This is a genomic window from Sporomusa sp. 246TCP1 (genome assembly GCF_057319775.1).
This window is the reverse complement of sequence record NZ_CM170492.1, coordinates 4545515-4600769: the sequence shown is the minus strand read 5'-3', so window position 1 is coordinate 4600769 and position 55255 is coordinate 4545515. Positions and strand designations below refer to the sequence as shown.

The window sequence follows — 55255 nt, the reverse complement described above, 5'->3', positions numbered from 1 at the left end:
CAGCACGCGGGATTGTTATGGTAGAAGAAACCCATGATGGCGTGAAGAACTACACTGCATTACCAGCAAATGTATTTTTAGAGGAAGCGTATGAAAAGTGGAGTAAAATTTATACGCATGTTAATCAAGAACTAAAAGCTATAGAAGCCAAAAATAAACAAGATATTTATGTTTCAACTGTAAAAGGGGAAACAAATATTTTAGCTTTTTGTCGCAAATTATTGCAGAAGGCAGAAAAAAAGGTGGTAATTTCTATTTGGAATCCGATGTATCTTGAACTGCTGGCTGATTTGCAAAATTGTATAGAACATGGATGCAGTGTTTCAGGTATAACTTTTGAAGTTGAATGTCCGCTTAGAACATTAGACAAACATCGGCTTAATAAAATAAATAATCTTCCGACCAAAAAGAAGTGGTTTATTTTATCTATCGATAGCAAAGAATTATTATATGGACATTCTGCAGAACATAATAACAATTCATTTTATACGACTGACCCTGTTCACATTTATCTTTTGGAAGATTATATATTTCATGATGTTTTAGTGAATCGCATTATAGAAAAAGAAAATAAAGAAGAAATGGCTATTAAAATGTTATCAGAGATATTGTCTGAAGTTAAATCCGAATTTTAAATTAGTAGAACAGAATCTTAGCTAGATAATAGCACTTTGATAATATAAACCAAGAAGGGTTTGCGTAATAATGAGAAGTGCGATTAAAGCTATATTAATCGGTGGAATTGGAGGTATCTGTGCTGGGATGATTGGAATTGGAGGAGGTATTATTATGATTCCAGGCATGGTACTTTTCTTAGGTTTAACACAGTATACTGCTCATGCAACTTCATTAGCGGCTATTGTTCCTATTGCTGTCATAAGCGCTATGGTTTATAGCACTTATGGGAATTTTAATATTACATTGGCTATATTGTTTGCACTAGGTGGTATGTTAGGTGCATATATTGGCTCTTCGCTGATGCCGTATGTTAATCCAAACATATTAAAACGCATACTCGCTGTAGCTTGTATATTAGCGGCTGTAAGAATGGGGGTGTGATTTTTGTTTACAATGTTATCCATTATAACGGGTATGATTACTGGTATATTAAGCGGTTTATTGGGAATAGGTGGTGGGGCTATTTTGGTTGCCATAGCAATATCTATTTTGAATGTTTCGCAGCACATTGCCCAAGGGGCGGCATTAGCAGCTATTGTTCCAACAGCTATTGTCGGAGTTATTAAACATCATCAAAATGGGTTAGTAAATTATAAAGTGGGTATTTATTTAATTATTGGAGGCTGTTTCGGAAGCTTTCTGGGGGCTTATGGGGCCAATATGCTTGATGAGGCTATGTTGCGCCAAGTTTTTAGTGTGTTTTTTGGAATTATAGGTATTCAATTACTAGTATCATCATTAAAGAACACGGAAAAGGCGACTTGTAAGAAATGGAACCACACTGCTAAAAATAATTAATATAGACAAGTTTATGCTGTTGTTATATAATAAAGTTAATAAATGCGAGGTTGCAGAAAATGCACCTCGCTAATTTTATTTTAGGTAGGTGTAATCATGAAAAGTGCTGATAAAATTGAATTTGATATGACTGAGAAAGAATTTCAGAAACTGCTTGATGAGCTGCCGAAGCTTTTGCAGGAACTTGAAAAAGAACGTGATATAGAAAATAGTGAGTCATTAGCCTCTTAATGATAATAAAGGCGTGTCGCTTTGCGTTTTGTAAAAAAAACGTTTTACGACACGCCAATATACAACTTTTTGATTATATTTGATCATTGCTTAATTTTTTTGTTATGGGTATTGGTGGGATGCCTGCGTGCGGTTAGAATCAGTTTTTCATACTCTATTAGAAAACATAGATTTTAATTCATCATAGGACGTAATAATAACCATATTCTTATTTAACTCCGGAAAGATATTAGATTCTAAACCTAATACAAAGTACAAAGAACTTGAGGTTGTTATTTTATATAGTTTCTCCAAATCAAAATATAAATTAGGTGTATCTATAACATAAACATCATATCCACCATATTCAATTTTAGAATAGATATCTTGTACCTTACTAAACTTATCAAAAATAGTAAAACCAACAGGAGGCTTTTGGTTATCTAGTCTAGATTTTAAATAGTGTGCAGCAGATGATTCTCCGTCAAAAAATAACACTCTTTTACCTGCTTCTGCTAATTTAAGGCCTACCTCAATTGCTTTTGCCGTTTTACCTGAGCCAGTATGACCAATAATTAGTTTCATTTTAAATTATTCCTCCCACAAATAAACTGTATGTATATAATTCCATCTTTTTAAATAGATTCCCTCCCAAACGGTTGAAAAAACTTTTGTTCGGGATTGGACATATAATACAATAATGAAAAGCAAGGCTTCAGGGATTCTGAGCCTTGCTTTTTTGTGCTCTTTTTTATGGTTTTGTATGCTATGACGTTACAGCGGGTAAAACTGAATATATAAAAAGTATAACCCATAGGAATAAAGGTAACACATGAATTGCATACTAGAGAAAAAAAGGAGTTGGTACTATGGATAAAATTGCATTAACTTTAGTTATTGTTGGTGCACTCAACTGGCTATTAGTTGGTTTATTTCAATTTGATTTGGTTGCCGCTATCTTCGGTGGGCAACAGTCATTGCTTAGTCGGACTGTATATTCATTAGTCGGAATAGCGGGTCTTTGGAGTATTAAAATGTTGTTTAGCAATCCGCTGTCAGTGTCACAACCTGCCATGAAGCATATGGAAAGTAACGAAGATGATAAGAAAGACCAATAGTATTTTAGGCTGGCGGTTGTCAGCCTATTTTTAGTATTTTGGCTGGCTGGTGCTGGCCTGTTTTTTATTATCTCAGTCTCATAAGGGGGCATTGAAAAGGCAACAATTATCCGAGGTATTTCGCAGCTTTTGGGTCATATATGAACGGGATGTGCTCGGCTTTTATAATCAGGCCGCAGTGGGAACATCGGCTAAAGTCTATGACTGGGACGTGCCAGCGCTTCAGCAACTCTTCTTCGGTGAGATAAGTGTAGTTTCCGAGAGTCCAGGGGTCCATAAAAAATATTCTATCCCCATCATATCCGCAAGCGATCACATAATGCGAGTCCTTCCAGTCCGAAGCGTAGTCGACACCGTTATCTCCCCATGCCTGGAGCTGAATCATAGGGGTTACCCCGTAGGCAATAAATGATTTGAGTTGATCAATACTCATATTCTTAATAAAAGAAGCTTGAAAACCAATCATTTCCATAAAAGAAATCATTTTCCCGGAGTCCGTCCCAAGTTTCGGCTTCGATTCCAGTATTAGAGCCAATTCGTCCTGACGGTAATCGAAGCCGTAGCATCCCAGTATCGACTGCAAGCATGCTACACCGCAGGTGTACTCGGTTTCCTGCCTACACAACGGCACGTCGATAAAGTGAGTGCAACCGCGGGTTCGATTTTCCGGAATAGTAATGTTCTCAGGTGTCGTTGTCATTGCTATTTATCAACCCTTTGCTTAAAGTTAGGGAATGTTCCCTACGGTAATATTATATGTTAACGACTGAAATATGGTGTTTTTCTAAATGGCCGCTACGCTTGTTGTTAAATATACCCAAAAAAATAAATTGTTTTTTTGTTCTGATTTATGATATAATTAAACTGTTGCAACGGAGTGGTGGGGGTCAATAAGGTTTGTGGAAGGCCTTATTGATTTGGAGGAGCTCCGTTGCTCGGAATGAATTTTGAGGTCCATTCTCAGCATGACGGTTGAGAGTGGAACTTTTTTATGTATAATCTCACTACATATAGTTTAAGCTATCTTAAAAGGAGTGGTTGGACTTGATGGGTTATGGTTATGGTGGTTTTTTCCCATTCGGGATGATATTCGTGATTATATACGGTGTTGTAGTTGTCTATGCATTGATGCAACTGACCGGTATAAATCGAGCGCTGCAACGGATTGCGAGCGCTTTGGAAAGAAAGCAGGAGTAATAGTCATTAGTTAGCCGTCTACCGGGTTCGTTCTGGTGGGCGGTTTTTTTATTCAGAAGAGTCTGTTTAAAAGGTACACATGCTATATAGTGCTTTTTGTTTAATTATAGTACCTAAGATAACATAAAACATCTTTTGCTTGAATGGAATTAAGCAGCTTATGAAAATGGTGGTGTAAAGGTGATGAAAAATGTTAAAATTTTTAGATTACTTATGCAGGACTTTGTATGTCTGATATCAAAATAATACTATTAAAATGAATAATATAAGCAAACCTTCTGAAAGGAAGGGACGCAAAGCCATGGGTCTAAAGAGGGTTAAATCTATGATTGCCAGGTTGCACTTAAAGTGTAATCTGGCAATTTTTATTTTATAATGACAAGTGGGGTGTTTGTATGGACCATGTATTTGTCAGCGAAAATAATGAATTAAGTAAAGAAGAATTAAAAGAAATAGAGGAACTGTTGGCTCAATTGCCCAATATTATCGAAGAATTAGAACGAGATGTGTCCAATGCAGAATTCGAAAGTGAACATACCATTCCAACAGGCGTTTTACCAAACCCATAAGCTAGTTGCGTTGTTTTATAGCAGCCGCATAGCAAAACCTCTTTTCTAAGAATCTGGATTATTTGATAGCATGGCGCATTAGGTAATTGTAGGATGCAATTTGCCAGCCGATTAAGCAAATAATTACTGTCGAACTTGAGATAGGCAGAGCATCGTAGGATAGCAGATTTTCTTTTTCTATATTTTCAGCTGTCTGAGGAATTTTTTTCGTCGTGAAATCAAACTGCAATCCCAGTGACAGCACTCTGCTTTTTCCATCCACAGCTTGCTCTGGCGGCACCTGGTATACAGAAATCTGAAAGCAAGAAAGACAAAATAAAAAGAGCAATATAGCAAGGGTAGTCAGCATGGTGTTTTTTGCCGCCTGTCCGGTCAAGAGCACTTCGCGTTCGTCACGCTCTTTGAGAAAAGTAAGTTTCGCCAATACTTTTTCTCTACATGAGGCTGACACCATGAGCCTAACACTTAGACAAAGAGAAACCGCCATCCATGATCCAAAGATAAAGCATCCACCAAAATCATACCAGACTTTGGCATAACTATTTTTCTGCGCAGCCGCTTCTAAGCCAAATATAGAAATTGAGATGAAATAAAGTAAAATTATAGGCAGCTCATACAAAAATATTTTTAAAATAACTCTGTCAAATCTCTTCATTCTGATTCCTCCTCAATCGAAAAAATAGCATTAATGTCTGTTTTAAAAAAACGGGCGATACGAAAAGCCAATTCTAAAGAAGGGTTATAACCTCCACCTTCAATCGCTACAATAGTCGCCCTTGTTACGCCAATCGCTTTTGCTAGCTGCTCCTGGGTCAGTCTGTGCTCTGCCCGATATACATGTAGGCGATTTATTATTTTTAGCTGTCCTGTTGATTTAGTCATATATTACCCCCTTTTATAACAAAAGTATATTATAAATGTACAACTGATTAGACTAAATGTCAAGTTTATTTTACATTAATGAGCAGAGCATGGCAAATGCAACCCATTATATAAAATGTTGTAGAATATATGAAAAATTAAAATAGTAAATTGGAATATGCATCTGTAGATGATTTCGTCTATGGATTTTTTGCATGTTAAAGAAGCTTAGTTTAAATAATGCTATATCGACGAGAAGGCTAAGCAGCAGGAAAAAGTATAGACTTGTCGAATGACGCCTATGGGGAGCATCCCTCAGTCATATGTATGGCGTAAGTGAAGGCAGTTTTCTTAATTGTCTCTAGCTCAGGCAAAAATGTAAATAGCAGGAAGGTGTTGCTTACAGGTGGGAGTTGAATGGCATAAGATGATCGGCGATGAAGCTCAATTCTCAATTGAGCATAGGTTGCTTAATATAGTACTAATTTTTGGCTTTATTATAGCCGTGTGGAGTGGTATCACTAATTATTTGCTTGACTTAGATTTCTTATTAGTGTTGACCTGCATAATTGGTGGTGTTATTATGGCAGGCCTTTACTATTTGTCTTTTGTGCGAAAAAAGTATGCAGTTCCTGTTTTTCTATTGATAAGCGCAGTCTTTATAATTACCCCGGTTTCATGGATTTTAAATGGGGGAGTTTCAGGGAGTATCTCATTCTACATAATATTGTTTTCCTCGGTGGCGGCGACTGTATTTTCCGGTTTTAAAAGAATTGTGGTAATCGCTTATTTTATAATCATATCGGGCGTGCTCCTGTTTTTCGAATATAAATATCCATTTATAATTGTCGGCTATTCCAGTAATGTCGAAAGATATATTGACATTTTTATTGGGTTAGCAACTATTTTAATTGCCAATAACGTAGTGTTTGTGATCATTCTCAAGCATTACAACAAAGAACATGAAAGAGCCAAAAAATATTTAGCTCAAAGCCAGGCGGCGCAGGAAAGCTTATTGTATTTTAGTTACCATGATGCCTTGACTGGGCTTTATAATCGGACGTATTTTGAAAAAGAAGTAACTGATTTTGGGCATCAGAGAGAAAGTGGCATTGGTGTATTTGCGGTAGATATAGACAGATTAAAGTTTATTAATGATACATTAGGCCATGAGCAAGGCGATGCAACACTGGTTCATGCGGCAAAAGTCCTTCAAGCGTCATTTGGTGAAAATAGTACTATTGCAAGAATTGGCGGTGACGAATTCGCTATTATAGTTCGAGGGGTCACTAGGAATGGTATGGAGGCTATGTATAAACGTATTCACGATAATATTCAGATTGAAAATAAAAAATCTGTTGAGATTGCTATTCCTTTAGAAATGTCGATTGGTTATGCATATTCTATGGGTATTGATAAGTCAAAACGCGATCTGTTACGTGAAGCCGATAATAAAATGTATCGGGAAAAACTTTACCGTAAGGCCGGCACGGAGGGTTCGATAATACAAACTGTTAAAAATATGTTAGCGGCGCGAGACTATGAAACAGGGGTTCATGGCGATAGATTGCAAAACTTAATAGCAAGTTTTGCAATCGCTGCAGGTATACCTGGGTCGGCGATTGCTGACATTCAGTTATTTGCTGAGTTTCATGACGTAGGGAAAATTGGTATTCCTGACCGCATTCTTCATAAGCCCGGACCGTTAGCCCAAGAAGAGAGGGAGCAGATTCAACGGCACTGCGAAATTGGTTATCGCATTGCTCAGGCATCTAGTGATCTCTTGCCGATTGCAGACTGGATATTAAAACATCACGAGTGGTGGAATGGTGAGGGCTATCCACTAGGGATCAAGGGTGAGACAATTCCTCTAGAATGCCGTATTGTGGCCATAGCCGATGCCTATGATGCGATGGTTAGTGACCGGCCTTATCGAAAAGGCATAAGCCATGAAGCTGCCAGTGAAGAATTGAAGCGGTGTGCTGGCACTCAATTTGATCCCGCATTAGTACGAATATTTACTATGATTAAAGGTTGTAATCTGAGTTAAACATTAGTAGTAATGGTTTCTTATGCCGAATATAAAACTTGGTTTGATATTCTAGAGTAAGTGTTGACAAGCCAGAATTTATAATCGAACTATTTTTACTGGATGATCCCGTTGTAATTGTTTACCCCTATCTGATAGTTCGACAATGTAGGCGGGACTAAAGTCAGGTTCATCATCGATGGTATCTTGAACGATATAATCTGATAATTCCCGCTTATTATTAACTTGATTAAGATGGGATAAGGCATTATTAGGAGCAATAATATCAATTGACATATGACTTTACCTCGTAGCTCATATTCTTTATTACTACTATGCTATTATTGGGAAGATGTGTCAATATAGAATTTTGCTGAGTTGATAAAATATAAGTTTAATTACTAAATTATTTGCGTTTATTGCAGCATGAAGAAAAAAAGAATAAACTAGAATAGAAAGCTAATTTATTATACAAGACTCTAAATTATTATTATCGGAGGCGACGGATATGTTCAAAAAAATTTTGGTTCCTATTGATGGTTCGAATAGAGCACTATTGGCTGCTAAATATGCGCGAATTTTAGCCGAAAAGTTTGACAGCTCGGTCACCTTGATACATATTATCCAAAACCCGGCCTACATCATGCCAGACACCATAATTCCTTCGTTGCTCTTAAAGGATTTAGAAGCAAGTGGCAAACGTATTTTGGATAAGGCGTTGGAAGTTTTTGATGATTTTGACGGTAGGGTTAATACGTTGGTGGAGTACGGACATCCTGGTATAAGAATTGTTGATGTCACAGAAGAAAGAGACTATTCCTTAATCGTCATGGGACGCAGGGGTTTAAGTGATGTCAAAGGGTTATTGCTTGGTAGTGTCAGTAATCATGTTCTTCATCACGCGTCTTGCCCAACCCTGATTATTAAAAGTAATGATGAAGGGTAAGATCAATTAAGAGCTAAAATTGGGAGTTGTTGAAAATATCCAATAAATTCTAAACAAATTCTAAAAATTGGCGATTATTATTAAAGTATGGATTTAGGATCAAAATAAAGGAAGTGTTCCTATGAAAATCGTATCCAAAAAAATAGTTATATACTCAATGCTTGGTATAATGCAAGTTGGCATGGTATCATCGGTAGCTGCTGCAGCACCAGGTCCCTTGCTTAATGGTGACTCGCAACAAATAGTGCAACTTGATCGTTTTGATCGTCATGATCGTCATTACAACCGGGACGATGCCCGGCGACGGCAGCATGACGAGCGGATGCGCCGAGAAAATGAGCGGCACGAAAGAGAAATGAGACGGCGCCATCACGAGAGCGAACGAGCATGGCGTGAGCGGCAAAGGCGTGAAGAGAGGCATCATGACCGTGAATTGCGCGATATTGCAGCCATTTTGATTGGGATTGCAATTGGCAGCGCATCAAATGATTAAAAACAACGTAGTCGTCTGCTGCCTTTGGATGGCAAATTTTCCCCTAGACATTCCAGTCGACTAAATGGTCTATTTCTTTTATAATAGTAATATTAATTATTACTGGAAAGGGAAAATGCCGTGAAATCCATACGATATGTGATAAATATTTTAGCATATCTTTGCCATATCTATAACATTGCCTGTAGAAATAAGGAGATTGAAGTTACAAGATACGAAGTGGCTCAAATTCAGCTTAGTAGATAATCCAAAGGAAAAGTCCGGCGGCTTCAGCTGTCGGACTTATATTTGTCGTATACTACTAATTGATAGAAAATTACAAAAAAGAGCTTATCCATAAATTATTATAGATTTAATAATTATTTGCGCAAATGTGTGTTACAATAATAGTGTATCAAGCAGTATCATAGGTGGATTACATATTGAGGTTGTTCGCCAGAAAAATAAACAGTGACGAGGAGTGTATATTATGTGTGATGAACTAGAGCCTGAAATGACTGATGAAATCCCGGTACTCTTTACCGATGATGTTGAACTCCTTGGAGACCGTTTGATGGACATTATAATTGCAATGGGCTTGCCGGAAGAGCAGACCAATGCGGCGCTAAGACTGATTAATGATGCAGTGGAAGAGCATCATGAAAACATTCTTGATACCTTTGAGGATACGATTGAGATTGTTGAGAATGAAGAAGAAGAAGAGAACGATTAGTTTTTTAAAAGCCGCGAATTTCGCGGCTTTTATTTTTTTCCCCTTGTGCGGGGTTGCGGTATGATGTTTGGGACAAGAAAAGCCGGCAAATAACTGGTAGTTTCCTATTGAATTTTGGAAACTAAAATACTATAATAGTTTTTGAGTGGGAATTAAACCACTCATTGATTTGCTTTATAGAAGAGGGAGATACAATGGATGATGTAAAAAGCCTTATCCTCGACAAAGCAACCGAACGAATGGACCGTTTTGGTTTTAAAAAGACAACGATGGATGAAATTAGTAAAGACTGCAGAATCTCCAAAAAGACAATCTATGAACATTTCATAGATAAAGATGACATGTTCAGATGTCTTCTCTTACGTGAATGTCATAAAACGATTGAGATACTATTTGCACAGATGGGTGAGGTATCTGATCCGCTTGAGAGACTGGTTCTTCTCATTAGGAAGTCAATCGCGTATTTTAACCAGGACCACTTTATTACAAGAATACTAAAAGACGATGATTTATTTGTGGCTTTGGCAACCAGAAAATATCTTGAAATTATTGATGAAGAGATTATCGCAATTATTGCCGGGATTATTCGCGAAGGTAAACAGCAGGGGAAGTTTCGGCAGGTTGATGAAAAAGTCGTAGCTTATGCTGGGTTTAAGTTATTCCAGGCCTTCAGCTATGCGCGTACAAGGCCGCTGCACAAAGAAGAAGATTATACAGAGGTGCTTGTTGATTTCATCGTTAATGCGCTTGTGAAGAAATGAATGCGAGGGAGGTCTTTCTTATGCAAAAGGCTATTGCTGGCAGCATTGCATTGACTATTATGATTCTATCTTTGAGTTTTGCCGGCTGTTCAAAGAGCGAAACAGTCCAGGAAGAAGTGCCGCTTGTTCGCTCTCAAACAATAAAAATGGATGCTATGGGGCAAACTGCAAGCTATTCCGGAGAAGTACGGGGGCGGTATGAGACTCAGCTGGCATTTCAGGTTAGCGGAAAAATTATCAGACGTAACATTGAGCTTGGCAGTGTAGTTAATTCCGGGGACGTCCTTATGGAAATCGATGCCAAGGATGTTCAGCAAACGGTAAACATTTCCTCAGCTCAGGTTGCTTCGGCTCAGTCACAATTGGGTTTAGCCCGGAGTAACCTGGAACGCTATCGTAAGTTGTATGAGCAAAATGCGATTAGCCGTGCCCAGCTAGATCAATATGAGAATACGTATGAAGTCGCGCTGGCTACCGTCAACCAGTCAACAGCCCAGTATGCGCAAGGTGCTAACCAGCTAGGCTATACCTCACTGGTGGCAGATAGTGATGGCGTCATTTCCAGCGTTAATGTCGAAGCCGGACAAGTAGTCAGTGCCGGCCAGTCGGTCGTGACCTTGGTAAAGGGTGGTGAACGGGAAATTGAAATCAATGTTCCGGAAAATCGTATTGACGAAATGCGTAATGCCCAGCAAGTGAATATTAGCTTTTGGGCTCTGCCTGATGTTACCACAGCGGGAAAAGTCCGGGAAATTTCCCCGGTGGCTGATAAAGTTGCCCGAACTTATAAAGTCAGAATTAGTTTAATCAACCCACCGGCAGCCGTAAACTTAGGCATGACTGCCAGTGTCGCTGTGGGGAGTTCTACTAGCCGGCAAACCTTATATATTCCGCTTGCAGCCATTTACCAGACTGGTGACACCCCGAATGTATGGGTTATTCAAGATGGCATAGTCAGTTTGCGTTCCATAAAAGTCGGGGCTTTCGGTGATGGCAAGGTACAGGTCCTGGAAGGACTTCAGGATGGTGAAGTCCTTGCTACCGGCGGAGTACAGAAATTGCGGGAAGGGCAAAAGGTACGGCTATGAGTAAACTTAATTTGACCGAATGGGCTCTCAACCATAAGCAACTTGTATATTTTTTTGTGTTTCTGACATTCCTGTCAGGAATATTGTCCTACCAGCAGTTAGGGAGAATGGAAGACCCCGATTTTGTAATCCGTCAGATGATCGTGTCTGTCTCCTGGCCGGGCGCAAGTGCCAGGCAGGTGGAAGAACAGGTAACAGACAAAATTGAAAAGAAGCTGCAGGATACACCGGGGCTGGATTATCTAAAAAGTTATTCACGGCCAGGTCAGGCTGTGATCTATGTGAATCTAAAAGATACGGTAAATGAAAAAGATGTCCGGCCTACTTGGGTAGAAGTGCGTAATATGGTCAATGATATCAAAAGCACCTTGCCCCAAGGGGTAGTTGGACCTGCGTTCAATGACCGGTTTGATGATGTTTTTGGCAATATTTATGCCCTCACAGCAGAGGGTTATAGTTATGAAGAGATGCGGGAAAAAGCCGAGAAAATCCGTAGAAGCTTACTTGGTGTAAGCAATGTGAGCAAGGTTGAGCTTATCGGTGTTCAACCAGAAAAAATTTATGTTGAAATGGAAAGCAGTAAACTAGCCAGTTTGGGAATCGATCCTGCTATTATTATCGCTGCCGTAAAAGCGCAAAGCGCGATGACTGCTTCAGGCATGGTTGAAACAGTTTCCGATAATGTATATTTGCGGGTGTCAGGGTTGTTTGAAAATGTTGAAGGCCTGCGCAATCTGCCTATTCGCGTCAATGAGCGCACCTTTCGTTTAGGTGATATTGCTAAGATAGAACGCAGTTATGTTGACCCCATGGAACCCAAAATGTATTTTAATGGGCTGCCGGCCATTGGCATGGCTCTTTCGATGGAAAAAGGGGGCAATATTCTTACCCTGGGAACCGATCTGGAGAAAACGATTTCCTCACTAAAAAAAGATTTGCCGTTAGGCATGGAAATTGGTCAAGTATCCAATCAGCCCAAAGTGGTTAAAGAATCTATTGCCGATTTTGTTAAATCACTGTGGGAAGCTATCCTTATCGTATTGGTAGTTAGTTTTCTCAGTCTTGGTTTTCGCTCCGGTATTGTTGTTGCTTTATGTATTCCCCTGGTTATTGCCGGTATCTTTGCCTGTATGAAGATGGGCAGCATAGATTTGCATAAGGTATCGTTGGGTGCGCTTATCATGGCGTTGGGCTTATTAGTTGATGATGCTATTATTTCTATTGAGATGATGACAGTAAAATTAGAGCAGGGCTGGGGGCGCTTTGAGGCCGCTTGCTATGCCTATAAGGCTACTGCCTTCCCCATGCTTACAGGCACACTGATTACTTGCGCCGGTTTTATACCCATCGGTTTCTCCAAAGGGTCGGCGGCAGAATTTACCAGTAGTTTGTTTCCTGTTATGACTATTGCGCTGTTGATTTCCTGGTTGGTATCGGTTATGGTAACCCCACTCTTAGGTTATAAATTAATCCAACCCAAACATACAATTACTGAAGGTCATGATCTATATGATACCAGATTTTACCGACTGTTTCGGCAGACACTCACTTGGTGTTTGTATAACAAGAAGCTAGTGCTGGGCATAACAATAGGGTGTTTTATCGGCTCGATATTTTTGTTAAAGTTTGTACAACAGGAGTTTTTTCCGCCCTCAGTTCGGCCTGAACTTATTGTTGAGCTGACGTTGCCGGAAGGGGCCGCCATAGCGGCCACTGAGCAAGAAGCACAAAAATTGGCGGCTAGTCTTACTGATGATCCGGATATTGAGGCATACAGCTATTATGTTGGCAAGGGATCACCACGCTTTATCCTTACGATCGAGCCCAAGCTACCGGCAAATAATTATGCGCAGTTTATCATTGTTGCTAAAGATCTGAAAGCCCGGGAAGCCTTGGAGAAAAAAGTCACGAAACTATTTGCCGACAACTTCGAGAATGTGCGGGGAAATGTTACTTTAATTCAGACCGGCCCGCCTTCGCCGTATCCTGTGATGCTGCGCGTTTCCGGCTATGACCAGGAGCAGGTACGTGCGCTTGCGAAACAGGTTAGCGATAGCATGGCGGGAAATCCGACTCTGAAAAATGTTAACTTTGACTGGAATGAAAAAAGCAAAGTCATGCATTTGGCAATTGACCAGGATAAGGCCAGAATGCTGGGAATCAGTAGCCAAGGCTTGGCTCAGGACTTACAGACCCAGCTATCGGGGGCATCTATCGCCGAATATTATGAACAAGACAAAACTGTGGGCATTGTATTTCGCATTGATGCTCAAAACCGGAACAATTTAGCTAGTATTAAAGATTTGCCAGTACATATTGGTAATGGCAAATTTGTACCTTTAGAACAAATTGCTAAAATAAGCTATGAAGCCGAGGATGGTTTAATCTGGCGGTATGACTTAAAGCCAACTATTACTGTACAAGCCGCGGTTGTTGCCGGGGTAACTGGTAATGATGCCACCAAGCAGGTTTATGAGAATCTAAAACCGTTGCGAGACAGCCTGCCGGCCGGTTATAGTATTGAGGTTGGCGGGGCGTCAGAAAAAGGTAATACTTCTATAGAATTTTTGCTTAAAACAGTGCCGATAATGATCCTGGTTATTATGATTCTGTTGATGTTGCAGTTGCAAAAGGTATCCTTAATGATTCTGACCATTCTTACGGCACCACTCGGAATTATTGGAGTTAGTCTCGCCATGTTATTAACCCTGCGGCCGCTGGGATTTGTCGCCGAACTTGGTATCTTAGCCCTTAGCGGCATGATTATCCGTAACTCGGTTATTCTTATTGACCAAATTGAACAACATATTAAAGCCGGCGAGACGCCGTGGGACGCTATCATCAATTCTGCTGTGCTGCGGTTTCGTCCCATTATGCTAACGGCAGCGGCGGCCATACTTGGCATGTTGCCGTTGGTCCCCAGCACTTTTTGGGGACCGATGGCAGTGGCTATCAGTGGCGGCTTGCTAGGCGCAACGGTGCTGACACTACTGGCGTTACCGACAATGTATGCGGTATGGTTTAAAGTACAACCGGCAGACAAAGCAGAGGGAGACAGGTAAGTAAAAAAGGGGGAGCAACTTGAAAACGAGCAATACGGAGCAACACATCCGACGTGGCCTCGAGAATCGCCATATCCAGATGATTGCACTAGGGGGAGCTATTGGTACCGGGTTGTTTTATGGCTCGGCTACTGTGGTAAAAATGGCCGGGCCAGCCATTACGTTATCGTATTTGATTGGCGGTATTGTTATCTTTTTTATTATGCGGGCGCTAGGTGAAATGGCCGTAGCCCATCCGGTATCTGGTTCGTTTAGCCAGTATGCCTATCAATACTGGGGAGAACTGCCGGGTTTTGTTGCCGGCTGGAACTATTGGTTCAATTATGTTGTTGTTGGGATGGCCGAATTATCGGTTATCGGCACTTATATCAATTATTGGCTGCCTGATATCCCCACCTGGGTTTCGGCGCTGGTGTGTCTGGTGCTTGTTACTTTGATTAATGTGATTAATGTAAAAGCCTATGGCGAGTTTGAATTTTGGTTTGCTATTATCAAGGTATTGGCAATTATCGGGATGATTGTTTTTGGTATTGCCATGATTGTTTTCGGTGTTGGTAATGGCGGCCAGCCTGTCGGCATTAGTAATTTGTGGAGCCATGGCGGCTTTTTTCCTATGGGGCTATATGGAGTTGTTATGTCATTGGTTTTAGTTATGTTTTCCTTTGGCGGTGTTGAGCTTGTGGGTATTACTGCCGGTGAGGCGGAAAATCCTAAGAAAACCATTCCACAAGCCATTAATCAGGTGGTTTGGAGAATATTGCTGTTTTATGTAGGCGCAATGACGGTAATTTTGGCAATATTTCCCTGGAATGAAATGGAGACAACAGGCAGTCCGTTTGTCCAGATATTTTCTCATGTAGGTATCTCCGCTGCGGCTAATCTGTTGAATTTTGTAGTTCTTACGGCCGCCTTATCGGCGTATAATAGTGCTTTATATAGTAATGGCAGAATGTTGTATGGTCTGGCTCAGCAAAAAAATGCCCCGAAGTTTTTTGGTAAGCTCAATTCAGCTGGCGCGCCGGTAAATGCAGTATTGGTTTCAACGGCATTTACCTTAATCACTGTGTTGGTAAGCTATTTAGACCCGGAAAAGGTTTTCTTATATTTTATGGCGCTGGCAACCATATCTATTATCATCAATTGGGCGATCATTTTAATTGTCCAGTTGAAGTTTCGCAACCACCGGGTGCAGGCTAAGGAACCGCTCGTGTTTAAAATGCCATTTTATCCACTGGGATCTTATTTTTGCTTGGCTTTTTTAGTGGTGGTTGTCGTTATTATGGCATTTTTGCCAGACATGCGTTACTCGCTGTATATTGCACCGGTTTGGCTGCTGTGTTTGTATATTGCCTACAAATTGAAACCAAAAGCGTAGGGTGTGAGTAAAAGGCTCCGTAGACAGTTGGTCTATGGGGCCTTTATTTTGAATTAACTGGAATTGCACAATGGTATTCTATAGGGTAAAATGTAAAATAAGAAGTTGCTAAGCAGCTAAGATCCCCAATAATAATTTGTATAGGTATTAAAAATGAATGCTAAACCAAGATGTATAAAATGCCAATATTATTATATTACCTGGGAAAAAGTTTTCCCTTATGGCTGCAGGGCGATGGGGTTTAAGAGTCATCGAATGCCGTCGACTGTTGTCAGGGAATCATCCGGACAGGAGTGCTTTGCCTTTGTAGAAAAGCAACCGAAGAAGGAGTAAGTAGTAGTGCTTTTTTACAATAACTTGAAAAGGCTGCTTTGATTAGGTATAATATAAAATAATAGGGCATATTTAAGTCTGAAAGGGAAAAAGGTACAACTGAAATGCGCTAATCATCTTTTAGTAACCCCAAAAGAGCGTGGAGAAAACATAGCCTGGCGTGAGACAGGTTTGTTTTGGTGCTCTTTTGTGTTTCTAAAGGGGATTGGGTATAGACGTATGTTTCTTTGTGTCCTTTTGTCTGTACATCATCCCCTCTTTATCAAAAGGAGGGGTTTTTCTGTTATTAAAATTAGAAAAAATCGGTAAGTATGTGGGAGAACGCTGCTTGTTCAGGATTGATCGGCTTACACTGGCTGAAGGTGAAAAAATTGGTGTGATAGGCCAAAATGGTGCAGGAAAGTCCACCCTGCTAGGAATTATGGCAGGTAAAGTGCAACCAGAAGAAGGGTATGTCAGCAGATATTGCAAATTTTCCAGCATTACACAACTCGATTCCCTTGAGGACATCAGGCAGATGGTCAATCCGGTTGTTGGCCGGCAATTTGCGACCAGACGAAATTATACGGATTTTATGAGCGGCGGGGAAAGAACTCGCTATAAAATCGCGGCAGCTCTTAGCGAAGAAAGTTCCTTATTGTTGGCTGATGAGCCATCAGCCAATTTAGACATTAAAGGCACAGCTCTTTTACAGTCTAAGCTCCAGCAATTTGCAGGAGGGTTGGTGGTGGTGTCCCATGACCGTGAGCTGCTTGATGCCGTATGCACGGGTATTTGGGTACTTGAGGACGGCGAGGTAAAGGTTTACCGGGGCAATTATACCAGTTATTGTAGGCAAAAGGAAACGGAACAAAACCGACGAGAACGCGAGTATGAGAGTTATATTCAGGAGAAAAAACAACTGGAAGGTGCTATTGTTGACCGCAAGAGCCGTTCTGCATCAACGCGAAAAACGCCCAAACGGATGGGGAATTCCGAAGCCAGGCTTCATAAGATGGGAGATCAAAAGGCAAAGGCCAATCTCAATAAGGCTGTCAAATCCCTGGAGTCCAGACTGGATAAGCTGGAGATCAAGGAAAAGCCAAAAGAAAGTCTAGCTGTGGTGTTTGATTTTGCCAATACCGGCGGCTTATACAGTAAGGTAGTTGTCAGGGGAGAGGCAATTAGTAAAAAAATTGGTAATCGCGTTATATTTGAAGCTGCCGAATTCAGCCTGTTGAATGGTCAGAAGGTGGCGCTGACTGGTGATAATGGCTGTGGCAAGACTACACTATTAAACATGATTGACAAACGTGAAGCGTCGATTTATGTGTCAACCAAAGCGCGCATCGGTTATTTTAGACAAGGCATGGATGACTTGGAACTGAATAAATCAGTTCTTGCTAACATTATGGCAACAAGCATTTATGAGGAGGGTATTATTCGGAATCTGTTAGCGCAATTGTTGTTTCGCCGTGAAAATGTATTTAAACAGGCGTGTATGTTAAGTGGCGGTGAGCGGACGAGAGTGGGTTTGGCGAAAATTATTGCCAGTGAAGCCAATGTTTTGTTTTTGGATGAACCGACGAATTACCTTGATTTATCTTCTGTCGAGGCGTTGGAGAAGGTTTTGAGCGCCTATCAGGGAACCATGTTGTTTGTATCGCATGACCGGCAGTTTATTGATAAAGTCGCAACTCACCTTATGGTTTTCGAATCCGGTAAGCTCCGTCTGTTTCAGGGGAATTACAGTCAATATATCAATCATCAAAATGACTCCAAAGACAACAAGACGCAGGAAGACCAAATCATTCTGGACTACCGACTGTCAGAGGTTCTTAGCAGGTTATCTATAGCGAAAGAAAAAGGGCAGGTAGCACAGCTAGAGCGGGAATACCGTGAATTATTGGCAGAACAAGAAAATAGACGGTACTACGATAAATAACTAGGAGGTAATTTGATGACAAATTGCAATTGTGCCAAAGTCCTGTTGGATAATCTGTCACGGTTCACCAGCAGGCCAGCGTTATTTGAATTAGGGGAAGCCTTGTTTTGGGATGATCCGCACATATCCAAGAGTATGCTTGCAGCTCACTTAGCTGCTGATTCTGATGGGGCGAGCAGAAGTCGGAAAACCATTGAAAAAACGGTAAATCATCTTATAAGTACTGCAACTTTGCAACAGGATGATACAGTACTTGACTTAGGCTGTGGCCCTGGTTTATACAGTAACAGATTGTGCAGGTATGGTGTGGCTATTACTGGTATTGACATATCCGAAAGGTCAATTGAATACGCACGGAAAGTAGCTAGGGAACAAGGTTTGAATAGTACCTATCTTTGTGGTAACTTCTTTGATCTGGATTATGACCGCCAGTTTGATCGTGTGTTGCAGATATATGGGGAATTGAGCACTTTTTCTGATCAAGCCCGTAACAGGCTGCTTCAAATTATTCACAAAGCATTGAAGGATGACGGGTTATTTATTTTTGATGTTTCTACTCGTAACGTAAGGATGCGGGAAGGGCTAAAAAACAGGTGGTATTTCGCTGAGAAAGGTTTTTGGCGGCCTCATAGACATGCTGTGCTGGAGCTGGGGTTTGATTATCCCGAAGCCGATACATGGTTAGATCAGTATATCGTTATTGATGAAACAGGCAATAGTAAAACTTACCGACTTTGGTTTCATGATTATTCACTAGTAACAATTACTGAGGCATTAAATGAGAATGGTTTTGCCATTGAACAGGTGTGGGGCGATTTGACAGGGGCAACCTATGAAAGCGGAAATGACTGGATCGCTATAGTAGCGAGAAAGGTATAAGGAAGGATAGCGACATTTCCAAACGCAATTTAATCGGGACGAGGGGTCAGGAACCTCGTCCCATTAAATTTTGGACTTTCAAGGAGCGGGGATTATTGGTACAATTACAAGCAGACATAAAAAGAAGAGGACGATGCTAATGTTGATCAATATAAACAGAGCAATTCTACATATACTGGATTTTAAATCAGGGGTAACTGTCTTTTCGCAGCAGGAATTAGATCGGGAAAGTAATAGTGTTATAAGCTTTTTAACCAAGCATATTGAGAAATCGTATACTGGGCAAAATGCGAAATCAGGTACTTTTTATCCAAATAGCAAGTTTAAAAGCCAAATGTCAGAGTATATTGCCGGTACGTTAGACTTTATCAGTTTCTCGGGTTATGTAGCAGAATTAATGTATACAGCAATCGCTCAGTCTGATACGCTAGACTCTACCGATGTGCTGCTCTGCGATTTTACTATTGATGATAACCGGGTAATTGGTCTCCTAAAATGCACGAATCGGGTGGGCTTTATTCATCAAGTAGTACAGGAGAATGACCAGCTAAAAAATGATATTATCAACCACTACGCTATTTTACCCAGCCTTTCGCAAAAAATTGAGGAATATGCGTTTATCGACGTGGCTTCGCTGGACATTAAGTTTATTGATAAAAAACGTTCGGTTAATGGTATTGAGACATATATAATTGCCGACCACATACTAGAAAGTAGTTCGCTCATTTCGCCCAAAGGTACGCTCGAACTGGTGAATACTATTGCACGCGCAGTAGCCGAAAACCATGGAGAAAGTACGGTTGAAGCTGCCCTGAAAAGCAAGAGCTACATCGTTGAAAATACAGAGGTCTCTGAATACCTGAATCCGGTGGAGTTGAGTAAGGCTGTATTTCCTTCCTCGCCGCTTATGCAGCAAGAGTACATGGAGGAAGTGGAAAAGGCCGGTATTCCTGAAACAGTGAAAATTGATAAGGATTTGGCCATCAAAGCAGGGAAAAGCCATAAGATTAAAACCGATACAGGCATTGAAATTACTTTTCCTGTAGACTATTTTCAAAACAATGAATATATCGAGTTTATTAATAATCCGGATGGTACTTTGTCGATAGCATTGAAGAAAATTGGGAGCATCGTCAATAAGTAAGTCTGGATATTACTTTAATGTAATGTTTTGCAGGCGGGCGGTGTACTGGCAATACACCATCCGCCTGTGTTTGTAAAAATCTTTATTGTGAGTATAGTTCCACCTAAAAGCTTTACCGCGTTAAAACAATAATACGGAAATAGTGGAATGGATTAGAGGAGTTCCGCGAACTTTGCAGAACATAAAATTATCTATATACGTTTGTTTTCTTAATGCAAGTAATTATGAGGTGATTTTTAAAATGGATTATCGACAGCTTTTTAGCCTGTCAGGCAAAGTTGCAGTGGTTACAGGTGCTGGGCATGGTCTTGGCAAGGGGTATGCACTTGCTTTGGCCGGGGCCGGAGCAGCGGTTGCCTGTGTGGGCCGAAGTTTAGACAAGCTTCATGAGACAGTTGAGCAGATAAAAACATTTGGCGGTAATGCAATAGCATTAACCGCTGATATAACGAAGCTTGCTGATATTCAGTCAACAATGCAAGTGGTTGTTGATGAATTTGGCCATTTGGACATACTTGTCAACAATGCCGGGACAGAAATCCCCAAGGGGATTATGGAGGTAACACCTGAAGATTATGACACCATCATGGCGGTTAATCTCAAGGGCTTATACTTTGCCTCGCAAGAGGCTGTAAAATATATGATTCCTGCAAGACAAGGCAAAATTATCAATGCCGGTTCCCTGGCCAGTCAGATTGGATTGGCTGAGGCCACTGTATATAGTGCTTCGAAGGGCGGCGTACTGCAGTTTACCAGAGCCCTGGCGGTAGAGATGGCAGCACATAATATTCAAGTAAATGCCATTGGACCAGGCTATTTCCGCACCCAGATGACAGAACCTTTTTTTCAGGATGAAGAACATAACAAATGGATTGAGGATAGGATACCTGCGGGGCGGATTGGTACCACTGACGATCTTGCCGGGGCGGTCATATTTTTAGCAAGTCCAGCTTCTGATTATATTACAGGCCAGATTATTTATGTCGATGGTGGTTGGTTGGCAAGCTAGTGAAAAAATATCATAATAAATGATTAAGCAAAGGATGGTTGACGTGAAAGTACTTAAAACACCCAAAAGCAGCAGTAAACAACAGGATCATGAGTTAGTAGAAACCGTAGCAGGTATTGTTAAAAAGGTACAGCTTGAAGGCGATCAGGCTATCAAGGAGCTTACCCAAAAATTTGATGGTATTGATGTAAGCAGCATTAGGGTTAGTAGTCAAGAGATTAAAAATGCATATAATTTAGTAGAAAAAGCGACTGTTGAGCATTTGCAATATGCGACTGATCAGATTACATTTTTTGCGGAAAAACAGTTGGAATGTCTTAAGCCTGTCGAAGTAGCAACCAATGTGGCTGGAGTAACACTTGGGCATCGGCTGATTCCGGTGAAATCCTGTGGCGCGTACATACCTGGCGGTCGTTATCCGTTGCCTAGTTCGGCCCTGATGTCAATCATCACCGCTAAGGTTGCCGGCGTCAAGCGGGTTGCGGCTTGTTGTCCGCCTTCGCGGGAACACCAAGCCATCCATCCGGCGGTACTAGTCGCTATGGATATCGCTGGTGCTGATGAAGTGTATCTTATGGGTGGAGCTCAGGCTATTGCCGCCTATACATATGGTACAAAATCCATTGAAAAGGTAGATTTAATTGTCGGTCCTGGCAATAAATTCGTTAATGAAGCTAAACGTCAGGTCATGGGAGCGGTTGGCATTGACAGCCTGGCAGGCCCTAGCGAAGTGCTGATTATCGCTGACGAGAGTGCGGTACCGGAATATGTGGCTATCGATTTGCTGGCACAGTGTGAGCATGACCCGTCAGCCAGAGGCATACTTGTTACCACAAGCGAAAAACTGGTGACTGAAGTGGAAGCTTTATTAAAACAATATGTTGACATGCTGCCAACAGGTCAGACAGCAGCGAAGGCCTGGGAAGACAATGGTCATATTTTGCTTGTCGATGATTTAGAGGAAGCGATTGCAGTAGCCAATGAACTGGCGCCTGAGCATCTTGAAGTGCAAACAAGTAAGGATGACGAAGTGAGCAAGGCGTTAACAAACTATGGCTCTTTATTCATTGGTAAATATACACCAGTATCGTTTGGTGACTATGTTTCCGGAACAAACCATATACTGCCTACAGCGGGGACAGCCAAATATTCCAATGGGGTATGGGTGGGAACCTTTATTAAAACATCATTCTACCAAAAGGTCTCAGCAGAGGGTGCTAAGAACCTTTCTGCAGCCTGTATGCATCTGGCCGGTGTCGAGGGCCTGTATGCTCATCAGAAATCTGTGGCCCTCAGGGTGGAATAACAGCCGTTCAAGGAGATAGCATATGCAAAGCAGTATCTTACAATTAAGAGATATTTCCAAAGTATACCCTGGCACGATTGCGCTGGAAAGCGTAAGTCTTGCTGTGCGCAAAGGGGAAGTACATGGCATTATTGGTAAAAATGGCGCAGGCAAGTCAACGCTTGTCAGTATCATAGCAGGGATTATCTCACCGACAAGCGGTGAAATAGTGATTGGTGATAAGAACTTCAAAACCTTGTCAAGAAACAATGCCAGAGATCAGCTGATTTCGATTGTCACCCAGGAGCCGCAGGTTATCCGGGATTGTACGATCGCTGAAAATCTATTTATGCCCGATTATGCCAGTAAAGGCTTTTTTATCAATTGGAATAAGATCAATTCTATGGCGCAGAGCATTATCAGTAAAGCTGGTCTGAACATGGATTCCAGTATGAATGCTGGTGATCTATCGATAAGTGAACAACAACTGCTGCTGGTCGTCAAGGCCTGTTATGTGGAAAAGTCCCAGATTATCATTCTGGATGAGGTATCGGCATCCCTCACCCAGGATGATGAAAAATTACTATATGATATTATCCAGAAAAGGAAAAGCGAAGGCTGTACCATTATCTATATTTCTCACCGGACAGACGAACTGCTTAACGTTTGCGACAGGGTGACAGTTATCCGCGACGGCAAAGCGGTTACAACCAAGGAATGTGCTCAATTGAGCAAAAAGGAATTATCTCATCTGATTGTCGGTGATGGTTATACCAGTACTGCGGTTACCAATGATTTGCCGGTAACACAGGGGAAATCAGAAGAGGTTGTATGTAAGGTCAATAACTTTACCAAGTACGGACAATATCAGGACATTAACTTTTCGTTAAAAAAAGGCGAAATCTTAGGGTTTGCCGGGCTGCGAGGCAGTGGACGGACCGAAATATTTAAGGGAATTGTGGGGATAGATCCGGCAGATGAGGGATCGATAACCATTAAGAAGGAAACAAGAAGATTTAAAAGTCCGGCCGAGGCTTTTAAAAGCCGTATCTTATATTTGCCTGAGGACAGAGATAAAGAGGGGCTGATTAATTGCTTAAGTGTGCGGGAAAACCTAACGCTGAATATATTACCGCGCATTAGTCAAAATACAGTCATTAAGCCAGCTAGTGAAAATGACTGTGTAGCCGGGCTTATTGACATGCTGGATATCAAGGCATTCTCACCGGAGCAGGAGGTTAATGAGCTAAGCGGCGGTAACAAACAAAAGGTTATTGTCGGCAAAATCATGGCTGCTGAACCACTGGTGTGCATCTTGGATGAGCCAACTCGCGGCGTGGACATTGCCGCCAAGGAAGGTATTTTGTCGATTATCAAAAATAGAATGAGTAAATACTCCAGTGTGATCATAACCTCGCCTGGGATTGAAGACCTGGTCGAAGTATGTGATCGCATTTTAGTACTTTATCAGGGAAAAATAATCGCTGAATTTACAGCAGAAGAATTTGATGAAAAAGTAATCTATCATGCACAGCAGGGAGAAAGGAAGGTCATAAATGCCCCAGAAATGGAAAATTTTCTTGCTAGATAACTTAATCTGGGTAATTGTAGCACTGTTCTTCTTACTGAACGTGTTTATAACCCCACAGTTTTTTTCGGTAAAGAATATTGTTAACATTTTTTACCATTCCGCAATTATGAGTATGCTAGTGTTGGCCGAGGGTATTATTTTGATCATCGGCAAGATGGATTTATCTTTAGAAGGAATACTTGTATTTGCGCCAGGCGTTACCATGATTATGGCCACTAAGCTAATACCAGGCGGCCTTAACCCGGTATTGTGTATTGTGTTAACGTTGGCCGTTGGCGGCTTGGTTGGCTTGTTCAACGGCTATTGCGTAACCAAAGTGGGGATTAATCCATTTTTACAGACACTGTCACTCAATATTATGCTCAGGGGCTTTGTCCTATTTTTACTACCATTTTCTATTCATCCGTTAAATGAAATCTATACGTTTGCTGGTAAAGCAAGACTATTTGACGGTATGCTGCCTGTGGCTATTCCCCTGGTTATTTTGATTTTTGCGGCGTTTCAATTTGTAATGAAATACACGACTTTTGGCAGACAATTTATGGCAACAGGCGGCAATTCCCGGGCTAGTTTTATCTCTGGCATCAATACTGACCGTATCATTATTATGGGTTTCATAATTAGTGGTGTGTTAGCTGCTTTTGCCGGACTGTTAGCTGCAGGCAAGCAGGACTCTATTTCTAATGCTATGGGGCAAAATTTACTGATGGTGGCTTTTGCTGGTGCCATATTAGGTGGAACAAGTCTTGATGGCGGCAAGGGTACGATTATTGGTATGTTCGGCGGAGCCATTCTGCTGGCCATGATAACCAACTCACTTAATCTGCTGGGCGTCAATGTAAGCCTTGTTTATGCAACCGAAGGAGCATTGATCTTCCTGGCAATCCTATTAGATAGAGTAAAGGTAAAAGTTAAAAACAACATACTGCATCAGACCAAGATGAAGGAGGTATTAGAGCATAAAAATAATACGGTAATATCGTCAGGTCAGTGAATGAAATAAGGGGTGGATTATATTGAAAATGTCGTTGGTAAAAGTAATTATCGCCGTACTTACGCTGTCATTGCTGCTAGTGGGTTGCGGTTCACAGCAAACAAAGCCGGCAGATGGACAGAAGAAGCTAGTATTTGGTATGATTGTTAAGGATATAAGCACACCATATATCCAGGCATTTATTCAAGGTGCTGAGAAAAAAGCACAAGAGTTAGGTGTTGAAATAGTTATTAAGGACGGCCAAGGTGACAGTGATAAGATTATGTCGATAATGGACAATTTTATCACGCAGAATGTCGATGGTTTTATCATGGCCGGTGCTGTTGATTTAAAGGCCATTGTTCCAGGGGTTAAGCGGTTAAATGAGGCCAAGATACCGGTTATGGCGCTTGACACTTCCCCCGAAGGTGGTAAAGTAGACTTGTTCGTGTCGTTTGATATTAAAGATTCCAGTAAAAAAGCAGCCGAAGCCTTTGTGCAAGGTATCAAAGATAGAAATGGCGGCAATGTCCCACAAGGGGTTGTTGTAGAAATAACCGGTGATTTGCGGGATATGTTCACCAAAGAATGCTCCAGCGGCTTTAAGTCGGTTATTGACCAATATCCGCAGTTAACCATTGTGCAAGGAGAAGGTAAATGGAATAACACGGATTCCCATGACCGGACTAGCGATTTGTTGACAAGATATGGGAAAGAAATTCTGGGAATCTATGTGCAAACACCGGATATCATGGGTATTGGAGTCGTATCGGCCATTGAAGCTGCAGGCCTTAAGGCGCAGGACTTTGGTATTGCCGGTATCTGCATTGGACCAGAAGGTATAGATTTGATAAAAGACAAAAAGGTACTGGCAATTATAGAACAACCTGCTAAGGATTCTGCCGAACTTGCTGTACAATATTTATATAATATTAAAAAGAATCAACCCATTCCTAAGATTGGTGATACAGTTGAGCAAAAGGATGCTTTATGGGCACCGGCAAAAGTTGTCAAAAATCCGTTTGTTGATGAAGGCGCCTACATGATCCTCAAGGGCTCGCTGGTACCACTGGAAGTAAAGGTAGATGACCCGCGGCTGTGGGAGAATCAATTAAAAAAATAAGAAAACTGTCCAACGATTGATGTGGAGGGAAGGCGCAGGATGAAAAGCAACTACCGTGTGGCCTATGATAAGGGGTGGCAGGATCTAAAACAAAAAGAACCGGCAGATATTGCCCTAAATATGCAGGTGCAATATTTACCAGTAAAGCAGCAGTTTATCGTGCCTTTTCTTAATGAGAACTATATTGTTGATTTGGCGAAGGAAACTCTGGTGCGTGAAAACGATGGTGAGACGCCTGAGATTAGTGCAGCTATACTGGTATTGCACTATTTATCCTTCTTTCAATCTGCCGCAGAGGTCGCAGGCAAATGGGTAAGCTTGAAAGAGATACCCAATGGGGGCATGTTGTTTTATCCCGCCTTTCATAAAGACGCAATTTGTGGTTTGATTAAGGCCTTTGGACATCAGACTGGGGCATTTCTTGAGTGCGCTGCTATTCTTGGCGGGCAGCCGGTCAAAGCTGGCGATGTAGCCGCATGGTTTCCCGTCTTCCCGAAAACGCCGTTGCGTGTGGCTTTGTGGGAGGGCGACGAAGAAATATCAGCTAATGCAACCATGTTGTTTGACCCTTCCATTGAACACTTCTTGCATATCGAAAGTGTTATTGCTCTAGGGGAATATCTTGCCAAAAGACTGATCAAGCTGGCGCCGCAGACAGCAGGCTGTTAGCGCCGGCAGGTAAAAAAAATAGGCATCTGTAGACATATTTGTCTACAGATGCCTATTTTATTGGTATAATGAGAAAGTTAATAATTACTTGAAGGGACTTAGCAATAACCAATGGCCAAAATAATGTCGCTATTTACAACAATTCCTGTTGGGTTACTCCTGATCATGGGTATAGCCTATTCGTACTTTACTATGAATAATTACTTGTTGCCAGCTACTATCGAAAACTTTGCTTATGGCATATATGGTATTGGCTTGGTGTTGAGTTGGTGGTTTAATCGCAGTCGAATATTTTTCATTATTACCACGCTTGCAATTTCGCAGGTTGCTCTCAGTGATTTAGCAGTAACTGTTATTGGCATACCCGCTTTTTCAAAGATAATTTATTCTGTTATTTGTATCTTGCTGCCGTTAAATATACTGGTTTTTTCTTTAATAAAAGAACGGGGCATTTTTAATTTTTGGGGATTAGGGCGTTTTAGTATTATTGGCTCCCAATTGTTTTATATTGCACTAGCAATTACCTCGAACGACGATACCTTGCTGAGTTTTTTTTACCTAGAGCCGCTGCCAGCAGATGTGGCTGTTATCACCGCAGTTCCGCAATCGGCGCTGGCAGCCTATAGTGTTGCAGGTGTGCTGCTGGTAAGAAAGCAGCTGAGACAGTACTCGTCTTTGGATAATACCTTTAGTGTTGTGCTGGCTGGTTCCCTGCTGGCGCTGCACTTAAAAACAGAGCCGCTGGCAATCCCTATCTTCTTTGGCACTGCTGGAATACTACTCATCATGGCGGTGATCCGGGATTCTTATTCAATGGCTTACTTGGATGAACTAACCGGTTTGCCTGCTCGCCGCGCTCTTAAGGAAGAACTAATGAAATTACGGGGCGAGTATACGATTGCGATGGTGGATATCGACTTTTTTAAAAAATTTAACGATACTTATGGACATGATACTGGCGATGAGGTACTGCGACTTGTGGCAGCGGTGCTCAAAAAGGTAGAAGGGGGCGGTAAAGCCTTCCGGTATGGTGGTGAGGAATTCACGATAGTATTTCCTTACACTACCAGCGCAGACGCCATCCCCCATCTTGAAAAGTTGCGAATCGCGGTGGAAAAAACCCCCTATGCGTACCAGAAGCGGCAAGTGAAAAAGACTAAGCGCCAACCATCTGTCAAAAAATTGTCTGTGACTATTAGTATTGGGGTAGCAGAACGCAGCGAGAAGAATAAAGAAACCGAAGCAGTAATTAAAGCTGCTGATACCGCCCTCTATCGTGCCAAAGATAAGGGGCGAAATTGTGTGAGTAAGTAAGGGAGAATTGTTTAACGTAACCGATCCAGGTGATATTATTATTACCCAGGATTGGGGACGATGATCAACATTTTGAGGCTGAGCTTGAGTGGATAAATACTATGTTATGCAAGTGAGAAGGAGCGTATAACGATGCGCGAGCGAGATATAGGTATTGGCGTAGTGGTTGTTGTTTTTTGGGGTCTAAACTTTATTGCCATTAAAATGGGTTTGCAGGATGTCCCGCCGCTGCTATTAGGAACGCTGCGGTTTCTTTTTGCTTGCGTTCCGGCCATTTTCTTTTTTCCCAAGCCTCCCATTCCTTGGTCTTGGTTAATTGCCTTGGGGCTATCGATCAATGTGGGACAGTTTTCTTTGCTGTTTATGGGGATGAAGGTAGGTATGCCAGCTGGCCTGGCTTCGCTGGTACTGCAGTCCCAGGCATTTTTCACCTTGTTGATAGGTGTGGGTTGGTTGGGTGAACGTTGGCAGTGGAACCATTTGGCAGGTCTTATTGTGTCAGGCAGTGGCATGATCATCATTGGTTCGCTGCAGGGGGGCGAGATGACAATCGCCGGTTTTGGACTAACGGTGGCTGCCGCAGTTTGTTGGGGTGCAGGTAACGTTATTATGCGCCGCGCTACCCTAGGAGTAGCTTCGTTTTCGATGGTTTCACTGGTAATATGGGCCGGCGCAGTTGCTATTTTGCCGTTGGCCCTATTATCCTTGATACTGGAAGGCTATGATGCTTGGGTGATTGCATATCATTCGCCTACCTGGACAAGTGTGGGCTCGATTGTCTACTTGGCCTATCTGGCTACCCTGGTTGGCTATGGTTTATGGGGAAAGTTACTTTCGCGTTACCCGGCTGCAGTGGTTTCCCCGCTCGCGCTATTGGTACCAATTGTAGGCATGAGCAGTTCAACTTTATTGTTGGGGGAAAAAATTTCGTTATGGCAAGGGGTCGGGGGCATGCTTGTTATGATTGGTCTGGTGGTGCATGTTTTTGGCAGTAGATGGCGATTTAATAAGAAATGAGCATCCCCTTTAACGACATAATCGTCGCAGGGGATGCTCATAAGCTTAGGGGAGCGCTTGTCTAAAATATGATAAGGAAAGTATCGATAGATTCTTCACACTTAAGAGGGAATGGCTAAATCAGATAGTTTTACCAACGGAGTTTCTAAATCCAAACTCTCTTTTGTAGATAGCAATTGTATAGGATCAAGAATAATAATCATACGCTCATCCACTTTGCCGATTCCCTTTATGTAGGTTAGGGTAAGATTGCTACTCAGGGTGGGTGCTGGTTGTAAATCTTCTTCATTAAAGTGGACAATATCTGTTACTTCGTCGGCAATACAACCGACGACCTGCCCATTAATATTTAACATGATAAATTTGGTTTCTTCTGCGTCAGATGTTTCGTTTAGTCCAAATTTCTTGCGTAAATTGAAGATATAGTTTACTTGTCCGCGGAGATTGATCATACCCTCGATTTCGCGAGGAAGTCCGGGTATTTTCTGTATTTTGTATTTTTGGGCGCGTAGAATGCCATTAACAGTTAAGGCATCAATGCCGTATTCACTGCCATCGATTTCAAAAATGACTAATTGAATGTTTGCCATAAGCTTATTCCTCCGTTCCTACTAGATCAGGTCTCATTAGCCAAAGCTGTTAATTGCTCAGTTATGCTAGTAATTTCCTGTACACTGGCGGTTACCTCTTGAATAGCTGCTGCTTGTTGTTCAACAGTTAGCGCAGTTTCACTGCCCATAGTAACGGTGCGATCAACAGAATTTCTTATTAGGGTTGTAAATTCTTTGATTTTACCAACCGTTGCTTTGGAGTCTGCGGATAGCTTTCTAATTTCTTGCGCCACAACGCCAAAGCCCAGACCGGCCTCACCTGCCCGGGCCGCTTCGATAGCTGCATTTAAACCTAACAGTCGGGTTTCATCGGCGATTTCTTTGATAAGATCCATAACACTATTGATTTCACCAGTAACCGAGCTAACATTACCAATTTCAGAATTTAAATTAGCCTGATTGTCACTTACCGTGCCAGCTGAAGCGGCTAATTCCTCCATGGTGGCTGAAATTTGATGCAGACTGTCATCCAATACTGTAGCTACTGCTTTGAGTTTTCGCTGCTGAAAAGCGCTCTTGGATATAGCATTAGCAACCGTGAAAAGTACATTGGCAGCTGATTCGATGCTTTCTCTTGATAGGATGCGTACTTCCTTGGTAGCTTCAACATAACCGTCGGCGTCAACACCAATTTCGCCAGCGATTCTTCTGTATTTTGGTTCGTCAGGACTTGACGTGAGAACTTGACCGCCTAAGATTGTTCCCAGTAACCTTCCTTCGACTAGTATCGGCGCAGCAAAGTCAATCAACCCTGCATGGCATTCGAACACAAAAGGCTTACCGGTGCGTACGGCTTCTTCGCCGCCCTTGCGATGTGATTCCGCACAGCGTTTGTCACCACATTCTGTCGAATGAGTATAGTCTATACAGAATCTGGTATACATACTGGGATTTGTTACTGGTTTGCCGTCCTGATCAACTGTAACGCTGGCTACACCAACGCCCTTGGCAAAATCATCCTGAAATTTTTGCAAAAACCCAATATCGATTATATCGGTTAGCTTAAGAGTGTCTAAATTTACTTCATAACTGGTGGCTCTGTTTTGTGGTCCTTGCTGGCTCATGTAAATTCCCCCTTATATGTTGTTGGTAAGGTACCGAATTTTCTAACTAATTAGTAATATTCTAGTTGAATTCGGCAAATCCTGTATTGGAATATAGTTATTATTTTCACATAGGCAGTAACAAGTCGATAAAACAATAATAATAAAAATTTATGTCGAATAATGTAACGACAATTTTAACCTCGGAAGCAACAAGGTAAGTAGAATAGTGTGGCGAAGTATATTTAATAATAGATACAAATTTTCAATGAATAGGAAATATTAAATGGAGGTTGAGAACATGGAGAAAACGTATTTGGCGGCAGTGAAAGACAGAAGGACCTTTTACAGTATCAGTAAAGACATTGTAACTACTGATGAACGTATTCACCAGGTTATCCAGGAGGCTGTCAAGTATACTCCCTCAGCGTTTAATTCGCAAACTGCCAGAGTGGCTATTCTCTTAGGAAAACACCACGATGAACTATGGAACATTGCCAAAAATGAGCTTAAAAAAATAGTTCCGGCCGAACGATTTGCTCAGACAGAAGAGAAAATTAATAGTTTTGCTAATGGATATGGTTCGGTGCTTTTCTTTGAAGATATGGCAGTTGTTGAAAATATGCAAAAGCAATTCCCAGCATATAGTGACAACTTCCCCATCTGGTCCAATCAAGCTTCCGGCATGCTGCAACATGTGATTTGGGTAGCATTGGAGATCGAAGGTCTCGGCGTATCATTGCAGCATTACAATCCTCTTATTGACGAAGCCGTCAAGCAAGAGTGGAGTATACCGGCGACCTGGAAGCTGATCGCACAGATGCCATTTGGTAAATCTACGGCAGCACCTGGCGACAAAGAGTTTCAGCCGCTGGCACAACGGATAAAAATTTTTAAATAATATGGTAAGCGTTAGCTGGAAATTCCCGCTAACGCTTAGTTAAACTTATCCAGGGTGTAAGATATTGATTTTTTTCGGTGTGCAGGATATAATAGCAAAAGTAAGTGTAATAGGCTCTTGCGATGGTGAGAATATTGGATAACAACTACTATATGGGTTTAGCGCTGGCTGAGGCCCAAAAAGCTTTCGACCTTGGAGAAGTGCCGATTGGGGCTGTTTTGGTTATGGACGACCAGGTTATTGCCAGTGGACACAATATGCGCGAAAATTGGCATGACTCTACTGCACATGCAGAGGTAATAGTCATCCGGGAAGCCTGTCAAAAGCTGAGTCGCTGGCGGTTGACGGGAGCGACACTTTATGTTACGATAGAGCCGTGTCCCATGTGCGCTGGTGCGTTGGTCATGAGCCGGGTTGACAAGTTGGTATATGGTAGCCCGGATTATAAGGCGGGGGCAGTGGAATCTCTTTTTAATATTGTACAACATTCTGCGCTCAACCATCAGTTGGAAGTAACAGCCGGAGTACGCGCCGAAGAATGTTCCCATATTATGAAAGAATTCTTCTGTATGCGTAGGAAATAAATATGGAGAGGTGTCCGAGTGGTCGATGGTGCTTGACTCGAAATCAAGTGTCCTGTCAAAGGGACCGTGGGTTCGAATCCCACCCTCTCCGCCAGTGAAATCAAGGCTTCGGAGCATATCCGAAGCCTTTTAATTATGGTTAACTTGTATCCATAGTTGTATCCATGACAAGGCAAAATTAAAGTTTTTACATATCTTACACACGTAAAAACACGGTATTTACATATAGAAACAAATTTATTTTTTAAAACGCTTCTCGAATTCCTCGAGGGCTTTTCTTTTTTCTTGAGGTATTAGGAACATAAATACAAGCAATCATCATACAAATCAAATAGCCAGCGAGAAGTTTTTGCTGTAGCGGTGATAAACGCATCTTTACTCATCTCCTCTCTAACTTGTCCTATAAATTCACATATTCTATCAACTCAAAAATACCATCCTCCTTCACGTATCTTTCGATTTCCCCGTCATACATATCATTACAGTAGCATTCATCGAATAGTAACCACCACGCAAACTCATTTGCTTGTCGCTCAAATCGACTAGGAGAAAATAAGGTATGTTCAACCATAAAGTAATATCCCCAGCCTTTGTGTAATCTGATATGACCATGCTCATGAGCACAAGTTTGCTTTTGCAAGTGAGCTGGCAAATTACTGTTTATTACTATAAATTTTCTCTTTAAAATTCGATCACAAACGCCTCGAGTACGTTACATAGGTCTAAAGACTACCTCAATATTCAAATAGGAAGCTAGTTCGTATGGGCTGCGAGTGTGGTACTTTTTGCTAAATTGTTTGCACGTTGTTTAATGCGCATATATGCCTCCGGTCATAAAACTAACGTTCGCCAAAAAACGATAAATAAAAACGCATTAGAGTGGTGTTATATCACTTAGCGCGTTTAAGTAGTGAGATTTCTGCTTCATTTTCAAAAAGCCGTTTAGCTAGGATATCAAGCTTAGTCTCAACGCGAGGCACAACTTCGAACTTCTTGATACGTTTTTTCGATTAGTTCAAGGAGGGCATCGTTAGCCTCTTTAGTGTTTTTAGATCCGGTATCAATTTTAGTTTCTAGGCTATCAAGACGCTGTTTAATTTCTTTATTGTCTTGGCGTAATTCTTCAATGGAAGCGTTATTATTACCAACCATAGTGATTAGTTGTTCCATCTTTTTTTCAAGGAGGTCAAACCGTTCTTCACTCACCAGTAACATCTCCTTTCGGTTTGCGCTTATTAAGTTCTTTCGCCCTTTTGTAAAGGTGGTACTGGATAATATCAAGTATTTCTTGCCTGTCCTCTTCATCAAGAGGAGTTTTTGGAGAGTGCTATGGTCAGGCTCGCGTCTTCCTTGTTCATAATTGGCAATCTGTCCTCTTGAAAATCCAAGTAACTCAGCAAGTTTATATTGAGATATATCTTTTTCAACTCTGAGCTTTTTTAGATGCTTGGAGCTATTGAACGAGGAAGTAGGAATCCATCTTTAATTCTTGCTAAAAAAATTGCAGATTTCTTCCATGTATCAGTTGAAGAAATTTTTTTGACAATAGTGGAAACGAAATGTGTCTAAATTCTAAACTGCCCAAAACCGGGTAATTACTAATCCACCTTAATTTCCCCGAACTTCTTTTCAAAATCAGCAATGTGTTGTTTTAAAGCCTGTCGCACCTGCATATTTAGTGATCTGCCTTCGAATTTGGCGATATATGCAAGCTTCTTTTTGTACTTATCTTCAATGCGTAGAAATATTCGTGGCAAATCCGAAGTCACTGTAGATGCACCATAGCCTTTGATTCTGTGCTGGATACTGAGTCAATTCGCAAGGAACAAGCTGATAACAAAGCCGGATAATTCCGGCTGAAATGAACTTGGACAAGTGGGGTGATATCTTGGCAAAACGCAAAAACTGTGCCACCAGCGGCGGTAAGATTCTGCCGGGTACCGGCATTCAAATGTATGATGTGAAAAGCATGCAAAAGTCGTGGACGTGCATGATAACTATCTTTGCCATAAACCTTTCGTGAAGCTGCCGCAGAAGGGGGCGAAGCGACCTTCTTAGAGATAAGAAATATACCGATTACTTGCCGTTTTGCACAGGTTTCTCTTTCGCTTGCCCGGACAAGATGACTGCCAAGACAGAGTTGCCTGATAATATTGGCTTAGTTTATTACCGGGAAGATGGCAGCCTAAGGACAGTAAGAAAACCGAAGCACACATTGCCGAGCCCGGAAACGTTAAATAATATGCGCAGGTATCTCGTTCTATCGGACAGGCAGTAACCGGCAGCAGATAGCTGCAGCGATGCGTCAAGTGGCAAGAGAGCGTCAACTTAAGTCTGAAGCTGAGAGGGATGCCAGGAGGCTCAGAGAATCATTGTATGCCTTGCAGGACAAGTATTATGATCTGAAGCATGGCAGGGAGGCGTAATAAGTATGAAAGCCATCACAATCTTGCAACCGTGGGCGTCGTTAATTGCCTGCGGCGTGAAGCAGATAGAGACACGGAACTGGCCGACTAAGTATAGGGGGCTAATTGCGATTCATGCAGGAGCAAGATTTGACCGTAAACTCTGGAATTTATCTCTTGTAGATCCGATCAGGAAGACTCTTGATGATATGGGATATGGAAACCGTAATGATTTACCGTTTGGTGCGGTGATTGCCTTAGCTGACTTGATTGCCTGCGAAGAAATGGCCATGGATAAGATTGTGTTATGGCGTGATATATACGGCAAAGAAGAAATAGCGTTTGGTGATTTTCAGCCTGGCCGTTATGCCTGGATATTGAACAACGTACGCCAGATCGAGCCTGTACCGGCCAAGGGTATGCAGCGGCTTTGGGAGTGGGAGGGGTGTAACCATGCAGCGGCGAAAACAATCTAACAAAATAACTTATTGGGGGGAAAACAATGTCTAAAAAGATTATCTTAGTTTGTTTTATACTCGGATCTTTGATCTTAACAACTGGATGCCAATATACAGCGAGAAAATTAGGAGGCACAACCACCGAACAATTACCGGCAAATACAAAGCTTGTAAATGTCACTTGGAAAGAGAATAGCCTATGGTTGGTAACAAGGCCTATGAGAACCGATGAACAGCCTGAGACGTATGAGTTTAAGGAGTCTTCGATCTTCGGGATAATGGAAGGGAAAATAGTAATTAAGGAAAGCAGATAGAGCATAGAAAAAGGGCGGCATAGTGTCGCCCTAATGGTGTTATTATTGTGGGGGTGGGGTACATATGAATAATAAGAGTTGTGGCAATTGTTTCTACTGGAGTGCTAATCATTCAGAGCATAAGCGGTGTAAGGATTGTGGGGATGGACGAAATAATTTTCAGGAAATGATTGAAAAGTTACACACTAAGATGAATGAATTGCTCTAAAGAAAACATTAACTGATCCAGAAGTTGTCCGGGCAAGCCAGATGCTTGATGTGCTATTAAATGAGTACCAGCGAATGCTGTCAGAAAAAATTAATAAATAGAGCCTTATGGCTCTTTTTTCATGTCCCCCAATCAGTTTTTTACCAATTCTCTATTTTTTCCTGGTAAATTGTTCTTTATCAGGGAAGGAGGGGAAAACATGGGAGATTATGACGAAGTGTTAAGTCAAATTGAGAATCTTCGCCAAGTGCTAAATAAGTTAGTTCTTGAAAAAGGCATTTCAGATTTAGAAGTAATGCAAATTAGTAAGCAACTTGACGAAGTTCTCAATAAGTATCACAAAATGTTTAAGACAAGGTAAGAGATAAAGAAACCGTTCGAATAGGACGGTTTCTTTATGCCCAAAAACAGGAGGCGATACCGTAAATGATAAACCAAAACCTAAACCTAAACCTAAACCAAAACCAAAACCAAAACCAAAACCAAAACCAAAACCAAAACCTAAACCAAAACCAAAACCAAAACCAAAACCTAAACCTAAACCTAAACCAGTACCAACAACCATATCTGCTTTTTAACTGACTGTATTTAACTTCAATTCCCTAGCGTTTAAAATACAGAGCTTTGAAATCATCAGTAGTTAAATCCACATTCATAATATTGGTGACTAGCTTTTCTACTTCGCCAGTTGCCAGAATAACGTTAATGATTCGAACTGTTAAAGTCTTATTTTTATGAATAAGCGTGAAAAGTTGATCCGGATCATTTGCTCTGTCAAATTCCGGAAGAAATTTATTAACCTTTACTCTCATCAAGTATTTCAATTGTTTACTTTCTAAAAAATCAAACATATCTTTTGATGGATAACCCCGATCAAACAAAAATAAATCATTTTTAAAGCCTTTAAGCTCAAGCCTTTCGATAAGATCTTTTGCTACATCTCTTTCTGTGTTTCCATGTACGTATATCAGATTCAAGTATGATATCATTTTCTATATCATATATCACACACATACCATCGCCCTTGCTTGCTGCCTGTCACTTTGGTTATGATAATATCCGAAATGTTCTCTGTTGTTAACTGTATTTGGAATTTCAGTAATGCTGCCGGGGTATCCATCCCGATTATGGGGATACTTCTAAAAAGGTGAAAAGGCTTGTTTTGTCATAGTATTTTCCCCGCCTAAAAATTCAAACCAATCATCTATTTCAAGAAACTTTTTATTATCCATATATAAAGCCCTCGGCACTGGCCGGGAGCTAATTTCTTCAGTTTATAGAAATATAAATTACAATTTGACAAACTTTTGTAAATTAGTTAACTATAATAAAATTATAATAATTGAATGGAGTGATTTTGTGAAAAAACTGACTATTATTACAGTTTTATGTCTGTTTTTAATGTCGATTGGTGCTATTATTGTGTCTGCAGAAGAAATTGTTCAACCATCTATTACTAAACCCAGTATTGCGGTAATACCTTATATCAATTCTACGGAGGAAAATAAGGGATACATACAAGAAGTTGGAACACAAAATACACAGAGCAATATTCTAATAAGAGCTTCAATCTTATACCACTTGTTGAAACACAAAAAGTCTTGAAGAGTACAGGGTTTGACACTACTAACAATGTATTGAGGGACATAGGGGGACGTTCCTTTCTTGGCAAGGAACGGAATGCAGCGGCTTTGGAATGGGAGGGACCATGATAGTTTGTTATTAGTGGGGCTCACTATCTTTATAAAACCACTTATGGAATGAATACCAAATGTACCAACTGATTAACCATAGGACATACGAATGATACCAATTATATCCATTGTGATATACAATCAGGTTGGTATACTTTACAGCAAAATATTCAAATCCTGTTAGAATCGTTGTCCAAAGAAAAGTCCACTTAATCCTTGACATTGGAGAGTACCTTACCCAAAACATAGCTAGGACTGGTACAATAACAACATTTACGGTAAAGGAAATGTCTTTTATACCAGTTAAAAGTCTAGTCGGAAATTCCCACCAGTGAAAATAATTCGCAATATAACAACAAAGATTAGCATAGTAACTGGCAAACAATCCAACAGGGATAAACCGTTTCAATTCTTTACGAGCAACAATAACAGCCACTATAGCAATAAGTATAGAGAAATATTGTATTAATAACTCAGTAGACATAATATCATCCTTTACTAAGAGAATACATTAGATTTAGACTATGTAGTTTAGGTCAATAAAATCAAAAAAATTAAAGAAGTAACGTACTACCAATGACGTACCCATTGCGAAAGGGAATGTACCACTTGAAATGGATAGATGCGTACCAAACCCCCAAAATAGGTTCCACCACCCGGCGACCAAAATGCCAAAGGCCATGGCGCACCCAAAGGCAATAAAAATGCCGTTGGTAATCGTGTCGGTAAAGGAGGCATGCAGGGAGAGCTTTAGATCTTGGATTTGGAATAAAATAAATTAGTAGTGATAAATTATACATTTTTAATGAAAATTAACTTCTAAACGGGTTCTAAATCGGTTATAATATGCATAGAACATAATGAACGTCCCTATTTGGCGTAGGGACGTTCATTGAATAGGGAGGTTACTTGGTTGCTTCATGGATGATTTGATAGATCAACCATAAGGCACCACTTGAAACGGTTAGCGTAAACCATCTCGTTTTCAAGTGCATAGTACTCAACTCCTTATTCGGTTTAGGACGGGCCGTAACCCCGTCCTATCTTAATTATACGAGAAAAGTTGTAATAATTCAGTCGCTAGAAGGGTGATTTATCCGACTAAGATGTATTAAATTAGGCGATTTTCCGACAAACTACCCTCAATTTGAATATTAGTAATAGGTGGAAATTAAAAAGTAAGGTCGCCGTGTCCCATAGGTGTTGGAGCACCTATGGGCACGAGCAGGTGAACGCGCACCTACACGTAACAGCGAACTGTCCACGACGACAATCTTATTATACCCGGTTGTTAGCTGAATTACAAGTTTTGACAATTGGAGTGTAATGATTGACGCGTTAAGCAGGGGCTGAGCGACTGCATGCAGTATTCGATGGTATCATATCTTGATACAGGTTTGGCAGGACACGTTGATGGGTTCTGTTATTTGGGTTGTTTCCTGTATCTTGATACTGTTGCAAAAATCGATTTGGATCGCATGTGTAGGGTAGAAATAATCCTGCATATGTGATCCTTTTTAATTTCCTCCAGATAAAATTAGGAGGAAGGGTTTACTGACTTATGAATATCAGATACCTGGATTGTAAGAAACAAGAAATTGAGCTATATGATGAAATTTGGGAACTCGCTAATGGGCAGGGGACGCTGCCCATTCACCAGGCAGCGGTGTTCTTTTTGCCGGAGCATGATCCCCATCGTCCCCGTGTCCGGTTCTGATTTTACACCTCCTATGAGTCAAGTAGAAATGTATTACTTCGAATCACCATGAGCGATTCCAGTGAACGTGAATATCTGGTAACTGCTACTGTATTAAATGACTTCCTGAAGGGTTTTCTAAGTTAATTCTAAAAAATGGAATGTATAATCCTAAATATAGCCTAGAAAAATTCATAGAGAAGAGGAACTATAATGAAAAAAATGTTAGTCTTAATGATTGCTATGTTTGTTTTGAGCCTTTCTTCAATGGTAAGTGCCCATGATAATCAAAACCAGGGGGTAACTCCAAATTATCAAATGCTTGCAGCTGACGGTCATCAACCTCAGCCAGATCCTAATGATCCATACCACAAAAAGCCACATCATCATAAGCCGCAACCACCGCAACCTGAGCCACCACATGATGGTCCTCATAACTGATAATACAACTGTAAATCCCACTCTCAGCCTGACGGTTGGGGGTGGATTTTTATTTTTTTATACCTAATACCTATCTAAAATCACAGTTTCATGGAATCAAAGGGACGGTTCTTGAAGGTATCAATCGGAAGTTTTGCGCGCAAAACTTCCGATTGATACCTTCAAGAAGAACGAAATCGCTCACGCGATGGCCTTGGTAGTCTCCCGTAAATAAAAATTTCATGAAAAATGTAAAAAGTACGCCCTTTTGTGGTATTGTTTAATCGCCAAACCAAACAAACCAGAAAGGAGGAACGTACTTTTTACTTTATGATTATACCATGTCCTAAGACTGAAATACATACGTTTTTTAACACAGCTAGAGCTCCTCCTGATGCCATGAATTGGCTTCACAAAACCAAAAAATCAGGAGGTAGTATGTCTATGCAACAATATAAACAAGAGATTGAGCTATACTTTGAACTTAAAGGGACTCCGGAATCTTCACGGGAATCCTATTTGCGAAGAATCTTTGCCTTCATCAATTATATGCAAAATCAGCACAAATGCATGGAAAACGTTACAGATAGCGATATCCAACAATATATCCTCTATCTCAAAAAGGAAAAGGGTCTGTCAGCTGGAACCATCAATTGTTACATTTCTGCTGTCAAATTCTTTCATACCTGTATCATAGATAAAGAGTGGAACCCCTTAAAAATTCCCCGTATGAAAAGAATACGTAAGTTTCCAGTCATCCCAGCTAAACAAGATGTACTGGCAATATTAAATAAAGCTGCGAATCTAAAGCATAAAGCTATTTTAGCATTACTATACGGTAGTGGCCTCAGGGTCAGCGAAGTAGCTAAACTGAAGATTTGTGACATTTGTAGTAAAAGTATGCGTGTACGGGTAGAAAACGCCAAACATAATACAAATCGATACACCATTTTATCAGAACTGGCCCTTGATGTATTGCGAAAGTACTTCCGGGCCTATTTTTCAAGCTACCAAATGGACGATTGGTTGTTTCCAGGACAACACAAAAGCGAGCACATTAACGTCAAGTCCATCAAAAATACCATGATTAAGCTGCGCAACCAGTTGCAAATAAAACAAAATATTTCTGCCCATACGCTTCGGCATTGTTTTGCTACACATGCCTTAGAGGATGGGGTCGATCCCGTGTTTATCCAGCAAATGCTGGGGCACAAAAATCTTCAGACTACAATGACATACTTGCACATGACATCGAAAAGCCTTATGGGCATTAAGAGCCCTCTTGATACTGGAAACAGCAACTCCAAATGACTACGGTACAGGATGTTTTCCTTAAGTTTTATCCCCAGTATGAACAAAGCTATGCTCCATACATACAACAAGCCAAAGCCGCTAATGATATCATGCGCTGCAGGACAGCAGCTTTAGGTGGTCATACGTTTGAATGCGAAGAATGCGGCCATATGGTTGTTCGTTACAATTCATGCCGAAATCGGCACTGCCCTTTGTGTCAGGGTATTAATAAGGCAGTTTGGGTAGACGCAAGAAGCAAAGATATCCTCAATGCCCCTTACTTCCATGTTGTGTTTACTTTACCATCACAGCTTCAGCCATTGGTTTATCAAAACCAGGAATTGCTTTATGGCTTGTTGTATAAAGCGGTAGCCCAAACCTTGGCGGAACTTTCCCAAGATACCAAATATCTTGGTGCACAGATCGGCTTTTTTCCTTGCTGCATACCTGGGGACAAGATTTGCACTATCATCCGCACATCCATACTGTGGTATTGGCAGGTGGACTAACCAAAAACAATCAATGGCGAAACAGCAGCAAGAAGTTCTTCATTCCAGTAAAGGTGTTAGCTAAAAAGTTTCGAGGTAAATTTCTTCACCACATCAAGCAATACTACCGCCAAAACTTGCTGATGTTTTATGGAGATGCCCAGAAATATCAACAGCCAAAATGTTTCCGGGATTTACTCAAACAGTGTTATGCCAAAAACTGGTACATTTACTCTAAAAAGACTTTTTCCGGACCACTCGCTGTTGTCCGATATTTGGGGAGGTACACGCACCGGATAGCCTTATCCAATACGCGCATTGTCGCCATGGATGAACATACGGTGACAATTACCGTAAGAGACTCTAACGACAACAACCAGACAAAAACGCTAACGCTCAGTGGCGTTGAATTCATCCGGCGATTTTTACTGCATGTACTTCCCAAAGGTTTTGTCAAAATCAGGCATTATGGACTCCTTGCCAACCGAAACAAAAAGACCAAGCTGGAACTAAGCAGAAAACTAACGTTAAGTCCAACCTACAAACCAAAATTTGAAGGTCTTACAACTGTTGAGATTCTATGCATTCTTGTAGGCCGGGATGTAACGAGGTGTCCTGTATGTGGAAAAGGTAAATTACAGGCAAGCTATTCGTTACCCAAAGAGGCATCGCCTTAATAGTTGCAAAAATTGAATAGATACTGCCAAGACCCGTTTGTGGGGAGGGGGAAGGTATGTCCAATCAAGACAAATGAAGCCCAATTTATTACAAATCAGCAAAGTAAAGCACAAAAAAATGTACGAAAACAGAAAAAATTAACGATCAAAAACCAAGAGAAAAAGATTGAAATTCCATAGCTGGGCAGCCCGCGACTTCATTCTTCTGAGGCAATCAAAAATTTTGCGCGTAGATAGTTTTGTGGCTCAACTGGCAGCCGGGAGCTGTTAATTGAGCCTTTTTGCGCGCAAAACTTCCGATTGATACCTTCAAGAACCGTCCCCGCGAGTCTACAGCCGGTCCTGCACGTCTTTAGCGTGACAGCCAGCGGCAAACAGCCTGGTGGCGTGGTCGAAGACTCACAGGGACCCTATTGTTTTCACAATAACCGTCCCTGTGAGTCTCCAACGCCATTTACCATGCATGTGGTATTCGCTTACGCAATAAAAAAACGAGGAGTGAAATACCACTCCTCGTCATTAAGATTAACGATCCGTATCGGGAATGTTTTTGTTAGCTTCAGCTTGTGGAGGTAAGGGTTTCTTTGATTCTTCTAAATGCTTTTTAAGGGGCATAGGACGCTTCTGATCCTCGTTATTTTGGGGAGGGAGAGGTTTTTTTTCATCAAGTTTGCAGTTTGGATCAAACGGGTGGTTTTCCCTACAGTTTGGATCTTTTAAATGATTTGGGTTCTTGCACGCTTCTTCGCTAGGTGTCTGGTTTTGATAATGCTCTTGCTCTTGAATAATCGGTGGTTTTTCAGGAAGCTGTTCATTCGGAGATGCGTATACAGAAATGGTTCCAGCACCATAAACCATTGCTAAACCTAAAGCGAGAGACAAAACTGCTTTATTTTTATTCAACATACTTAGGGACATAGGGGGACGTTCCTTTCTTGGCAACATTAGAGTGACGAAAAAGGAACGTCCCTGATTGTCTCCTCTGATTGTCTCCGCCTGATTGTCTCCGCAATTCGTTATCGAAAAACGGCGGTAAGATTTCTGAAAGGCTTATGGCTTCTAACAGTGAAATATACGAAAAACTGCGTGAAATCTGTGAAAAATTGGCAATTAATTTATAAAGGGTTTATCTATGCTCCTCGCTACGGCGAAGTGGATTTTACTGTACCACAATTTAATCGATACATAAAACGAGTTCATGAAACTAAGAGTATGTGATACTTTTTATAGACGAAACTCTCAAAAAATACTATAATTTTACTTAAGAATATTTATTTTAGCAGTCGACAGATGCAAGTGATTATTTTATAAGTAAACATTGCCGGGTGCATTTTGATAAACTAGCAATGATGCTGGGCATAGGCCTGGCTTTTTTTTATGATTTGTATGCCGAAAGGGTGGCACTAGTATGTTCAATTCTATGCGTAATAAAATAATCACTGCATTTATCATTGTTACTACAGTCCCCCTAATATTGCTAGCTTTTTTTGTCTATCGGGAGATGGAAGGAGCTCTGGAAAAGGAAATAAGAGAGGGTACTAGTAAAGAAATGATCCAAATGGATCATGCGATTGTTACTATGCTGAATGGCATGAAGGAAGACTGCCAGTATTTAGCTATAAATCCGTTTGTTGAAATGGCGGATACTGTGGATACATTTTATAATACACAACAAGAATTTGTACCTCCGAGCAATGACAGTGTACACGAGAAGATTTACCGGGAACTTGAACGATATGCGCAGCAACATCCGGAGACAGCTTATGCCTATCTGGGAACAGAAAAAGGCGGATTTATCGGATGGCCGCGAAGGACTGCGCAAAAGGGATTGGATCCGCGCAAGCGTCCCTGGTATAGGCCGGCGATAGAGAATCAGGAAGAAACTTTTCTGTCTGAACCGTATGAGACCTACGACGGCAGTAAATTTACCGTGACTGCAGCGCATTTTGTGCGGAATTTCGACGGTACAGTGGTTGGTGTACTGGGTATTGATGTAAGTTTGGATCAATTTACTAGAAAAATTTCGGAAATGAAAATAGGTAAAACGGGATATGTTTTTATGCTGGCCAGGGATGGAACAATTATGGCTCATCCAAATCCGGAATTTTTGGGGCATAACATTGCCCAATTGGCGAGTAGTGGGGCATTAACTCCAAAAGGAAGTACTACCAGTTGGGAATTTCCTGAGTACCAGCGCCTTTTGGTAGGCTCAAATACATATTTTGAAACTATGATTGAAGGGCAAAGATGCTTTGTCAATATGCAGACTTCGGGCATGAGAAACTGGACTTTAGTCACGGTAGTATCTGTAGAAGAGATTGCTGGCAGAGCGAAAAAAGTCAGTATTCCTTTAGTAGCCGGGACAATTGTCCTAATTATCATGATCTTGCCCTTTATTCCGGCATTTTCCTATCAACTGACCCGGCGCATGGATGAATTAGTCAGACACCTTAACCATATGGCCAGCGGCGATTTTTCAGAGCGTTTACCGGATAAGCTGCTTGGCAGTCATGATGAAATTGGCGGAGTAGCTAAGGCCATTGACTATATGCAGATAAGCCGTCAGCAGGCTGAAAGGGAGTTGCAGGCCAGCAATGAGGAGTTGGCGGCCACTTATGGGCAATTGGCTGCGACGGAAGCGGAACTGCGTGTGCAGCTTGATCGGCTTAATATAAAAACACAGGAATTGGCTCAAAGCGAGGAACGATATCGCTTAGTGGCTGCGGGTTCGAAAGATGCAATATGGGATTGGAATATAAAAGGAAGAACGGTCGCTTTATTAGGACAATGGGCAGATAACCTTCATTTCTCACATATGTTTACAGACTGTGATATTTTCGATCCCCGCGTTGTAAATAAAATACATCCTGATGATTTGGATAAAAGGCAGCAAAAATTGGAAGAACATTTGACGGGAAAGACACCTGAATATATCTGTGAATATCGAATTATAACCCAAGAAGGGGAGATGTTATGGGTGCTTGGCCGGGGTAAGGCATTATTTGATGCAGATGGAAAGCCCATTCGTATGGCTGGCTCTTTGACAGATATAACACAGAAGAAAATGCAAAGTATGAAAATACATCATTTGGCTTACCACGATATTTTGACAGGATTGGCCAACCGTCTGTCATTTTTAGAAAAACTGTCGGCCGAATTAGAGGATCAAAATAACCGTAGGGCAGGCGCTTTACTATTTATAGATTTAGATAATTTTAAGATGATCAATGATTCCATGGGCCATGCTGTAGGCGATCAGTTTCTGCTGCGAACCGCAAAAGCTTTAAAGAAGGTTGCTCAGGAGCAATTTGTAGCGCGGTTGGGTGGAGATGAGTTTATAATTATCCTTTCCGGCGAAACTGATCGTCAAATCATAAGCGAATTTGCGCAGAAATTGATTCAAGTGGTGGGGGAGGTATGTATTTCCACCCATGATCCGTTGGCGGTGACGCTCAGCATAGGCATTGCATTATTTCCTGATGATGGTTGTGATACGAAATCCTTATTGAAAAATGCCGATATTGCTATGCAGTGCGCCAAAAAACAAGGCAAGCATCGTTATGAATTCTTTACAACTGATATGGAAACAGATACTATTAATAAAATGCGACTAGAAGCTGGTTTGCATAAGGCTTTAAAAAATGGCGAATTTGTTTTATATTATCAACCGATTGTTAATGTGGATAAACAGTTGGTTGCTTTTGAGGCTTTAATTCGCTGGCAAAGTCCGGACTATGGTTTGGTTTCTCCGGCACAATTTATTCCTGTCGCCGAAGAAAGTAATTTAATTGTGGAAATTGGTGAATGGGTTTTGCAGACAGCTTGTTTATTTGGCAAAAGGCTGCATGATGCAGGTTTAACGAATGTGCATATGTCTGTCAACGTGTCGGTTAAAGAATGGCTGCAGGATGATTTTACCGCTAAAGTTGCAAGTGTTTTAGAGAATACTGCTTTCTCAAAGAATTGTCTAATTTTAGAAATTGTTGAGACGATACTTATTGAAAATTTCAAAAAGGTGACTGATAAAATCTGTAATTTAAAGAAACAGGGAATCAGGATCTCTCTGGATGATTTCGGCACAGGTTATAGCTCTCTGACCTATCTCAGCGAATTACCGGTAAATACCATTAAAATTGACAAATCCTTTGTGGATGCTTTGCTGGAGAAAAGAAATTATGCAGCCATTGTGGGAACGGTTATTCAGTTGGCACATAAAATGGGATTCGACGTTGTCGCAGAGGGGGTTGAAACGACAGAACAAATGTCATTCTTGCAGGAGTTGAAGTGTGATAGAATGCAAGGTTATTTCATCAGTAGACCTTTGACGGAAGAGGAAATATGGAAAAAATATTGTTAGGGTATGACATAAAAAAACAGCCCGTTAAGGCTGTTTTTTAGATACTAATATCGATTACGTTTGAACTTGAGAGAGGATTGATTGCTTCGGTTTTATTTAGTGCTTCAACAGTGTTGTCCATTGCTTCTGAAATGGTACCGGTAACCGATTGTGAAGCACTATCCATTTCCTTTTTTAAAAGAGCCGTGGTGAAGGCTGTTTTAACTGAGTAGAGACTAGATGCTGTAGAGTATTGTCCGATATTCATGGTATTCATAATATAACCCCCCATCGTAGATAATGTTATTATAAATGGACTGTGTTTGAATAAGAATAATTTTTAAACTAAGAAATCAAGCGTGCTTGTTGAAGAAGAAGAAGTAGTAGTAGAGGAATCGGTATCTGATGAAACAACATAGTTTAAAGCACTAGATGATAGATTGTTATAACAGTCATACAAAACTAAATTTGAAATTGTGGCATCCTGATAGGGAGTTAAAAGTTGTGAAGTATATGTGTTTTGAAGAGCAGCCTTTATTAGAGCAGGAGTTATTTCTAGTGAATAGGCAGCAGTATCAGATGTATCTGATGATGAAGTATCGGTAGTTGTAGCGGCATTAGTCGTGGCATCAGCAGTGGTGTCCGAACTTGATGTTGTAGTAGAAAGTAGTGTGGATGTTGTATACGCAGAAATACTTGACACCGTTGACATAAAGTCACATCCTTTTTTCACAATAGTTGTTTACCTATTTATCTGATGCAAATATTAATAAAATATTTGGTTTTTCGAAGAACAAGTGTACTGGTAAGGACCTAAAAAAGGCCCTAGAAAAAACTACTAAGGTCAAACTCACGGAGTGTTAAGCGAGTTCTTAATTCGAGCTATGATGCTGTTTTTAGTTTCTTGGCTAAGGGGCAGCCAATCTTCTGATGAATAAATGATTTCAGGATTTTGTGATATTAATTCTCTTAAAATTTCATCGCGACTTTTTTTTGAATGAGTGAATGCAAAATCCAATTCGCCAAATAGTTGAGAAACAATTTCCTTGTTTAATTTTATTTTCACCGAAAATCAGCTCCTTTGATCTATTTTAGCATAAAAAAGGAGTATTTGAGCTTTTGATTACTCTATATAAAGGTAAAAGTTATTAAGATTTTTTGGCTATACTAGTTATCAGCTATAGCGGCGTCAGGGTCTATAGGGGCAGCAATAGCATCACATATATTTCAATTAGCTCATCCCTGGCTATTGTGGACACCGTATCCTTCAGGGTTTTTCGTTTTGGCAGTAACTTCTCTAAGGAAAGCAATATCGACTTTCGTAATTTGAAGCTACGGTAACATGATTGCCAACTTACGAATAGTATAAAATAGATTACATCGACAAAGGGGGATTTTAAATGTTTTGGGGTACGAATAGAGAACTTTGGTTTATCGTTTTGGTTATTAGTTTATTTATTCTCTTGTTCCCGGAATTGGGAGATAATTGTACTACCTAAACCCTTGAATAGGGGGATTTTTTAGGCTCAATCTATTATACAGTTATTTGTAGTAAAATTCACAACTAATTTGAAGTGTGGCCCGTTTATATTGGTTGTGCTGTAGTCGTCTATCTTCGGATGGGCGACTATTTTCAATACCCAGCAATTGCTGGGTATTGAAAATAGTTTTCGATGAAAATTGTGTGTTGCGAGTAGTGTGTTAATTTATTGGTTAACGATAGAATTTGGATTGGTTGACAAAATTTTTAAGGTAGTCGTATAATTTGTTTAGGTTTACTTGAAAATGTATAGTTTAAAAAAATATAATATGCGGAGGGTTATGATGAATACAAAAGGTAATCTAACAGATTTTATTTATGCAGCTCTTTTTGCAGCTTTAACGGCAGTATTAGGATTTGTTTCTATACCACTACCCTTCAGTCCGGTTCCTGTTTCAGGGCAGAGTTTGGGAATAATGCTGGCGGGAAGTATACTAACGGTGCGACAAGCATTATTTAGCGTTCTGACATTCATTTTAATTGGTGCCGCGGGCATACCGGTTTTTTCGGGATTTGCTGGTGGAATTGGAGTTGTTTTTGGTCCGAGAGGTGGATATTATTTCGGTTTCTTGGTAGGTGTCGTTGTTATTGCTTTGTTAAGAAGACACAGGAATACTATCTGGTGCTTAGCTTTGGCAAATAGTATAGGGGGTATAATTATTGTTTATCTTTTTGGTATATTGTGGCTGAGTTTTATTACTGGTATGGGAGTGGAGAAGGCATTTATGGCAGGCGCACTTCCATTTATACCGGGAGATTTATTTAAGGTTTTTGTAGCGACTATCATAGGGGTAGCGATAAACAAACGATTACCCCATTAACAAAGAGTTCGAGGGTTAAAACGTTAGCGTCCGGCGGAGGAAAAATACCCTATAGGGTAGACTTGTTTCATTGTCTACGCTATAGGGTATATTTTACTTTACGGAAACCAGGGCTTTATATTTTAGTTAAATTATTTAGTGACTATGTTTGTGGTTATGATAATGTAGAGCATCTATTACATCAATTACTGTACCGAGCAAGAATAACCCACAAATCACTTTTACGATAAATTTTAGGCTGTCTAGTATTGCAGCACAAATGTGCCATTCGCGCACCAACGGAGTGAGTAAGACCATAGCTAATAAAATTACTGATGATATAAGAAATAATTGAGTAGCAGGATAATCTTTGAGCATATTAACCATCCTCCTTTATTTCTATTTTCATTATATTCTGTTTTTTATATTATGTCAATACTTGGTAATTAATTGGGTAACCATTGCCGGGCCATTACCTGTATTTTCTAAGCAAATTCTAAAAATTAGTGTTTATAATTAAAATATCATTTCAAGTGCTTTGGACTACAATTCATAGAAGGGCAGCAGCCTTCTATTGAGAATAGATTCTCCCCTATTATAAACGATCTATCCCGGTGACAATTTGTTGCTGGGTATTTTTTTGAGTAACAAATTTTCCTAATAAGAAAAGGCATGGTATACTATAATTGATGTTATTTGACACTAAATATTAATTAAATATAAATGGGAGTGATTATAATGGTAGCAGAACAGGAAGCATCTAAATCGCAAATAGGCAAGATGGAGAAGCGGGCTTGGCCACTTAAAGGAAGTATAGTAGCTTTTGCCAGTATTATGTATGTATTTTTAATGATTGTGTAGTGAGCTTTGACAGGTCGCTTATCTGCGGTGCGGGTAGGTGATTTTTCAACGGCATAATTGTCTTGAAGTTTTTATAAGTACACCCTATACTATACATAGTACTTTGGAAGAAGGGGGTGACAGCAGTGCGCGCATTGGTTGTTGACGATTCAAAAGTCAGCCGGGAATTCATTATCTCCCATTTACATGAGATGGGTATAACCATGATTGATGAAGCTGTTGATGGATTTGATGCAATTAATAAAATCAAGAAGCTGCCACCAGATAGGAAGTATGATCTTATCACTTTAGATGTTGTTATGCCTAAAAAGGATGGACTGGAGGCGTTGAAGGACATTAAACTGTTGTCTCCTGCATCCAAGATCATCATATGTAGTTCGAATAATGATGCTTACACAGTACGCATAGCCATCGGTTTTGGTGTTGATGGGTTTGTCGTAAAACCATTTTCGCGACAAAAATTTCTTGACGCGCTTTGGCGTAGTTTGAAAATAGATAAAAAGTAAGATGAACTCCAAGACTTATCATTATCTGGTATTGGTGCGATTAACCGAATCCGGAAGGGTTTACGTCTTAAGTGGGTGAGCCTATGGTAGCAAAATAGGATTTTCATTGACAAAAGAGTAAAGTCGAGTGATAATAGCAACATACTGACTGGTAGGTATGTTTGAGGCAAGGGGTAGGAATGACATGACGAAAGAAAATATTATCATTGCGGCTTTGCGTTTGTTTGTCATGCGAGGCTATAAATCGGTTTCTCTTATTGATGTTGCCAAAGAGGTTAGCATTACTAAGGGGGGGATCTATCATTATTTTTCGAGCAAAGATGCTTTGCTGCAGGTAGGAATGCACTATTTACTTGACCGGCTTGAGGAAAAATATATGGAGTTATTGACTGCTAAAAATGGTATTCGGGAAGTACTAAATGCGCTGTTAGTGGAAAAAACGCTGGAGCGATATGCTAAGGATCTGCTGGGGGTGGAAGGGGATTGCCGTGTTGACTGTGCTCATTTCGTTATTGAGATAATGAGTAAATTCCCTGATATTCAAGCGCGAATGGAACAAGGGCGCCTAACAGTATGTGCAGCCTTTGCCAAGAAAATTGAGGCAGCTATGGAGCAGGGAGAACTGAAGCGTGGTCTTGACAGCTATGCTGTGGCAGCGATTATCATAGCTACAGTCAATGGACAACTATCACTGGGGCGTTTCTTTCAGTCCCTGGAAATGCGTAACCGAATGATGGAGAATGTGTGGCTATTGCTAACTATATAAGATGCAACATACTATCCACCTGAAAAAATTTTAGCACGCTGCATATACACTTGGCGCAGAACAAGAAGCGCTAAAATTTTTAAACCACGACATACCGACTGGTAGGTATGCCCATTGTGCTAGTGGTCCAAATTTGAATGGAGGTTTATTTGATGAAGAGGTGGAACCCGAAGTACTGGATAATTCCGGTAATTATAGTAATTGGTATTACCTTAGTTGTCCGCAGTGGCGTATTTGCCTTTGGCAAAGCTGATGATAAAGTTATTGACAGCGTGCTTAGTGTGAAAGTTGCTACAATCGGGAATGAAGATATTGTACCAAGTCTTACGTTTAATAGCTCAATTGAAGGAGCGACCTCGGCAACGGTGAGTGCCAAAATTGCGGGCCGGATTGAGCAAGTTCTGGTAGAGGAGGGGCAAGCCGTTAAAGCAGGCGATCCTTTGGTTAAGTTAGAAGCCGTGGAGCTGGCAAACTCAGCCCGGCAGGCTGGTGATGCGGTAAAGAAGGCCCAGATTAACTATGAGTTGGCGCTGAATGATTACAATCGCTATCAGCGGCTTTTTGATAAAGGCGCTATCTCGGAACAGCAGTTAGATAATGTTAGAGCCAAATTAAAAACGGCAGAAGCTGATGTCTCAAGCGCAACAGCTAACCAAAGCAGTGCTGAGCAGCAATATGGTTATGGCATAATCAGCGCGCCGGTGGATGGGGTGGTTGCTAATAAAAATGCCACCATTGGGCAAGTAGTTTCTCCTGGCGTTGCACTTATGGTGGTGCAAGACATCAATCAGGTATATGCTGTAATCAATGTCGAACAAAAAGAGTTGGGCCGTGTTAAAGTCGGTCAACAGGCTAATATTACGGTAGATACTTACCCTGATACAATTTTTACCGGCACAGTTGAGGTTGTGAATCCGGAAGCAGGTTCAAGCAGCCGGATGTTTAGGACCAAGATTAAAATTGATAATGATAGTGCCAGCTTAAAGCCGGGTATGTTTGCCAAAGTAGCACTGCTAACAGGTGAGCGTGTAGCGGTGCAGACGGTTCCACAGTCAGCTGTTGTGCAAAAGCAGGGCTTGTACTATGTGTTTACTGTTGAAAACGGTAAGGCTGTTCGCCGGCAAATTGAGATTGGCGAGGTAACAGGTAATACCGTTGTAGTTAAGTCCGGTTTACAAACCGGAACTCAGGTCATTGTGACAAGTACCAACCGCATTAAAGATGGTGACGCAGTACGCGTAGCCTCATAGATTAGGGGAACAAGACATGAAGCTTACAGAGATTAGCATAAAGCGCCCGGTCTTTGCTACGGTGATAATTTTGGCGCTGGTAGTGGTAGGCTTGGTTAGCTATATGTCCTTGGCTGTGGATCAATACCCCAGCGTGGAATTGCCGGTTGTTGCTGTGATTGTTCAATATCCCGGCGCAGCCCCGGAACAAGTAGAATCAAAGGTTACGCAAAAGATAGAAGAAGCAGTTAGTGAGGTTGCTGGTGTCGAGCATGTAACATCAACGGTAAGTGAGGGTGTTTCGACAACAGTTATTCAATTTACCATGGAAACAAACGCCGATGCTGCTGCGCAAAATGTACGCGATAAATTGGGCGGGGTACAGGCAAATTTGCCAGACGATGCTAAAACGCCGCTCATTTCCCGTTTTGATCCAACCGACATACCGATACTATCGATTGCCATAACCGGTGATGTAACGCGGCGAGAATTGACAGTGCTAGCCGAAGATATAATTACCAAACGGCTTAAGGCAGTCAATGGGGTTGCCTCTGTTGAAGTAAAGGGTGGCCTGGACCGGGAGATTCAAATCCAGTTAGATAGCAATCAGATGTCTGCCTATAGTCTAACTATATCGGAGGTTCTGAGCAGCCTGCGTAATGAGAATATTGATTCTCCTGGTGGTAAAGTTTCTGATGGCCAGCGCAAAACTGACCTCCGGGCAGTAGGCAGTATTAAAGATACCAGCCAGTTTCTGGACATTGCTGTTGGACAGCGTGGCGGTGTGCCATTGTATGTAAAAAATATTGCGACCATTGAAGATACGACCGAAGAGCTGGCAACAGTTACTAAGCTTAATGACAAGCCGGCGCTCGGTATTGATATTATGAAGCAGTCTGGCAGCAATACTGTACAAGTAGTGGATAATGTCAAAAAACAATTGGAAAGTATTAAAAAGGAATTGCCGCCAGGAATTGATTTGGTGGTAGTTCGCGATAATTCGAAAACAATTAAAGAGTCAGTACAGGATGTTGAATTTAACCTTGTCGTTGGTGGTATCTTAGCGGTTGCGATTGTATTTTTGTTCTTAGGCAACTGGCGAAGTACCCTCATCAGTGGAATAGCGATTCCAGTTTCTGTTATTGCTTCCTTTATGGTAATGAAGGCATTGAATTTCACGCTCAACACCATGTCGCTGCTGGCCTTATCGCTGGCGGTTGGCTTGTTGATTGATGATGCCATTGTTGTTATCGAAAATATTGTGCGCCATTTGGAAATGGGTAAAGATAAGGTAACTGCCGCACTAGATGGAACTGCAGAGATTGGTCTTGCCGTTATGGCAACGACCTTTACCCTTGTCGCTGTCTTCGTGCCGGTAGGCATGATGAACGGCACTGTTGGCCAGTTCTTTAAAGAGTTTGGCATTACAGTGGCGGCCAGTGTGTTGGTATCTTTGTTTGTTGCATTTACACTTACTCCTATGCTGTCGGCCAAATATCTGGATTATGCTGAAATCAAAGGTAACAGTAAGCTAGCCAGGGCCTGGCTTACATGGAATGACAAGTTTGATAAGTTAACCGCTAAATATGGGCAATTTTTGCGTCAGGCCCTGAGGCAGCGCCGCAAAGTTCTATTGGTAGCGGCTGCCCTGTTTTTGGGGAGTTTGATGCTTTTGCCACTACTGGGGTCAACCTTTATTCCTGATGCCGATAATGAGGAGATTACCGTAACGGCTGTTGTTGACCCCGGCATGAGTGTAAACGCTGTGGGAGATATGGCAGATAGGATGGTTCAAATCATTCGCGGTCTGCCGGAAGTCAGGCTGACCTACAGTGTAGCCAATAGCAAAGATATAACAATTTTGGCAGAACTTACACCCAAGGGTCAGCGTGACCGTAGTGACTCGGCTATTATCAAAGAGCTTCGCCAAAAATTTAGCGATATGACTGGTGCGGAAATTAGTGTATCCAAAAAAGCAGCTATGACAAATGGCAAGCCAGTATCACTGGTTGTCCAGGGAATCTCGCTGGAAACTCTGGCAGAAATTGCTGAACAGGTAGAACAAGTTGTTGCCAGTATACCTGGTGCTGTTGAAGTATCGTCAAGTTATGAAGCTGGCAACCCTGATGCGCAGCTTGTAGTTAAGCATGATCGGGCGGCAGATTTGGGAATCTCGACAGCAAGTATTGCCGATACGCTGCAAACAATGTTTAACGGTAAGGTTGTTACCCAGTACAAAGAGGGTGAAGACGCCTATGATGTACGGGTAATTTTAGATCCGGATAAGCGCCGGAGCCTGGCAGATGTCAAGGATGTGTATTTGTCTGGCAGTGCCCAGGGCAAAAGCGGACAAGCCATAATGGTGCCGCTTGATCAGGTAACAGACACGGTGTATGCTACCAGCCCGGCCCAGATTAAGCGCTATGATAACCAGCAGCAAATCACCATTTCAGCCAACCTTAGCGGGATTACGCTGGGAGAATTCAACACCGCATTCAAGAAAAAAGTGGCTGCTGTAGCCATGCCGGAGGGTTATCAATTTGTTACTACCGGCCAAACCAAGTCCATGAATGATGCTTTCAGCAGCATGGTCGTGGCACTAACAATGGCAGTACTGTTTATCTTCTTCGTATTGGCTGCCCAGTTTGAGAGCTATCTTGACCCTTTTGCTATTATGCTGGCTTTGCCGCTGGCGATTATTGGCGCAATAATTGGCCTGTTAGTGATGGGGAGTGAACTCAGCGTAATGTCTTTGATTGGCATTATTATGCTAATGGGTTTGGTAACCAAGAACGCCATTTTGCTGGTTGACTTTGCCAAACAGCGTCGCGCCCAAGGCGTAGAACGCAACCAGGCATTAGTAGAGGCTGCGACCAAGCGGATGCGTCCTATCATTATGACGACGGCTGCTATGATTGTCGGTATGATTCCGCTGGCCTTAGGTATCGGACCTGGTGCCGAAGCACGTGCGCCTATGGCTCATGCCATCATCGGCGGTTTGGTGACTTCAACTATTCTTACGTTGGTTGTGGTACCTGTTGTGTATACCTTGTTTGACGATATTAAAAACGGTAAATTTACTTTGAGAAGGGTATTTAGAAGAGTCTAGCAAGTTTTTCTACGGAAAAGCATCCTGCGCACACCTATAGGTGTACAGGATGCTTTTTTGAGGGTGGGAGTAAATTGTGGAAAAAGATGCTTGACAAAAATGTAAATGAGTGTAATAATACAAACATTACAAATGAGAATGATATTCATTATGAGTTA

At 41.2% G+C, this 55255-nt stretch carries 63 protein-coding genes, 1 tRNA gene, 2 pseudogenes and 1 riboswitch (1 of these 67 only partly in view); of the genes and pseudogenes, 48 read left to right on the top strand and 18 right to left on the bottom strand.

Going from position 1 to position 55255, the window contains the following annotated elements:
• The 4 genes from AC1ECB_RS21785 to AC1ECB_RS21770 all read left to right on the top strand — a co-directional run.
• Positions 1-635, top strand: partial view of a TrmB family transcriptional regulator gene (locus tag AC1ECB_RS21785; RefSeq protein WP_485665743.1) — the 3' portion only. It extends 166 nt beyond the left edge of the window; only the last 635 of its 801 coding nucleotides appear in the window; its start codon lies beyond the left edge, outside the window; its stop codon occupies positions 633-635.
• A 70-nt stretch (positions 636-705) separates the two neighbouring features.
• Positions 706-1059, top strand: coding sequence for a TSUP family transporter (locus AC1ECB_RS21780; RefSeq protein ID WP_485665742.1), 354 nt, complete (start codon positions 706-708; stop codon positions 1057-1059).
• A 12-nt stretch (positions 1060-1071) separates the two neighbouring features.
• Entirely contained in the window at positions 1072-1476 is a 405-nt protein-coding gene (locus AC1ECB_RS21775; protein ID WP_485669385.1) for a sulfite exporter TauE/SafE family protein, read from the top strand.
• A gap of 96 nt (positions 1477-1572) precedes the next feature.
• Positions 1573-1707, top strand: coding sequence for a hypothetical protein (locus AC1ECB_RS21770; RefSeq protein WP_021167947.1), 135 nt, complete (start codon positions 1573-1575; stop codon positions 1705-1707).
• Positions 1708-1854: 147 nt separating this feature from the next.
• Here the strand turns inward: AC1ECB_RS21770 and AC1ECB_RS21765 are convergent, their stop codons facing one another.
• A complete protein-coding gene (locus AC1ECB_RS21765; protein ID WP_485665741.1) occupies positions 1855-2271 on the bottom strand; it encodes an ATP-binding protein in 417 nt (138 codons plus the stop codon).
• Positions 2272-2555: 284 nt separating this feature from the next.
• Here AC1ECB_RS21765 and AC1ECB_RS21760 point away from each other — a divergent pair, with 284 nt between their 5' ends.
• Positions 2556-2804, top strand: coding sequence for a DUF378 domain-containing protein (locus tag AC1ECB_RS21760; RefSeq protein WP_485665740.1), 249 nt, complete (start codon positions 2556-2558; stop codon positions 2802-2804).
• A 106-nt stretch (positions 2805-2910) separates the two neighbouring features.
• Here AC1ECB_RS21760 and AC1ECB_RS21755 read toward each other — a convergent pair whose 3' ends face one another.
• Positions 2911-3504, bottom strand: a complete 594-nt coding sequence (locus tag AC1ECB_RS21755) for a cysteine peptidase family C39 domain-containing protein (RefSeq protein ID WP_485665739.1) — start codon at positions 3502-3504, stop codon at positions 2911-2913.
• 344 nt (positions 3505-3848) lie between these two features.
• Between AC1ECB_RS21755 and AC1ECB_RS21750 the strand changes: the two genes are divergently transcribed.
• Together AC1ECB_RS21750 and AC1ECB_RS21745 are read left to right on the top strand one after the other, a co-directional pair.
• Entirely contained in the window at positions 3849-4001 is a 153-nt protein-coding gene (locus tag AC1ECB_RS21750) for a hypothetical protein (RefSeq protein WP_485665738.1), read from the top strand.
• A 258-nt stretch (positions 4002-4259) separates the two neighbouring features.
• A riboswitch (cyclic di-GMP riboswitch) is annotated at positions 4260-4346 on the top strand.
• 50 nt (positions 4347-4396) lie between these two features.
• Positions 4397-4570: a hypothetical protein gene (locus AC1ECB_RS21745; protein ID WP_485665737.1), complete on the top strand. Its 174-nt coding sequence runs from the start codon at positions 4397-4399 to the stop codon at positions 4568-4570.
• A 58-nt stretch (positions 4571-4628) separates the two neighbouring features.
• Here AC1ECB_RS21745 and AC1ECB_RS21740 read toward each other — a convergent pair whose 3' ends face one another.
• Positions 4629-5225, bottom strand: a complete 597-nt coding sequence (locus tag AC1ECB_RS21740; RefSeq protein WP_485665736.1) for a hypothetical protein — start codon at positions 5223-5225, stop codon at positions 4629-4631.
• A complete protein-coding gene (locus AC1ECB_RS21735; protein WP_485665735.1) occupies positions 5222-5452 on the bottom strand; it encodes a helix-turn-helix transcriptional regulator in 231 nt (76 codons plus the stop codon). Before AC1ECB_RS21735 ends, AC1ECB_RS21740 begins: the two co-directional genes overlap by 4 nt.
• Positions 5453-5837: 385 nt before the next feature.
• Here AC1ECB_RS21735 and AC1ECB_RS21730 point away from each other — a divergent pair, with 385 nt between their 5' ends.
• Complete coding sequence (locus tag AC1ECB_RS21730; RefSeq protein ID WP_485665734.1) at positions 5838-7481, top strand: bifunctional diguanylate cyclase/phosphohydrolase; 1644 nt, start codon at positions 5838-5840, stop codon at positions 7479-7481.
• 78 nt (positions 7482-7559) lie between these two features.
• On the opposite strand, the gene AC1ECB_RS21725 is transcribed toward AC1ECB_RS21730, so the two are convergent.
• Positions 7560-7757, bottom strand: coding sequence for a hypothetical protein (locus AC1ECB_RS21725; protein ID WP_485665733.1), 198 nt, complete (start codon positions 7755-7757; stop codon positions 7560-7562).
• A 211-nt stretch (positions 7758-7968) separates the two neighbouring features.
• On the opposite strand from AC1ECB_RS21725, the gene AC1ECB_RS21720 reads away from it, so the two are divergent.
• From AC1ECB_RS21720 to AC1ECB_RS21635, 18 genes are all read left to right on the top strand, one after another.
• A complete protein-coding gene (locus AC1ECB_RS21720; protein WP_145093429.1) occupies positions 7969-8406 on the top strand; it encodes a universal stress protein in 438 nt (145 codons plus the stop codon).
• 121 nt (positions 8407-8527) lie between these two features.
• The gene (locus tag AC1ECB_RS21715) at positions 8528-8899 is read left to right on the top strand and encodes a hypothetical protein (RefSeq protein WP_485665732.1); all 372 of its coding nucleotides are present in this window, start codon (positions 8528-8530) and stop codon (positions 8897-8899) included.
• 469 nt (positions 8900-9368) lie between these two features.
• On the top strand, positions 9369-9611 hold the full coding sequence (locus tag AC1ECB_RS21710; RefSeq protein WP_094603589.1) for a hypothetical protein: 243 nt from the start codon (positions 9369-9371) through the stop codon (positions 9609-9611).
• 194 nt (positions 9612-9805) lie between these two features.
• Complete coding sequence (locus AC1ECB_RS21705) at positions 9806-10372, top strand: TetR/AcrR family transcriptional regulator (protein ID WP_485665731.1); 567 nt, start codon at positions 9806-9808, stop codon at positions 10370-10372.
• Positions 10373-10392: 20 nt separating this feature from the next.
• Positions 10393-11460, top strand: a complete 1068-nt coding sequence (locus AC1ECB_RS21700) for an efflux RND transporter periplasmic adaptor subunit (protein ID WP_485665730.1) — start codon at positions 10393-10395, stop codon at positions 11458-11460.
• Positions 11457-14522, top strand: coding sequence for an efflux RND transporter permease subunit (locus tag AC1ECB_RS21695; protein ID WP_485665729.1), 3066 nt, complete (start codon positions 11457-11459; stop codon positions 14520-14522). Before AC1ECB_RS21700 ends, AC1ECB_RS21695 begins: the two co-directional genes overlap by 4 nt.
• A gap of 79 nt (positions 14523-14601) precedes the next feature.
• Entirely contained in the window at positions 14602-15897 is a 1296-nt protein-coding gene (locus tag AC1ECB_RS21690) for an amino acid permease (RefSeq protein WP_485669384.1), read from the top strand.
• A 562-nt stretch (positions 15898-16459) separates the two neighbouring features.
• Positions 16460-18154 (top strand): ribosomal protection-like ABC-F family protein, encoded by a 1695-nt coding sequence (abc-f, locus tag AC1ECB_RS21685; protein WP_485669383.1) that lies wholly within the window; start codon positions 16460-16462, stop codon positions 18152-18154.
• Positions 18155-18169: 15 nt separating this feature from the next.
• Entirely contained in the window at positions 18170-19033 is an 864-nt protein-coding gene (locus AC1ECB_RS21680; protein ID WP_485665728.1) for a class I SAM-dependent methyltransferase, read from the top strand.
• Positions 19034-19172: 139 nt separating this feature from the next.
• Complete coding sequence (locus tag AC1ECB_RS21675; protein ID WP_485665727.1) at positions 19173-20177, top strand: nucleoid-associated protein; 1005 nt, start codon at positions 19173-19175, stop codon at positions 20175-20177.
• Between the two features lie 241 nt (positions 20178-20418).
• Positions 20419-21186 (top strand): SDR family NAD(P)-dependent oxidoreductase, encoded by a 768-nt coding sequence (locus tag AC1ECB_RS21670; protein WP_485665726.1) that lies wholly within the window; start codon positions 20419-20421, stop codon positions 21184-21186.
• Positions 21187-21229: 43 nt separating this feature from the next.
• Positions 21230-22492, top strand: coding sequence for a histidinol dehydrogenase (hisD, locus tag AC1ECB_RS21665; RefSeq protein WP_485665725.1), 1263 nt, complete (start codon positions 21230-21232; stop codon positions 22490-22492).
• Between the two features lie 22 nt (positions 22493-22514).
• Positions 22515-24062 (top strand): sugar ABC transporter ATP-binding protein, encoded by a 1548-nt coding sequence (locus tag AC1ECB_RS21660; protein ID WP_485665724.1) that lies wholly within the window; start codon positions 22515-22517, stop codon positions 24060-24062.
• A complete protein-coding gene (locus tag AC1ECB_RS21655) occupies positions 24028-25056 on the top strand; it encodes an ABC transporter permease (protein WP_485665723.1) in 1029 nt (342 codons plus the stop codon). The genes AC1ECB_RS21660 and AC1ECB_RS21655 overlap by 35 nt, the downstream gene beginning before the upstream one ends.
• A 28-nt stretch (positions 25057-25084) precedes the next feature.
• Positions 25085-26158 (top strand): sugar ABC transporter substrate-binding protein, encoded by a 1074-nt coding sequence (locus tag AC1ECB_RS21650; protein WP_485669382.1) that lies wholly within the window; start codon positions 25085-25087, stop codon positions 26156-26158.
• A 39-nt stretch (positions 26159-26197) separates the two neighbouring features.
• The gene (locus AC1ECB_RS21645) at positions 26198-26827 is read left to right on the top strand and encodes a DUF3786 domain-containing protein (protein ID WP_485665722.1); all 630 of its coding nucleotides are present in this window, start codon (positions 26198-26200) and stop codon (positions 26825-26827) included.
• Positions 26828-26938: 111 nt separating this feature from the next.
• Positions 26939-28141 carry a GGDEF domain-containing protein gene (locus AC1ECB_RS21640; RefSeq protein WP_485665721.1) on the top strand — a complete coding sequence of 401 codons (1203 nt, stop codon included), beginning with the start codon at positions 26939-26941 and terminating at the stop codon, positions 28139-28141.
• A gap of 132 nt (positions 28142-28273) precedes the next feature.
• A complete protein-coding gene (locus tag AC1ECB_RS21635; RefSeq protein WP_485665720.1) occupies positions 28274-29158 on the top strand; it encodes an EamA family transporter in 885 nt (294 codons plus the stop codon).
• A 101-nt stretch (positions 29159-29259) separates the two neighbouring features.
• Here the strand turns inward: AC1ECB_RS21635 and AC1ECB_RS21630 are convergent, their stop codons facing one another.
• Both AC1ECB_RS21630 and AC1ECB_RS21625 read right to left on the bottom strand, forming a co-directional pair.
• Entirely contained in the window at positions 29260-29748 is a 489-nt protein-coding gene (locus AC1ECB_RS21630; protein ID WP_485665719.1) for a chemotaxis protein CheW, read from the bottom strand.
• Positions 29749-29774: 26 nt separating this feature from the next.
• Positions 29775-30833, bottom strand: coding sequence for a PocR ligand-binding domain-containing protein (locus AC1ECB_RS21625; protein ID WP_485665718.1), 1059 nt, complete (start codon positions 30831-30833; stop codon positions 29775-29777).
• Between the two features lie 280 nt (positions 30834-31113).
• Between AC1ECB_RS21625 and AC1ECB_RS21620 the strand changes: the two genes are divergently transcribed.
• The 3 genes from AC1ECB_RS21620 (at position 31114) to AC1ECB_RS21610 (ending at position 32391) form a co-directional block, all read left to right on the top strand.
• Entirely contained in the window at positions 31114-31713 is a 600-nt protein-coding gene (locus AC1ECB_RS21620) for a nitroreductase family protein (RefSeq protein WP_485665717.1), read from the top strand.
• 122 nt (positions 31714-31835) lie between these two features.
• A complete protein-coding gene (tadA, locus tag AC1ECB_RS21615; RefSeq protein WP_485665716.1) occupies positions 31836-32297 on the top strand; it encodes a tRNA adenosine(34) deaminase TadA in 462 nt (153 codons plus the stop codon).
• Positions 32298-32301: 4 nt separating this feature from the next.
• Positions 32302-32391: transfer RNA gene (locus tag AC1ECB_RS21610), tRNA-Ser, on the top strand.
• A 306-nt stretch (positions 32392-32697) separates the two neighbouring features.
• On the opposite strand, the gene AC1ECB_RS21605 is transcribed toward AC1ECB_RS21610, so the two are convergent.
• The 3 genes and pseudogenes from AC1ECB_RS21605 to AC1ECB_RS21595 all read right to left on the bottom strand — a co-directional run.
• Positions 32698-32985 carry an ImmA/IrrE family metallo-endopeptidase gene (locus AC1ECB_RS21605; RefSeq protein ID WP_485669381.1) on the bottom strand — a complete coding sequence of 96 codons (288 nt, stop codon included), beginning with the start codon at positions 32983-32985 and terminating at the stop codon, positions 32698-32700.
• A 278-nt stretch (positions 32986-33263) separates the two neighbouring features.
• Entirely contained in the window at positions 33264-33503 is a 240-nt protein-coding gene (locus AC1ECB_RS21600; RefSeq protein WP_485665715.1) for a hypothetical protein, read from the bottom strand.
• A 162-nt stretch (positions 33504-33665) separates the two neighbouring features.
• Positions 33666-33713: pseudogene (locus AC1ECB_RS21595) on the bottom strand (hypothetical protein); the annotation flags it as partial.
• Between the two features lie 27 nt (positions 33714-33740).
• Between AC1ECB_RS21595 and AC1ECB_RS21590 the strand changes: the two are divergent.
• The 7 genes from AC1ECB_RS21590 (at position 33741) to AC1ECB_RS21560 (ending at position 36043) form a co-directional block, all read left to right on the top strand.
• Positions 33741-33866, top strand: a complete 126-nt coding sequence (locus tag AC1ECB_RS21590; protein ID WP_485665714.1) for a helix-turn-helix transcriptional regulator — start codon at positions 33741-33743, stop codon at positions 33864-33866.
• Positions 33867-34185: 319 nt separating this feature from the next.
• The gene (locus AC1ECB_RS21585; RefSeq protein WP_485665713.1) at positions 34186-34320 is read left to right on the top strand and encodes a hypothetical protein; all 135 of its coding nucleotides are present in this window, start codon (positions 34186-34188) and stop codon (positions 34318-34320) included.
• A gap of 408 nt (positions 34321-34728) precedes the next feature.
• Entirely contained in the window at positions 34729-35178 is a 450-nt protein-coding gene (locus AC1ECB_RS21580; RefSeq protein ID WP_485665712.1) for an ASCH domain-containing protein, read from the top strand.
• Positions 35179-35204: 26 nt separating this feature from the next.
• Positions 35205-35474 carry a hypothetical protein gene (locus AC1ECB_RS21575; RefSeq protein ID WP_485665711.1) on the top strand — a complete coding sequence of 90 codons (270 nt, stop codon included), beginning with the start codon at positions 35205-35207 and terminating at the stop codon, positions 35472-35474.
• A gap of 64 nt (positions 35475-35538) precedes the next feature.
• The gene (locus tag AC1ECB_RS21570) at positions 35539-35682 is read left to right on the top strand and encodes a hypothetical protein (RefSeq protein WP_485665710.1); all 144 of its coding nucleotides are present in this window, start codon (positions 35539-35541) and stop codon (positions 35680-35682) included.
• Entirely contained in the window at positions 35673-35783 is a 111-nt protein-coding gene (locus AC1ECB_RS21565; protein ID WP_485669380.1) for an aspartyl-phosphate phosphatase Spo0E family protein, read from the top strand. The genes AC1ECB_RS21570 and AC1ECB_RS21565 overlap by 10 nt, the downstream gene beginning before the upstream one ends.
• Before the next feature lie 20 nt (positions 35784-35803).
• A complete protein-coding gene (locus AC1ECB_RS21560) occupies positions 35804-36043 on the top strand; it encodes a Spo0E family sporulation regulatory protein-aspartic acid phosphatase (RefSeq protein WP_485665709.1) in 240 nt (79 codons plus the stop codon).
• Here the strand turns inward: AC1ECB_RS21560 and AC1ECB_RS21555 are convergent.
• Entirely contained in the window at positions 35969-36247 is a 279-nt protein-coding gene (locus AC1ECB_RS21555) for a hypothetical protein (RefSeq protein WP_485669420.1), read from the bottom strand. The genes AC1ECB_RS21560 and AC1ECB_RS21555 overlap by 75 nt on opposite strands.
• A gap of 37 nt (positions 36248-36284) precedes the next feature.
• Positions 36285-36659, bottom strand: coding sequence for a transposase (locus tag AC1ECB_RS21550; RefSeq protein WP_485665708.1), 375 nt, complete (start codon positions 36657-36659; stop codon positions 36285-36287).
• 382 nt (positions 36660-37041) lie between these two features.
• Here AC1ECB_RS21550 and AC1ECB_RS21545 point away from each other — a divergent pair, with 382 nt between their 5' ends.
• Positions 37042-37287, top strand: a complete 246-nt coding sequence (locus tag AC1ECB_RS21545; protein ID WP_485665707.1) for a hypothetical protein — start codon at positions 37042-37044, stop codon at positions 37285-37287.
• 117 nt (positions 37288-37404) lie between these two features.
• On the opposite strand, the gene AC1ECB_RS21540 is transcribed toward AC1ECB_RS21545, so the two are convergent.
• Positions 37405-37860, bottom strand: a complete 456-nt coding sequence (locus AC1ECB_RS21540) for a CBO0543 family protein (protein WP_485665706.1) — start codon at positions 37858-37860, stop codon at positions 37405-37407.
• Positions 37861-38937: 1077 nt separating this feature from the next.
• On the opposite strand from AC1ECB_RS21540, the gene AC1ECB_RS21535 reads away from it, so the two are divergent.
• The 4 genes and pseudogenes from AC1ECB_RS21535 to AC1ECB_RS21520 all read left to right on the top strand — a co-directional run bounded on the left by AC1ECB_RS21535 (position 38938) and on the right by AC1ECB_RS21520 (position 41950).
• Positions 38938-39093 carry a hypothetical protein gene (locus tag AC1ECB_RS21535; protein ID WP_485665705.1) on the top strand — a complete coding sequence of 52 codons (156 nt, stop codon included), beginning with the start codon at positions 38938-38940 and terminating at the stop codon, positions 39091-39093.
• A gap of 192 nt (positions 39094-39285) precedes the next feature.
• Positions 39286-39513, top strand: coding sequence for a hypothetical protein (locus AC1ECB_RS21530; RefSeq protein ID WP_485665704.1), 228 nt, complete (start codon positions 39286-39288; stop codon positions 39511-39513).
• 417 nt (positions 39514-39930) lie between these two features.
• Positions 39931-40803, top strand: coding sequence for a tyrosine-type recombinase/integrase (locus tag AC1ECB_RS21525; RefSeq protein ID WP_485665703.1), 873 nt, complete (start codon positions 39931-39933; stop codon positions 40801-40803).
• A pseudogene (locus tag AC1ECB_RS21520) lies at positions 40800-41950 on the top strand (IS91 family transposase). The gene AC1ECB_RS21525 and the pseudogene AC1ECB_RS21520 overlap by 4 nt, the downstream one beginning before the upstream one ends.
• 525 nt (positions 41951-42475) lie before the next feature.
• On the opposite strand, the gene AC1ECB_RS21515 reads toward AC1ECB_RS21520, so the two are convergent.
• Positions 42476-42868 carry a hypothetical protein gene (locus tag AC1ECB_RS21515; protein WP_485665702.1) on the bottom strand — a complete coding sequence of 131 codons (393 nt, stop codon included), beginning with the start codon at positions 42866-42868 and terminating at the stop codon, positions 42476-42478.
• Positions 42869-43358: 490 nt separating this feature from the next.
• On the opposite strand from AC1ECB_RS21515, the gene AC1ECB_RS21510 reads away from it, so the two are divergent.
• Positions 43359-46307, top strand: coding sequence for a bifunctional diguanylate cyclase/phosphodiesterase (locus AC1ECB_RS21510; protein WP_485665701.1), 2949 nt, complete (start codon positions 43359-43361; stop codon positions 46305-46307).
• Between the two features lie 37 nt (positions 46308-46344).
• On the opposite strand, the gene AC1ECB_RS21505 is transcribed toward AC1ECB_RS21510, so the two are convergent.
• The 3 genes from AC1ECB_RS21505 to AC1ECB_RS21495 all read right to left on the bottom strand — a co-directional run bounded on the left by AC1ECB_RS21505 (position 46345) and on the right by AC1ECB_RS21495 (position 47352).
• Positions 46345-46563, bottom strand: a complete 219-nt coding sequence (locus AC1ECB_RS21505) for a hypothetical protein (RefSeq protein ID WP_485665700.1) — start codon at positions 46561-46563, stop codon at positions 46345-46347.
• A gap of 63 nt (positions 46564-46626) precedes the next feature.
• Positions 46627-46998 (bottom strand): hypothetical protein, encoded by a 372-nt coding sequence (locus AC1ECB_RS21500; RefSeq protein WP_485665699.1) that lies wholly within the window; start codon positions 46996-46998, stop codon positions 46627-46629.
• A gap of 138 nt (positions 46999-47136) precedes the next feature.
• Positions 47137-47352: a hypothetical protein gene (locus tag AC1ECB_RS21495; protein WP_485665698.1), complete on the bottom strand. Its 216-nt coding sequence runs from the start codon at positions 47350-47352 to the stop codon at positions 47137-47139.
• A gap of 755 nt (positions 47353-48107) precedes the next feature.
• Between AC1ECB_RS21495 and AC1ECB_RS21490 the strand changes: the two genes are divergently transcribed.
• Positions 48108-48647 (top strand): biotin transporter BioY, encoded by a 540-nt coding sequence (locus AC1ECB_RS21490; protein WP_485665697.1) that lies wholly within the window; start codon positions 48108-48110, stop codon positions 48645-48647.
• Between the two features lie 135 nt (positions 48648-48782).
• Here AC1ECB_RS21490 and AC1ECB_RS21485 read toward each other — a convergent pair whose 3' ends face one another.
• On the bottom strand, positions 48783-49004 hold the full coding sequence (locus AC1ECB_RS21485; protein ID WP_485665696.1) for a hypothetical protein: 222 nt from the start codon (positions 49002-49004) through the stop codon (positions 48783-48785).
• Positions 49005-49364: 360 nt separating this feature from the next.
• Here AC1ECB_RS21485 and AC1ECB_RS21480 point away from each other — a divergent pair, with 360 nt between their 5' ends.
• The 5 genes from AC1ECB_RS21480 to AC1ECB_RS21460 all read left to right on the top strand — a co-directional run bounded on the left by AC1ECB_RS21480 (position 49365) and on the right by AC1ECB_RS21460 (position 55097).
• Positions 49365-49487: a hypothetical protein gene (locus tag AC1ECB_RS21480; protein ID WP_485665695.1), complete on the top strand. Its 123-nt coding sequence runs from the start codon at positions 49365-49367 to the stop codon at positions 49485-49487.
• 125 nt (positions 49488-49612) lie between these two features.
• On the top strand, positions 49613-49993 hold the full coding sequence (locus AC1ECB_RS21475) for a response regulator (RefSeq protein ID WP_186451013.1): 381 nt from the start codon (positions 49613-49615) through the stop codon (positions 49991-49993).
• 184 nt (positions 49994-50177) lie between these two features.
• Positions 50178-50759: a TetR/AcrR family transcriptional regulator gene (locus tag AC1ECB_RS21470; RefSeq protein ID WP_485665694.1), complete on the top strand. Its 582-nt coding sequence runs from the start codon at positions 50178-50180 to the stop codon at positions 50757-50759.
• 152 nt (positions 50760-50911) lie between these two features.
• Positions 50912-52009, top strand: coding sequence for an efflux RND transporter periplasmic adaptor subunit (locus tag AC1ECB_RS21465; protein WP_485665693.1), 1098 nt, complete (start codon positions 50912-50914; stop codon positions 52007-52009).
• Positions 52010-52025: 16 nt separating this feature from the next.
• On the top strand, positions 52026-55097 hold the full coding sequence (locus AC1ECB_RS21460) for an efflux RND transporter permease subunit (protein ID WP_485665692.1): 3072 nt from the start codon (positions 52026-52028) through the stop codon (positions 55095-55097).
• The last annotated feature ends 158 nt before the right edge of the window (positions 55098-55255 follow it).

What these genes read in the sequence shown, in the direction of transcription:
- AC1ECB_RS21760 (WP_485665740.1), top strand. Translation starts at nt 2,556, where the DNA reads ATGGATAAAATTGCATTAACTTTAGTTATTGTTGGTGCACTCAACTGG.
- AC1ECB_RS21655 (WP_485665723.1), top strand. Translation starts at nt 24,028, where the DNA reads ATGCCCCAGAAATGGAAAATTTTCTTGCTAGATAACTTAATCTGGGTA.
- AC1ECB_RS21530 (WP_485665704.1), top strand. Translation starts at nt 39,286, where the DNA reads ATGAAAAAAATGTTAGTCTTAATGATTGCTATGTTTGTTTTGAGCCTT.
- AC1ECB_RS21670 (WP_485665726.1), top strand. Translation starts at nt 20,419, where the DNA reads ATGGATTATCGACAGCTTTTTAGCCTGTCAGGCAAAGTTGCAGTGGTT.
- AC1ECB_RS21470 (WP_485665694.1), top strand. Translation starts at nt 50,178, where the DNA reads ATGACGAAAGAAAATATTATCATTGCGGCTTTGCGTTTGTTTGTCATG.
- AC1ECB_RS21650 (WP_485669382.1), top strand. Translation starts at nt 25,085, where the DNA reads ATGTCGTTGGTAAAAGTAATTATCGCCGTACTTACGCTGTCATTGCTG.
- AC1ECB_RS21780 (WP_485665742.1), top strand. Translation starts at nt 706, where the DNA reads ATGAGAAGTGCGATTAAAGCTATATTAATCGGTGGAATTGGAGGTATC.
- tadA (WP_485665716.1), top strand. Translation starts at nt 31,836, where the DNA reads ATGGTGAGAATATTGGATAACAACTACTATATGGGTTTAGCGCTGGCT.
- AC1ECB_RS21675 (WP_485665727.1), top strand. Translation starts at nt 19,173, where the DNA reads ATGTTGATCAATATAAACAGAGCAATTCTACATATACTGGATTTTAAA.
- AC1ECB_RS21695 (WP_485665729.1), top strand. Translation starts at nt 11,457, where the DNA reads ATGAGTAAACTTAATTTGACCGAATGGGCTCTCAACCATAAGCAACTT.
- AC1ECB_RS21710 (WP_094603589.1), top strand. Translation starts at nt 9,369, where the DNA reads ATGTGTGATGAACTAGAGCCTGAAATGACTGATGAAATCCCGGTACTC.
- AC1ECB_RS21715 (WP_485665732.1), top strand. Translation starts at nt 8,528, where the DNA reads ATGAAAATCGTATCCAAAAAAATAGTTATATACTCAATGCTTGGTATA.
- AC1ECB_RS21745 (WP_485665737.1), top strand. Translation starts at nt 4,397, where the DNA reads ATGGACCATGTATTTGTCAGCGAAAATAATGAATTAAGTAAAGAAGAA.
- AC1ECB_RS21765 (WP_485665741.1), bottom strand. Translation starts at nt 2,271, where the DNA reads ATGAAACTAATTATTGGTCATACTGGCTCAGGTAAAACGGCAAAAGCA.
- AC1ECB_RS21680 (WP_485665728.1), top strand. Translation starts at nt 18,170, where the DNA reads ATGACAAATTGCAATTGTGCCAAAGTCCTGTTGGATAATCTGTCACGG.
- AC1ECB_RS21660 (WP_485665724.1), top strand. Translation starts at nt 22,515, where the DNA reads ATGCAAAGCAGTATCTTACAATTAAGAGATATTTCCAAAGTATACCCT.
- AC1ECB_RS21630 (WP_485665719.1), bottom strand. Translation starts at nt 29,748, where the DNA reads ATGGCAAACATTCAATTAGTCATTTTTGAAATCGATGGCAGTGAATAC.
- AC1ECB_RS21775 (WP_485669385.1), top strand. Translation starts at nt 1,072, where the DNA reads ATGTTATCCATTATAACGGGTATGATTACTGGTATATTAAGCGGTTTA.
- AC1ECB_RS21480 (WP_485665695.1), top strand. Translation starts at nt 49,365, where the DNA reads ATGGTAGCAGAACAGGAAGCATCTAAATCGCAAATAGGCAAGATGGAG.
- AC1ECB_RS21640 (WP_485665721.1), top strand. Translation starts at nt 26,939, where the DNA reads ATGGCCAAAATAATGTCGCTATTTACAACAATTCCTGTTGGGTTACTC.
- AC1ECB_RS21725 (WP_485665733.1), bottom strand. Translation starts at nt 7,757, where the DNA reads ATGTCAATTGATATTATTGCTCCTAATAATGCCTTATCCCATCTTAAT.
- AC1ECB_RS21525 (WP_485665703.1), top strand. Translation starts at nt 39,931, where the DNA reads ATGTCTATGCAACAATATAAACAAGAGATTGAGCTATACTTTGAACTT.
- AC1ECB_RS21570 (WP_485665710.1), top strand. Translation starts at nt 35,539, where the DNA reads ATGAATAATAAGAGTTGTGGCAATTGTTTCTACTGGAGTGCTAATCAT.
- AC1ECB_RS21515 (WP_485665702.1), bottom strand. Translation starts at nt 42,868, where the DNA reads ATGTCCCTAAGTATGTTGAATAAAAATAAAGCAGTTTTGTCTCTCGCT.
- AC1ECB_RS21620 (WP_485665717.1), top strand. Translation starts at nt 31,114, where the DNA reads ATGGAGAAAACGTATTTGGCGGCAGTGAAAGACAGAAGGACCTTTTAC.
- AC1ECB_RS21540 (WP_485665706.1), bottom strand. Translation starts at nt 37,860, where the DNA reads ATGTCTACTGAGTTATTAATACAATATTTCTCTATACTTATTGCTATA.
- AC1ECB_RS21755 (WP_485665739.1), bottom strand. Translation starts at nt 3,504, where the DNA reads ATGACAACGACACCTGAGAACATTACTATTCCGGAAAATCGAACCCGC.
- AC1ECB_RS21625 (WP_485665718.1), bottom strand. Translation starts at nt 30,833, where the DNA reads ATGAGCCAGCAAGGACCACAAAACAGAGCCACCAGTTATGAAGTAAAT.
- AC1ECB_RS21535 (WP_485665705.1), top strand. Translation starts at nt 38,938, where the DNA reads ATGAATATCAGATACCTGGATTGTAAGAAACAAGAAATTGAGCTATAT.
- AC1ECB_RS21770 (WP_021167947.1), top strand. Translation starts at nt 1,573, where the DNA reads ATGAAAAGTGCTGATAAAATTGAATTTGATATGACTGAGAAAGAATTT.
- AC1ECB_RS21490 (WP_485665697.1), top strand. Translation starts at nt 48,108, where the DNA reads ATGATGAATACAAAAGGTAATCTAACAGATTTTATTTATGCAGCTCTT.
- AC1ECB_RS21575 (WP_485665711.1), top strand. Translation starts at nt 35,205, where the DNA reads ATGTCTAAAAAGATTATCTTAGTTTGTTTTATACTCGGATCTTTGATC.
- AC1ECB_RS21700 (WP_485665730.1), top strand. Translation starts at nt 10,393, where the DNA reads ATGCAAAAGGCTATTGCTGGCAGCATTGCATTGACTATTATGATTCTA.
- AC1ECB_RS21460 (WP_485665692.1), top strand. Translation starts at nt 52,026, where the DNA reads ATGAAGCTTACAGAGATTAGCATAAAGCGCCCGGTCTTTGCTACGGTG.
- AC1ECB_RS21560 (WP_485665709.1), top strand. Translation starts at nt 35,804, where the DNA reads ATGTCCCCCAATCAGTTTTTTACCAATTCTCTATTTTTTCCTGGTAAA.
- AC1ECB_RS21735 (WP_485665735.1), bottom strand. Translation starts at nt 5,452, where the DNA reads ATGACTAAATCAACAGGACAGCTAAAAATAATAAATCGCCTACATGTA.
- AC1ECB_RS21510 (WP_485665701.1), top strand. Translation starts at nt 43,359, where the DNA reads ATGTTCAATTCTATGCGTAATAAAATAATCACTGCATTTATCATTGTT.
- AC1ECB_RS21505 (WP_485665700.1), bottom strand. Translation starts at nt 46,563, where the DNA reads ATGAATACCATGAATATCGGACAATACTCTACAGCATCTAGTCTCTAC.
- AC1ECB_RS21705 (WP_485665731.1), top strand. Translation starts at nt 9,806, where the DNA reads ATGGATGATGTAAAAAGCCTTATCCTCGACAAAGCAACCGAACGAATG.
- AC1ECB_RS21740 (WP_485665736.1), bottom strand. Translation starts at nt 5,225, where the DNA reads ATGAAGAGATTTGACAGAGTTATTTTAAAAATATTTTTGTATGAGCTG.
- AC1ECB_RS21500 (WP_485665699.1), bottom strand. Translation starts at nt 46,998, where the DNA reads ATGTCAACGGTGTCAAGTATTTCTGCGTATACAACATCCACACTACTT.
- AC1ECB_RS21720 (WP_145093429.1), top strand. Translation starts at nt 7,969, where the DNA reads ATGTTCAAAAAAATTTTGGTTCCTATTGATGGTTCGAATAGAGCACTA.
- AC1ECB_RS21485 (WP_485665696.1), bottom strand. Translation starts at nt 49,004, where the DNA reads ATGCTCAAAGATTATCCTGCTACTCAATTATTTCTTATATCATCAGTA.
- AC1ECB_RS21465 (WP_485665693.1), top strand. Translation starts at nt 50,912, where the DNA reads ATGAAGAGGTGGAACCCGAAGTACTGGATAATTCCGGTAATTATAGTA.
- AC1ECB_RS21635 (WP_485665720.1), top strand. Translation starts at nt 28,274, where the DNA reads ATGCGCGAGCGAGATATAGGTATTGGCGTAGTGGTTGTTGTTTTTTGG.
- AC1ECB_RS21580 (WP_485665712.1), top strand. Translation starts at nt 34,729, where the DNA reads ATGAAAGCCATCACAATCTTGCAACCGTGGGCGTCGTTAATTGCCTGC.
- AC1ECB_RS21555 (WP_485669420.1), bottom strand. Translation starts at nt 36,247, where the DNA reads ATGGTTGTTGGTACTGGTTTAGGTTTAGGTTTAGGTTTTGGTTTTGGT.
- AC1ECB_RS21590 (WP_485665714.1), top strand. Translation starts at nt 33,741, where the DNA reads ATGCTTGGAGCTATTGAACGAGGAAGTAGGAATCCATCTTTAATTCTT.
- AC1ECB_RS21645 (WP_485665722.1), top strand. Translation starts at nt 26,198, where the DNA reads ATGAAAAGCAACTACCGTGTGGCCTATGATAAGGGGTGGCAGGATCTA.
- AC1ECB_RS21690 (WP_485669384.1), top strand. Translation starts at nt 14,602, where the DNA reads ATGATTGCACTAGGGGGAGCTATTGGTACCGGGTTGTTTTATGGCTCG.